Here is a 57,671-nt window from a genome sequence, read left to right on the forward strand (position 1 = left end):
GGGCTGGGGCGGGATCCCGGCCGGGCCGTGTCACCTGTAACAGGTGGTGGAGGGGTTCAAAGACTTTAGAATATATTCGTGATGTTTCTGGGGGTCAACTGGTTTTCGGAATCTGGCGGTTGCTCCCGGAGAACGGGGGGCGTTCGTAAAAATATCAGTGAAAATTTCTGATTTTGATATAAAGTATAGGTAAGTACAGCAGTTGATCATCGACTCTCGCTCAAGGAGGTACGATATGCAGGCAATACAAAGCATCCTCACCCCGATAGATTTTTCTGACAATGCCGGCAAGATCGTCAAGGCGGCTGCGTACGTGGCCGGAACCTTTAAAGCAGAACTGCATCTGGTTTTTGTGGTGCAGAGCTTTGAAGATTACAGCGGATTTTTCGTCCCGCCCATTTCCCTCCCCAACATGGAGGAGGAACTTTTTGCTTCTGCCGAGCAGCAGATGGAATCCTACATCGAAGAAAACAAAACCCTGTTTGCCGATGCCGGTGTCTCGAGCGTCACGGGCAAGGTCCTGACAGGCGATGTGGCAGAAGAGATCCTCACCTTTGCCGCCAAAAAGAAGGTGGAGCTCATAATTATGGGGACTCATGGGTACAAGGGACTTGAGCGTATCATGTTTGGCTCAGTGGCGGACAAAGTCGTGAAAACTGCCTGTTGTCCGGTAATGACTATAAACCCGTACCGGGAGGAATGTGAGGGTAACGTCACCTAACTCGCACCTGAGAATCTGGTCTTCGTCAGCAGGTGAGGGTGGAGGAGAATAACGCCCCGCTGTGAAAAACGCCCTTGAAAAGTGGGGGCGTTTTTCCGGGAGCCGGGTGTCTGGAATCAAGAGGAATGGCTATGGATCAACGAAAATATCCTCGCATACGGATTCGGAATATGAGTATCGACGTTTCCGACGGCATGGGCTGCTGTTCGGCTGCGGTGAGCGATATCTCTCGAGGCGGTCTGTGCCTCGCTGACATGGGCAAGCGTTTTGGTAAAAAAACAGACAAGTTTACTGTCGTGGCAACCAGCGGTGAGAAGCATTTCAAGTTCCAGGTTAAACCGCGTTGGATCCGGCTGGGGCAATGGAATAAAAGGATCGGGGTAGAGATCGATGCGCCCCCGGCCCAGTGGACGGCCTATATCATCTCCCTTGAACACCAGCGGCAACTGTAATACTCAAGGGTGCCGGTTATTTTTCCTTTACCGGCATTCTCTGATCCATAAAGCACTTTTCCCCTTGAGGCCTCTCACCTCTCTTGTAACAATGCCAGGCAACATCCTTGCTCCTGCGAGGTCGTGCCTGTTCCCGAGTCGCTCTTTCCTGCCGCAAAGCCTTCCATCATGAGCCGTTTGGCTGAAATATTGGGAAAATAGATAAACTCAAGTTGGCATCGTCCGGCTTGATGCTGGGGAAATTCCTCCTCCAGAAGCTCTTTCCAGTCAGCCTGATGTTGTCTCCAGTCATCTGCAAGCGTAGCTGCAGCTTCGGGGGCAAGTGGTGCCATGAGTTGAGAGAGGGCCGCCTGCAATCTGGGCAGTTTTTGCAGCAGCGGCTGGGCGCCGGGGCTTTCCCGCAAGGCAAGGCAGGGCAGTGGCAGGCTGACCAGTACCGAGGCTTCCTGTCGACGTATCTTCTCATAGACTTCCTGCAGCAGTTCCATGGCAAGGGCGTGTCGAGTGATCAGGAGTCGTGGAGTCTGTTCAAGATCATGGAAATAGAGTCGCGCCCATGCTTTCAGCCGGTGTTTCAGCATGGAAGCTGACTCGGCAGAAGACTGCCCGGCTTCACTTGGCTGGCTAAAAGGCAGTTCATCTTCTTCCCGCAGTTCCTGAAACAGGTCCTGCTGGCGGGTGGTGATATGGGAAAGCGCGCTGCCGATGTCTGTTTGCTGGGCATCAAACCATTCCCCCAGTTTAAGCATCAGGCGTGATTGCCAGAGTTGCAGTTGTGCCACTTCCTCGGTGCGAATGTCGGTGCGTTTGAGCAGGTCACTGATAAGAGAACCGCTGGACTCTCTTTGCTGTCCTCCACGTTGCAGCCCCGCCAGAGTAAGCATGCTGAGTTGGGTGGTATAGTCGGCACCGTTGCGGCGCATGTCTTCAACCAAGGCCATAAAACGATCCCGTTTCGGGCCAAGTGGTGCCGGGGTAAACGAGCCCAGACGTCCCATTTCCAGGCAACGGCTGAGATAGCCGGAGTCGGTTGCTAGTGATTCGTTTTCCACGGCTTGCATGTGGACAACCTGGTCGAAAACCTGTACAAGGGGGACAAGCAAACCCGCATCAGGCAGGGTTTCGGGAAATACGCAGGCATAAGTTGTGTTCATAATATGAAAACGTTACGGGAAAAAATTACATTTGTTTTAACAGCACTGGCTTATGTGCTGTTTCATTTAGTTGTCAATACAGACCATAGCATCGATTACATGGGAACGTTGAAACAAATGGCGACGACCGCCCCTTATGCACTGGGCTTGGCGTATATCGTTGCCGTGTTTTTTCGTCACTACTCAGGAAAAGGCTGGCTCCCTTGGGATCGAATTGCTCGCGTCTTTTTTACAGTCGGTATTCTTTTCGGGTTTTATTTAAGTCTCTATCATTCCGCCGCAAGAAGGCTGCCGCCGGAGGTTGAGATGCAGAAGCAACCCTCGACCGTGGAGAAATTTTACAACTGGATTAAGGAAAAATGATGTTCGCCATAAGCAGGCTTGAAACACGAGTAAGTTTGCTTCAAGGACTCAGAGGGGCTTGGAAAAGTTAATAATTCAAGCCCCCTTTGCATTAAAAATGCAGTATTCAGGGACGACAATTACCGCAGAACGGATTTGCGAGGGTGCAATCCTGAAGTTGTGGTGACGCCCGGCAACACGAGGCTTTTAGGTCCCAGGATGGTTCCGGGGCTGGTTACCGAGTTGCAGCCGGTCTGACAGTCGTCGCCCAGAATCGCACCGAATTTGCGCAGGCCTGTGTCTATCTTCTTGATACTGGTGCGGATCGTGACATTACCTGGGATAAAACGGAGGTTGGCGCATTTGGTGCCGGCGCCGAGGTTGACCCGGTTGCCGAGGATAGAATCGCCCAGATAGGCAAAATGACCGGCCTTGGCATCGTTGAGAAAAACGGAGTGTTTGACCTCGGTCGTGTGGCCAACCACACAGCGGTGCCCAACGAGAGTGTAGCCACGCAGATAGGCCCCTTGACGAATTTCGGTATGATCGCCGATAATGGCAGGTGACTTGATCATCGCTCCCGGTTCAATGAGCACTCCCTGGCCAATTTTGATATTGCGCCCAACCATGACCGCACCGGCCATGATAACCGAGGCGCCGTTGAGATACTGTCCATTCTCCCAGACGCGGAGTTCGCCTTTGGTGGTGTCGCCGTAGGTGATGACGCACTCACGGGCATTGCGGAGTTTTCCGTTGTACCAGACATAGGGGCTGTCCAGGGGCACCCCGTCGTGAATACAGACATGTTGAAAACAGGGAGCGGTATTATCGCGCACGTATTCTTTGAGTTTTTTTAACGGGTCCCAGACATGAGGGCAGTCGACAAAAAGGGCGCGTTCGGGGAAGTCGGCGAGTTCGAAAAACGATCCAGTGGTCAGCATAGGTGGCTCCAGGCGGCAAGCGAAGGCTGTATTCAGTGTTTGCTCTACTCCGGTTGTCACAAACAGCGAACCTGGGCACTGCAAAATGCTCACGAGTTCAGAACGAGACAACGTGTGGGGCGATGACTTCCTTTCTATATTGGCCAACAGGTTTTTCTTCAAGGGAAAATTTTCTTGGTTTCCTTCTACGTTGTTCTCCAACCCACCGCTGTCATGGATTCAGCTCTCCTGTCGAGGGCGTGTCTTGACTTCGGTTAGGGTTGTGTTTACTGTCGTGGAACAATTGGGTTACGACTGCCGTTCACGGCAATTTTAAGGAGGAATAGAGTGGAATTTGATGATTCATTATCAACCAGTATGGGAGATTTTGGGGAACAGACACAGGATCTGGAAATCCCCGAGTCACTCCCCATGATGGCTGTTCGTGATGTGGTGGTCTTTAACTATATGATCATCCCATTGTTTGTCGGTCGCCCCGGTTCCATTGAAGCGGTGAACGAGGGACTGAACAGCAACAAGCTGCTGATGCTGGTGACTCAAAAAGATCCCACCAAGGATGATCCCGAAGAGGAGGATCTCTACGAGGTCGGTATGGTCTCCATGATCATGCGAACCCTCAAGTTGCCCGATGGCCGCCTCAAGGTACTGGTACAGGCGCTGTCTAAGGCAAAAATTCGTAAGGTCCTGCAGGAAAAACCGCATTTCCAGGTGGAGATTGATCTGGTTGAAGATCAGGAGCCCGACGTGATCTCCGTGGAAACCGAAGCGTTGATGCGCACCGTTCGGGAGCAGACGGAAAAGATCATGTCCCTGCGGGGGATTCTGTCCTCGGATTTGATGATGATCATCAACAATATCGAGGAACCGGGGCGTCTTGCTGATTTGGTCGGGTCCAACCTGCGCCTCAAAGTCACCGAGTCACAGAAGATCCTTGAAACCGAGGATCCCGTGGAACGGCTGCGGCTGGTGGCTGATCTGCTGCACAAAGAGCTTGAAGTGTCCACCGTGCAGGCCAAAATTCAGTCCGATGCCAAAGAGGAGATGTCACGCAGCCAGCGAGAATATTTTCTGCGTGAGCAGATTCAGGCGCTGAAGCGTGAACTCGGTGACGAGGACAGCTACTCGCAGGAGATCGAAGAGCTTGCCAAGCAGTTGCGCAAAAAGAAAATGCCCAAGACCGCCAAGAAAGAGGCACGTAAGCAGTTGCGGCGACTGGAGATGATGCATCCTGATGCCTCCGAGGCAACCATTGTTCGCACCTACCTGGAGTGGTTTCTCGATTTACCCTGGAAGAAATCCTCCAAAGATATGCTTGATCTCAAGGTGGCCTCTCAGGTCCTGGACGAGGATCACTACGGGCTTGACCGCATTAAAGAGCGCATTCTCGAGTATCTGGCGGTGCGTAAGCTCAATAATAACACCAAGGGGCCCATTATCTGTTTTGCAGGCCCTCCCGGTGTGGGCAAGACCTCTCTTGGCCAGGCCATTGCCAAGGCAATGAACCGGAAGTTTTATCGCTTGTCACTGGGCGGAATGCGCGATGAGGCCGAGATCCGTGGTCACCGCCGCACCTATATCGGTGCGATGCCCGGCCGTATTTTGCAGGGACTCAAAAATGTTGGCACCAACAACCCGGTGTTCATGATGGATGAGATCGATAAAATCGGTGACGATTACCGTGGCGATCCCTCCTCAGCCCTGCTGGAGGTGCTTGACCCGGAGCAGAATAATACCTTCTCCGATCATTATATGAACCTGCCCTTTGATCTTTCCAAGTGTATGTTCATCACCACCGCCAATCGAACCGACACGATCCCCGGGCCACTTTTGGATCGTATGGAGGTGATTCAGCTCTCCGGGTACACCCTGGAAGAAAAGATGGTCATTGCCAACAAGTATTTGTTGGTGCGCCAGGTGGAGGAGAACGGGATCAAGCCCAGTCAGATCAAACTTGATAACGCTACCCTTGAGCTCATTATCAGTCATTACACCCACGAGGCAGGGGTGCGTAACCTGGAGCGGGCGCTGGGCAAGATTTGTCGTAAGATTGCCCGTAAAGTGGCTGAAGGGGGACGTGGACCGTACGTGATTTCTGCCAACACCGTGGAAAAATACCTGGGGCCGCCCAGGTTTCTTCCGGAAACCGAGCTGGATACCAGCGCCCAGCCAGGCCTGGTTATCGGTCTTGCCTGGACAGAGGTTGGGGGTGAACTGCTCCACATTGAAACCTCGGTCATGCCGGGAAAAGGGCGCCTGCAGCTGACCGGGCATCTGGGAGAGGTGATGAAGGAGTCCGCCCATGCGGCGTTGAGCTACTGTCGGAGCCGTAACAAGGAGTTGGGGGTCGAGCCGGAGTATTTTGATACCCACGACATCCACATCCATGTCCCTGCCGGTGCTATTCCCAAAGATGGCCCTTCGGCCGGTATTACCATCACCACGGCACTGTTTTCTGCCATCCGCGGTAAGGCCCTCAAGCGTGGTTTTGCCATGACCGGTGAGGTTACCTTGCGCGGGCGGGTACTCCCCATTGGTGGGCTGAAAGATAAGGCGCTGGCAGCCCTGCGCGCTGGTATTACAAAAATTCTGATTCCCCAGGAAAACCAGAAAGATCTGGTTGAGATTCCCGAAGAGTTACGCAAGAAGATAACCTTTTATCCGGTTGAGCATATGGATGAAGTCATTGAGTTGACCTTGGGTAAATCTCCAGGGAAAAAGACCCCGGCCAAGGGGGCTGCCAAGAAGGTGGCGGCAAAGGCTGCCCCAGCCAAATAACTTGACAACTCCCCCAGTACTGAAAAAGCGGTCGGATTCTCCGGCCGCTTTTTTTCATTCAGCTTTGTAACTGACACCAACTCTTTCAATATCATTGCCATGCGTCGCCTCTTTCTTGTCCTTCTTGTTCTTGTTTTCCTTGGATTCTCCGGGCTGGGGATTTGGTATGTAAGCTACTTGCGTACTCCATCAACGGGAGAAGGTGAGGAGATCGTCCGTATAGCTCGAGGAATGGGCGTGCGCCAGATTGGTGCATTACTCGCCCAAAAGGGGCTCATTCAAAACGATATTCGCTATCTTGCCTATGTCTACCTTGGTGACTTGACTACGCGGTTGCGGGCGGGAGAGTACAGTATTGCGCGGGGATTGACTCCGCCTGAGGTTATCCGGCTTTTGGTTGAAGGAGCCACCTTGCGGCATCAGGTCACCATTCCTGAAGGGCTCAGTGCCGTCCAGGTGGCGGAACTTTTCGCCCGGGACGGTTGGATTGATCCTGATCGTTTTCTCGCTCTAACCCGCAAGAGAGAATTTATTCACTCCTTAGGGCTGGAGGTTGAGAGTCTTGAGGGGTATCTTTTCCCGGAAACCTACACCATGGTCCGCAACGAAGTCAGTGAACAGAGGGTCCTGGAAATGATGGTGCAGCGTTTTTTTCAGGTTTGGAGTGCGCTGCACGTACCGGAGAAAGGCGTGCATGGTCTGAGCCGGCACCAGGTCGTTATTCTGGCCTCTATCGTTGAAAAAGAGACGGGTGCGGCATCGGAGCGTCCTCTTATAGCGCGCGTCTTTCTTAATCGTTTAGAAAAGAAGATGCGCCTCCAATCCGATCCCACCGTGATTTACGGTATCAAGGACTTCAACGGCAATATAACCCGGGCAGATTTGAGGACCAAGACCCCTTACAACACCTATGTCATTGCTGGTTTGCCCGCAGGTCCGATCTGTAATCCAGGTCGGGCTGCTTTGGAAGCAATTATTATTCCTGCCGCCTCTGAGGCACTTTATTTTGTTTCCCGAAACGATGGAACACATATTTTTTCAACAAATCTTCGTGACCATAATCGGGCCGTTTGGAAATTTCAGCGAAAAAAGTAATTTGTCATACCAATTTATTTTAGTCTTTTATTGATGAGATGACGCTTGTTAAGGCTGCCCTAAAAATGTGTTTGGTAAACTTTGCTATCTCCTCGCAATCGTGAAATTTTTCGCGACTGTCGTCTGGGCGACATCAATTCTCTTGTATTTAATTCAATTAGTGTTATGTTCGCCATTCAGGAGTAGAACATGTGGGATTTTCACAGGTTACGTTTTGGTACTTTTGGGTAAAGTCCATACGCCAAATAAAAACCCGCATGGGACAAACATTCAGCCCAAGACAAGGAGAAATAGGGAGCAATGTTGACAGGAACAGTAAAGTGGTTTAACGAAGCAAAAGGTTTTGGTTTTATTGAGCAGGAGGCAGGAAAGGATGTTTTCGTCCACTACTCTGCAATATCCGGAACAGGTTTTAAAACACTCAACGAAGGCGACAAGGTTCAGTTTGAGATCATAGACGGGCCCAAAGGTCCGGCTGCCGCCAATGTGATGAAGCAGTGATAGACGCTTAGCGTTACCGCCCGGCAGGATTTTCCTGCCGGGCTTTTTTTTTGTATTGTTTTTATGAGTTAAGACGCTGTCGGTCGGTGTCGCGTGTTTTTGATTCGGTTCCATTACTCTCCCGCCCGGTGTCTTTCCAGGCACCAATAACCTGTCAAAGCAGCAGTCGGTTGGTCAGTTTTTTCCCAGGTATAGCATAGTGAAAGTCGCTCTTGTTCAGACGAACCCGGTCATTGGAGCCTTTGAACGGAATCTTCGTCAGGTGTTGGATTGGATTGGACAGGCCCGTCAGGTTGGTTGTGACCTGGTTGTGTTTCCGGAATTAACGCTCTGTGGCTATCCTCCGCAGGATCTGCTGGAAAGGCCTGCTTTTCTTGATGCCCATGATAGGGCTCTGGCCGAACTTATTAAACAGATTGAAGGGATTACCTGTATTGTCGGTGTACCTGAACGACGAGAAGGTCCAGGCAAGCCCCTGTATAACTCTGCCTTTGTGCTGGAGCGTGACCGGATAGTCCATCGAGCCCGCAAGCAGCTTCTTCCCACCTATGATGTCTTTGACGAAACCCGTTACTTCGAGCCGGGCTCTACCTCAACGGTTTTTCCTTTCAAGGGGGTACAGTGTGGGCTTACTGTCTGCGAGGATATCTGGTGGCAAGGGGAGAATTATCCATCCAATCCGGTGCAAAAGTTTTCCATAGGGCCTATCGTCCCCGATTGCCTGATCAACATTTCGGCCTCACCTTACTATTACGGCAAGGTCCAGGAACGGCAGCGCGTCTTCGGTGATCTCTGCAGGCAAAATAATCTGCCCCTCCTGTATGTGAACCAGGTGGGCGGGCAGGACGGCTTGATTTTTGATGGGCATTCCATGGTGGTGACTCCACAGGGGGGGCTGCATTCCTCCGCTGCTGGATTTTCCGAAGAGATGTTGGTAGTTGAGAGCGATGAGTGGTGTTCTCCTGGCACGAATATCCTTGCAGACCCGATTGAGAATGTAGAGCAGGCACTGACTCTCGGTGTGCGCGATTACCTTCAAAAAACCGGGTTCAAAAAGGCAGTGATCGGCCTCTCCGGTGGGATCGATTCCGCGGTGACGGCCGTGATTGCCTGTAAGGCGCTCGGACCGGAAAACGTGCTCTGCGTGGCCCTGCCTTCACCCTACACCTCACAGTATTCCATCGATGATGCCAGGGCTTTGGCTGAAAATCTTGGTTGTGGTTTTGAGCTGATCGGGATTGAAAAAGCGATGCAGGCCTACCAGGAAAGTCTGGGCGCTCTTTTTGCCGGCCTTGCTGAGGATGTGACCGAGCAAAACATTCAGGCACGGATTCGCGGTAATCTCTTGATGGCGCTTTCCAACAAATTAAACGCTCTTCTCCTGACCACGGGCAACAAATCCGAGATGGCGGTCGGGTACTGTACTCTATATGGGGATATGTCCGGTGGACTGGCCGTTATTGCCGATGTTCCCAAGGTCATGGTCTATCAACTGGCGCGGTTGATGAACAAAGAGAGGGAGGTTGTGCCTGACCGCATTATTACCCGTCCTCCCACTGCCGAACTCAAGCCGGATCAGTGCGACCAGGACGATCTTCCACCCTATGAGGTGCTTGATGTTGTGCTGCAGCAGTACCTGGAAGAGCATCAATCGATTGAGGATATTGTTGCAGGGGGGATTGATGCAGTGGTTGTCCGTGATATTGTTCGCCGGGTTAAACTCAATGAGTACAAACGTAAGCAGGCACCCTATGGCATCAAAGTGACCTCCAAGGCCTTTGGCCCTGGAAGGCGCTATCCTGTGGTGCAGGGCTTTATCGAATAGCCTGCATAATTTTTCAGCCCCTTCAGAACACAAAAAAATGCCGATACTCAGTACACCTCTGTATCGGTATTTTTTTGTGTTCTGAAGGAGTACGCGTCACTGTTCCTGGTATTATCTTGATTTTATACAGTGTTCACGTTTCGCTCCCTACTTTTTGACGTCACATTAATTTCTTTCTTTGACGACGTCTTTCTTTTTTATTAACCTAGCGGGACTGCGCGACACTTCACTCCTCTTCCCATCCTCTTCGAGACGACTTACCAACGTTATGACCCGGCCTACCCGCCATCCCGCATTTGTCCTCCTCTTCCTCTGTGCCATATTGGTCTTGGTTGCTTTTTTAGTCTTCCGTGAGCACCGAACCGAGCGACCGGAACAGATTGCTGTGACCACCTCGGGCACGGTCGACATGTGTCTGAATTGTCATAAAAGCGAAAAGCTCGATGGTGCCCACGACGGCCTGGTTATTGGCTGTGCACCATGTCACCTCGGGAATCCTTTGGCCATCGATAAGGATGAGGCCCATGCTGGCATGGTTCTTAACCCGGGAGATTTACGGGTTGCCCATAAAACCTGCGGTGTTGAAGGGTGTCATCCCACGGATATTGCCAAGGTGAAGAATTCACTCATGGCCACCAACAGAGGTATCATCTCCACACTGTTGTATTATTGGGGAGAGCGAGATCACCAGAGCGCAAATATCTCTGTTGAACAGCTTTTGAAGACAGGGGAAACATCTCTGGCCCTCGACTATTTCCGTAAACTCTGTGGCACCTGTCATCTGTGGAAACAAAAAAACGACCTGCCAGGTGCGCCGGCCTTTTTTAATGAAAAAGGCGGTGGTTGTTCTGCCTGTCATTACATTTTGCCCCCAGGGACACCGCAAAATACGGTGACAAAGCAGCTGACTGAGGCGGAGCAGGAGGCTATCGATAAAAATCGCCCCCATCCTCTTGTGGTGAAGCAGGTACCGGAGGAAAACTGCATCCGCTGCCATAACCGTTCGGGACGCATTGGGATTTCCTACGTGGGACTCTTTGAGGCTGAGGGGTATGGAACCCCGTATGAGGACGGGACGCTGAGCTCAAAACGACTCCCCGGGGATAGGTTTTACCTCAAAATCTCGCCGGACATTCACCATGAAAAAGGAATGGCCTGTATTGATTGTCACACCCGTGACGAGATCATGGGCGATGGGACCAGCTATGCCCATTATGAAGAGCAACTTGAGGTGCAATGTGTCAGTTGCCACGATGCAAAGCCAGGCCTCACCCATAAAAACAATCGCTTAACCAATGTAGAGACAAAAGAAGGTAAACATGTGCTCATTGGGAAGATTGATGGTAAAGAGCATGCCCTGAAGGAGCCTGATGCCCAAGCTTGCCTTGCTCCCTATCACAAGCGGGTGAGCTGCGCCGCCTGTCATTCCACTTGGGTGCCCCAGTGTTATGGCTGCCATGTAAAACGCGATAAGCGCGATAACCACCTGGACAAACTCACCTTGAAAAATACCCCCGGCTGGTGGGAGGAGGGGAGGTCCTATATACGCTACGAAAAGCCCATGCTAGCGGTCTGGAAAGATGAGGTGGTCATTGTCACTCCCGGCTGTCAGGACCTGGTCACCTTGATTGACGAAAATGGCAAAGAAGAGGGTGGGTTTAACCGCTTCACCATGGCGGCCATTAATCCGCATACCATCCAGGCTCAAGGAAGAAGCTGTCGGGATTGCCACGCCTCAACCAAAACAGTGGGCCTGGGGGAGGGAACCGTTGTGAAAAAAGAGGGGAAATGGCATTTCTCCCCGGTTGATCAAGGTGTGGAGACTCCCCATGGCCGTACTCCGGGGTTTGATGCCTTTGTGACCATTGAGGGGGAACCGCTGCAGCATGGCTCTCGCAAAGACCTTCGCCCTTTTGATAAGGATGAACTGCATCGTATTTTACGGGTTGGCCTGTGCCTTGAATGTCACCCTGGAGCGGATGATAAGGCCTATGTAAACTACGTTTCTGGGCGTGCCTGCCCCGTGTTTATTGAGCCGTAAAAGTAGGGTGGTAAGGTTGTTTGCTGAAAATAATGATAGAGAATCAAGAGGATAACCTTCATGTCTACAGTGATAGGCAGGAAGGAATTTATTTAATCAGGAAAAAAAATCCGATTTAATAGCGAAATTTTTCCGGATTTAAATTTTAGGACTTGTTATATTGTTTCAAAAGCGTTAGGACGCAGTCATTTGTAACAACCGGAGAACAAAAGTTCACAGAAGGAGTATGAGAAAGATGTTGCCAGAAAAGTTTGTACTTGCGGAGAGAGTGCTGCAAGTCGCTCCCTCGCCGACGCTTGCCGTCAATGCCAAGGCGAAGGCACTCAGGGCCGCTGGTGCGGATATTTTGAACTTTAGTGTGGGGGAGCCAGATATGACTACCCCAGCCCATGTCTGCGAGGCCGGTAAACAGGCCATTGACGACGGGCACACCCGTTATACTCCGGTGGCGGGTATTGTTGAGCTGCGAGAGGCTATCTGCGCCAAGCTGAAAAAGGATCAGGGCTGGGAGTATGAGCCCGATCAGGTGCAGGTCTGCTGTGGTGGAAAGCACGGCCTGTTTAATATCTTCCAGGCGATTTTGAATCCTGGCGATGAGGTCCTGATTCCTGCGCCTTACTGGGTTTCCTATCCTCCGATGGTACAGCTTGCCGGAGGAACACCGGTCATCGTGCCGCTCAAAGAAGAGAATAATTTCGATTTTGACCCGGAAGTGCTGGCCCAATATGTGACCCCGAAGACCAAGGCGATCGTTCTCAACAGTCCGTCTAACCCCACAGGGGCGGTTTTCTCGCAGGAGTCTTTGGCCGCCGTCGGGAAGATGGCCTATGAGAAGGGATGGTTGGTGATTACCGACGACATGTATGAGGAGATCTCCTACATTGACGGGAAGCTTCCGCATATCCTCCATGCCATTCCCCGTTTAAGGGATCAGATAGTTCTCTCTAATGGCGTCTCCAAGTCGTTTGCCATGACCGGCTGGCGAATTGGCTGGTCCATTGGTCCGAGCCAGATCATTAAGGCTATGAATAAAATTCAGAGCCAGTCTACCTCCAATCCTGCCGCTCCATCCCAGTATGCTGCGTTGGCCGCACTGACTGGTCCGCAGGACTTTCCGAAACAGCTGTTGGAAGCATTTATTCCGCGGCGGGCCTATTTTGTAGAAGCACTGCGGGCGATTCCTAATGTCACCTGTGTGAATCCCATGGGTGCCTTCTATGTCTTCCCCAACTTTTCAGCCTATTACGGAAAGACGTTCAATGGACAGGTCATTGATGGATCGCTTGCTCTGGCGGACTACCTCCTCAGTGAGGCCAATGTCGCCTCGGTACCAGGCGCCGCCTTCGGTTCCGACGACTTCATCCGTTTCTCTTTTGCCACCTCCATGGATGTGATCAAAGAAGGAATGGAACGTATTACGACTGCCCTGGCTGCTTTGCAGTAAATTCGGGTAGGGGCTTTGCGAATAAAAAACGGACAGAGGAAGGAAAACTCCTCTGTCCGTTTGCAGGTGAAAGATGTGGAATGTGGTCGGATCAGGCTATTTTTTGATCCGGATCGTGGAGTGGTTGGGCCTGCTCTTTTTCCAGTTTTATCTGGGCAAGGAGCGATTGCAGTTTCCAGGGATTGGCAAGACATTCCCTGCCAAGATGGTTTTTGGCAACCACGTTACAAAACTGAAGAAACTCTGACATGAGACGGGTGATGATCTTGTCTTTATGTTGGATGATCCAGAGTTGGCGACTCATGTCGATGCCCTCAATGGGCAGTGTCTTGAGCCACCCCTCTTCAGCCTCACGGCAGACCGTGAGCATGGAGAGGCAGGCCGCACCAACCCCCGATTCAACCGCTTTTTTGATTGCCTCAGTATGACCGGTTTTCGTCACTACTTTTAAAAGTGACGCATACCGACCAAGCTTTTTGGTAAATATCTCCGCAGTTCCAGACCCTTCCTCACGCATGACCCAACTTGTCTCTTTGAGATCATCCGGAATAGTAAAGGCGTCTTTCTCTGCCAGTTTATGGTGGGGACTGATAACAATACCCAGCTCGTCTTCAAACCAGGTAGACGCGACCAGCGAATCGACGTTGATGTCACCTTCGACAAAACCAAGATCGGCCTGGCCGGTGGCGACCAGTTTCTCTGCAGTCATGGTATTGACGACCAACATATTGATATGGGCCTCGGGATGCAGTCGCATGAAGGCACCAATGAGGTAGGGGAGGACATAGTTACCGATGGTGGTACTCGCGACAATCTCCAACACACCCGCGACAGTATCCTGTTGCTCGGTGAGGATGGTTTCGATGTTTGCCACCTGATGGAGTATGGCCTTGGAAAGCGGAAGCAGGTATCGACCGCGGTCATTCAGCAGCAGGCTGCGCCCGTGGCGGTCAAACAGCGGCCCGCCCAGCTGATTTTCCAGCTCACCTAAAGCCATGCTCACTGCAGATTGAGTCAGCAGAAGTTTTTTGCTGGCTCGGGTCACCTGTTGAGTCTCGGCAACTGCAATAAAAATTTCAAGTTGTCTGAAGGTAATCGCCATGGTTCCTTTTTTGGCATCAGCCTGATTGATTAATTATATGACCTGAATTGAAACATCCGTAACCTAACACTTAAGCAAAATAGTTCAATGATTTTTCATGTCGGGTAAAATATTCCCATTGTGGGTTTCAAAGTAACACCTTTGTTTTATCGAGAAATTATTCGTTAATTGGGCGAATTATGCTTGACATAAAAAGGTGATTTCAGTAGCTTGATAAGATGTGTTGATTAAATGTATCAGTAGTATTGATGCAATTCGGTTCCTTTGTTAAGGAGAAAAAATGGACCAAGTTGTTCTAACCAATATTATTTATGTATCCCTGTTTCTTATCGGGGCTTTGCTGTTTGGCTTCGGGCCAATCATCATTGTAAAATTGTTGAGTCCTTCCAGCCATACACGGCAGACGATCGGCAAAACCGGTCAACTGATCGAGTGCGGTATGGAGCCTATCGGCAGCGCCTGGATTCGCTTTGGTATCATCTATTATCTCTATGCACTTATCTTCTTGGCTTTTGATGTGGACGTGCTCTTTTTGTTTCCGGTAGCCGTCGCCTACAATAGCCCTGAGTTGGGTGTACGGGATTTCTACGAAGTTCTGCTGTTTGTTGCAATTTTATCGCTAGCCATTGTGTACGCATGGCGGAAAGGAGTGTTCTCGTGGGAGAAGAAATCGTACCTTCATCAGTAGTCCAGTTTGCTCAGCTTGATCAGATACTCAATCTCGGGCGGGCCAACTCCCTCTGGCCAATGACCTTTGGGCTGGCCTGCTGTGCAATCGAAATGATGTGCACCGGTGGTTCCCGTTACGATATTTCACGGTTTGGCGCAGAGGTCTTTCGTCCCTCCCCCCGTCAGAGTGATGTCATGATTGTAGCCGGCACCATCAATAAGAAGTTGGAAAAGGCTGTGAAGACCTTGTACGACCAGATGCCGGAGCCGAAATGGGTCATTGCCATGGGCAACTGCGCCATATCCGGAGGGCCGTTTAAGGTCAAGGAAAATTATAACGTGGTTGAGGGAGCGGATAAGCTCTTTCCGGTGGATGTGTATATTCCGGGATGTCCTCCTCGGCCTGAAGCACTCCTTGAGGGGATTATGACCCTGGAGGAGAAGATAACGGGAAAACGTCGCTGGCCGCGGATTCAGCCTGACTGATCTGTAGCTGCTGTCGCTCTTTGAAAAAATCGAGAACGATGTACCTCGACCAGGCTGTAATGGGGCCGAGGTAGACGGCTTTTTGTTTTTTATCCACAACGAACCCCATCGAAATTCATGGCATTACAAGAGACTACACTTAAGGCTCTTCAAGAGCTTATTCCCGAAGTTGCGTCAACAGCACCGGAAGAAGGGCTGACCGATGCACCTGGGATTCGGGCGACGGACCCGGCGAAGCACGGCCATCATATTGAGGTCCTTGTCCCTCAGGATCAGGTGGTCGCGACTGCCGAGGTTATGGACAAAGAAGGATATTTTCTTGAATCAATCTCTGGTGTTGACTGGCCTGATCAGCAACAGTTGGAGGTGGTCTACGACTATAATCGTCTTGGCGGCGAACACTGCCGCGTCATGGTGCGCACCCGCATCCCGCGCGATACTCCCGAGTTAGCCACTATTACTGGTGTTTTTCCCTCTGCCGACTGGCACGAGCGCGAAACCTATGATTTTTATGGCGTCCTGTTCCAGGATCATCCCAACCTGATCCGAATTCTCCTGCCGGAAGACGCTGACTTTTTCCCCCTTCGTAAGGATTATATGCCATGACCGTACCAGTAGCACCACGGCATGATGAGACCTTTGTCCTCAATGTTGGACCACAGCATCCTGCCACCCACGGCGTCCTGCGAGTAAAAATGACCATGGACGGAGAGTATATCGTCAAGGCGGAGCCTGTCCTGGGCTATATTCATCGCATGCATGAAAAGCTGGCTGAGGCTGGCAGTTATGCGCAGTTTATGCCCAACACCGCCCGTATGGACTATCTCCATGCCCTTGCCTTTAACCACGGCTGGGCACTGGCAGTGGAAAAGGCCGCCGGGATTGAAGTGCCTGAGCGGGCAGAGTACATACGGGTCATTACGGTTGAGCTCAACCGTATCGCCAGCCACCTGCTCTGGTGGGCCGCCTTTCTTCTCGACCTTGGTGGATTCACTCCGCTGCTCTACGCCTTTGACGACCGCGAACAGATCATTGACCTGCTCGAGCGGATCACCGGTTCCCGCCTGACCTACTGTTATATGCGTTTTGGCGGGGTCTATAACGATATCGATGATGAGTTCATCACCGGTACCCGTGCCTTCATCAAACGCCTTCGTTCCCGTTGGCAGCGCATGTACCACGACCTTGTCACCGGCAACATCATCCTGATCAAGCGTATCAAAGATATCGGCTTTATCAGCCAGGAACAGTGCCGCCGCTATGGCGCCACCGGTCCGGTTGCCCGCGGCTCTGGAATCAATTACGACGTGCGTAAAAACGAGGCCTACTCAGTCTACTCTGAGTTTGATTTCGATATCCCGGTCTATAACGAGTGTGATTCCATGGCTCGCTATATGGTGCGCATGGATGAGGTGGAGCAATCCCTGCGGATTATAGAGCAGGCCCTGGATAAACTGCCTGAAGGTCCTGTTATGGCTAAGGTACCCAAAGTGCTCAAGCCTGAGGCAGGGTACTACTACTCGGCCGTTGAGACCGCCCGTGGCGCCCTGGGGCACCGGTTGGTCTGCACCGGTGACAAGAATCCGTACAAGCTCAAGTTGCGTTCACCGACTTTCTGTAATCTGAGTTTGTTTGGTGAGGTGGCCGAGGGTATGCTCCTTGCCGATGCCCTGGCTTTCATGGGAAGCCTTGACCTCGTTATTCCCGAGATTGACCGCTGATCAAGAGAGGTAAGTAAGATATGGAAACAAGTATTTGGCGCGCCCTCTTGTACCTGGTTGGCATAATGGCCTTTGCCGGTGTCAACGCCGCGTGGCTTGGGTGGTGCGAACGTAAGGGCGCTGCCCGTATTCAACGACGGACCGGTCCCATGGAGGCTGGCTACCAAGGACTCCTTCAGCCCCTCTGTGACGGTGCCAAGCTGCTCAGTAAGCAGCTGCTGGTTCCCCAAGGGGTGGATGGTATCCTCTTTCGTGTGGCCCCCGTTCTGGCGATGATCCCAGCGATCACCTCCATGGTGGTCATTCCTTTTTCTGAAAATGTCGGCGCCCGCAATATGGAGCTCTCCGTGCTCCTGCTCTTTGCGCTGGCCTCCATTGGCATGATCGCCATTTTGCTTGGTGGTTGGGCTTCCGGCAATAAGTACGCAATCATCTCAGGTGCCCGTTCTGTCTCCCAGAACCTGGCCTATGAGATTCCCATGCTCGTCACCGTTATCACGGTGGTCATGATCTCCGGTTCCATGAACCTGCGGGATATTGCCCTGGATCAACAGGGGGGCTTCTGGCACTGGAATATATTTCGTCTGGAAAATGGTCATTTTGTGACCATGTGGATTTCCTTTCTCATCTTTTTTATCTGTTCCGTTGCCGAGACCAACCGTGCTCCCTTTGACATGGCCGAGGCCGAGAGTGAGCTGGTCGCCGGCTTTATGACCGAATACGGCTCCATGGGCTTTGGTCTGTTCATGATGGGGGAGTATCTCAACATCGTGGTCGGTGCCTGCCTCACCGCAACCCTTTTTCTGGGTGGCTGGGATGGTCCTTTCGGCATGACCTCGGGCATCTGGTGGTTCCTGATTAAAATTTATATCCTGATCTTCACCTTTATCTGGATTCGTTGGACCTTTCCCCGCGTTCAGATTTACCGTTTGCTCAATCTGAGCTGGAAGATCCTGATTCCCTTTTCCATGGCTAATCTGTTGATTACCGCAGCCCTGATCAAGGTGTTCTGACATGAGTGGGTATTGGAGCGAAATTATTACCGGCGGTAAGAGCCTGGTCACCGGCATGATGATCACCGCCCGGGAGTTTTTTAAACCGGTGGTGACCGAACAGTATCCCTGGGAGGTGCCAACCATGACACCGAAATTCCGGGGCCATATTGAGCTGATTGGCAACGAGGAAACCGGCGCACCCAACTGCATTGCCTGCGGTATGTGTCAGCGTGCCTGTCCCTCTGGCTGCATCACCCTGTCCAGTAAGAAAAACGAGAATGGAAAAGGCAAAGTGCTGACTTCCTATGTACTTGACTTTACCAAGTGCAGTCTCTGTGGATCCTGTGTGGAGAGCTGTAATTTTAACGCTCTGCGTTACTCCATGGTCTACAACCTGGCCAGCTTTGACAAAAATGACTTTATCATCGACCTGATGAAACGGTTGGAGGATCAGAACATATGCAAACGTTAGTTGCTCAGACGGGTGCTGCCCCCAGCCTGTTCTCACCGGAAGGTGTGGTTGGCATCATCTTTTTGTTGACGGTGGCTCTGGTCGTTGCCGGAGCGTTCATCGCGGTCAACTCCAAACGGTTGGTTCGCGCTGTTGCCGGGCTTGCCGTCTGTTTTACCGGTTTGGCCGGCGTCTATTATTTTCTGCTCAGCCCCTTCTTGGCTATGATGCAGATGCTGATCTACGTGGGAGCGGTTTCGATCCTGATTGCCTTTGGTATCATGATGGCGACTCCTGAAGAACAGCAGTCCGTTGGAATGAAAAGCCGTTCCGCCCTGGCTGGTCCCCTGGCTGCCAGTGTTTCCGGGCTGCTTTTTGCCGCCCTGAGCCTACTGGGCCTGAAAACCGAGTGGCAGGTCTTTCCCCGCGAGGGAGCCGGCGACATCAAGGCGGTCGGTCTAGCGCTGTTGACCAACTATGGGTATGTGTTCGAACTTATTTCAGTCGTTCTGCTTTTGGCCATCATCGGCGCCTTGGTGCTTGCACAGAAAGGGAGAAATTAACCGATGCAACTGCTCAATCTATACAATTGCCTCACCACCTATCTGGTGATCGGCGCCCTGCTGTTCTCCTTTGGGGTGTACGGTATGGTCGTGCGTCGAACCGTAATCGGCATGCTGGTCTCCTCGGAGTTTATTCTGGCAGCCGCCTCAACCAACTTCATGGCCTTCAGCCGCTTCACCTCTCCTGAACCGGCAGTGGGTCAGATTTTTACCCTATTCATCATGGCTATTGCTGCAGCAGAGGCAGCTATCGCCGTCAGTATTCTGATCGCAGTCTATCGCAATTATAAATCGATAGAAACTGATGATCTGACTGATCTGCAAGGATAAGGGGAGAGAGAAACTATGCATGCCCTGACCCCTGAACTTGCCCCTGTTGTTGAAAATGGCAACCTGCTGCTGGCAGTGATTATTCCACTGTTCGGCAGCCTGGTTGTCATGACCATGAAGAAACACCCGAACCTGCGGGAGTTTATCTCCTCCTGCTCTTCGGTCCTGCTCTTTATAATGGTCCTGACCTTCATCCCCGCCATCAAGGCCGGACAGACCCTGCACTTCACCCTGTTTGAACTGTTGCCGGGACTTTCCATAAGCCTCCGCGCTGATGGTTTTTCCATGATCTTCGCTCTGGTGGCCTCCTCCCTGTGGATCATCGCGGTCTACTACTCCATGGGGTATATGCGCGCCCATGATGAGCCCTGTCAGACTCGCTTCAATGCCTGTTTTGCCCTGGCCATCTTCGGTGCCATTGGTGTGGCCTTCTCGGATAACTTGCTGACGCTGTACCTCTTCTATGAGATTGTATCCGTCTGCACCTATCCGCTGGTTGCCCACCATCAGGATGCGGAATCGTATGACGGTGCCCGCAAGTATATTATTTACCTGACCACCACCGCAAAGTTCTTTTTGCTGCCAGCCATCATCCTGATCTATGTGCTGTCCGGGTCACTTGATTTTCCGCATTCCATCAATGCGGGCATCATCCCCAGTTCAGCCAAAGACTGGGTTGTGATTATGCTCTATGTGTTCTGCATTTTCGGCTTTGCCAAAAACGGTGTTATGCCGTTTCATCACTGGCTGCCAGGTGCCATGGTCGCGCCAACTCCGGTCTCCGCGCTCTTGCATGCGGTTGCCGTTGTTAAGGTCGGTGTCTTCTGTACCACCCGCACCATGCTCTATGTCTTTGGTGTGGATGTCATGGACAAGTTGAACCTGGGAATCCCCACGGCCTACTTTGTCGGCTTTACTATCATTGCCGCCTCGATGATTGCCCTGTCCAAGGACAACCTCAAGGCGCGTCTGGCCTACTCGACCGTGAGCCAGCTTTCTTATATTATCTTGGGTGTGGCTCTGCTCACGCCCCATGGTATTGAGGGCGGATTGATTCACATCGTCAACCATGCCTTCTCCAAGATCACCCTGTTCTTCTGTGCCGGTGCGATCTATATCGCGGCCCACAAGAAATACATCTCTGAGATGTCCGGTCTGGGCCGGACCATGCCCTTTACCTTTGGTGCCTTTGCTGTGGCCTCGCTCTCTATGATTGGAGCGCCTCCCGTGGCTGGCTTTGTTTCCAAGTGGTATCTGCTGGTCGGTTCCATGGAGGCTTCACAGGTGGGTATCCTTCTGATTCTCATCGCCTCCACTGTCCTCAATGTTGGCTACTTTGCTCCGATCACCTACAAGGCCTTTTTTGGGAAGCGCCCGGGTGGTCAGGCTGAAACCGGCATCAAAGAGGCACCGTTGTCCATGTTGATTCCGATTCTGATCGCAGTCACCATTTCGGTCATCATCGGTATCTACCCCAACTTCATGATGCAATTTGTCAGGATGGTCATAGGATGATTGCCATAATCAAATACCTGCAAGCCCGGTTGAAAACTGTGGTTGTGGTCTGCTACGCGCTCCTGGCGGTTACTGCCGCAAGCTCGCTCTTGGTTGATACACACCACGCCCATAGCTGGGTGGAGCAGCATGTTCCCTGTTTCTGGTCTCTGTTCGGTTTTGCTGCGGCAGCCACGATCATAGGTGTGGCACGCTGGTTTGGCCGCTCCGGCATCCAGGCCCCGACCGATTTTTATACCCGTTCCCAATCCAGTGAGGAAGAAGCATGACCCCTGGTTTTATTCATCCCTCATTGCTCCTGATAGGAGGGGCGCTGTTGCTGCCCTTCATTCAGGGGCCGTTGCGCAAGCCCTATCTCTTTCTTGTGCCTCTGTTGGCCTTATGTGCAGTGGCCCTGAATACAACCCTTTCCGGAACCTTCGGCCTGTTTCAGTTCATGGACTGGCAACTGGTCTTTGGCCGCATTGACAAGCTCTCCACCGTCTTTGCCCTGATCATGGCCCTGATGGCGGTGATCGGTACCCTCTACGGACTCAAGGTAAATCGAGCCGGTGAGCACATGGCCGCCTGGTTTTATGCTGCCGGTTCTCTGGGGACCATCTACTGTGGCGATTACCTGAGCCTCTTCTTCTTCTGGGAGATGATGGCCTTCGCCTCGGTCTTTTTGATCTGGTTCCGTCGCGGTCCGCAATCGCTGCAGGTGGGCTACCGCTACCTGCTTATCCATACCATCGGTGGTATTATTCTGCTGGCAGGCATTATGCTGCGCTACCAGGCTGAGGGGAACATCACCTTCAGTTTGCTGGATGTCACCCATCCGCAGCCCTACACCTGGCTGATCATGATCGGCTTTGCCCTGAATGCCGCTGTGGTTCCGCTGCACTCCTGGTTGCCGGAAGCCTACTCCGAGGCCTCGTTCAACGGTGCTGTTTTTCTCTGCGCCTTTACCACCAAGACCGCAGTCTATACCCTGGCCCGCGCTTGCGCCGGTATGGAGATCCTGATCGTGCTGGGTGTGATCATGGCCTTGTATGGTGTTATTTATGCGGTCATGGAAAACGACATACGTAAACTCCTGGCCTGGTCCATTGTCTCCCAGGTGGGCTACATGGTGGCTGCCATAGGTATCGGTACCGAGATGGCGATCAACGGTGCGGTTGCCCATGCGGTTGCCCATATTCTCTATAAGAGCCTGCTCTTCATGGGGACCGGCTCTGTGCTGTACATGACCGGTAAATCCAAGTTCACCGAACTTGGCGGGCTCTATGCCAAGATGCCGGCCACCTTTTTCTTTACCATGATCGGTTGTCTCTCCATCTCAGCAGCGCCGTTTTTTGCGGCCTGGGCGAGTAAATCCATGATCATTGGCGCCGGTTTTGAACATCACATCTCCTGGGCCTCTTGGCTGTTGATGTTTGGTGCCACCGGTACCTTTATGTATAACGGTCTCAAACTGCCGTACTTCCTGTTCTTTGGCAAAAACAACTGCAGTGAGGAAACCTGGGAGGCTGCTGGTGATCCTCCCTGGAATATGATGATCGCCATGACCCTGGGGGCCACCCTCTGTATCGTGGTTGGTACCGCGCCTGGCTTTCTTTATGAGCTCCTGCCTTACCATGTTGAGTACAATCCCCACACCATGTATCACTTCATGGAGACCCTGCAGTTACTCGGCTTTGCAGCCCTGGCCTTCTTTTTGTTCAAAAAAGCTGTCGAGCCTGTGGATCGTATCTGTCTGGATATCGACTGGGTCTACCGTAAGGCAGGCTGTGGTTTTCTCTGGCTCGTCAAAAAGCCGCTGCAGGCGATTGACACTGGTTGGGGTGAGGCCTACCGGGTGGTTGGCTTGAGTTCGCTGATGTCGATGAGCCGCTTCTGGAGTTGGTTTGATTGGAACGCCATTGACGGTGTTGTAGACGGTATTGCCCGCCTTGTACGGGGTATCGGTAGCAAGGTTCGACTGCTGCAGAGTGGTCAGATTCAGATCTCTTTGTACTACGCCTTCTCGCTGGCTGCCGTTCTGCTTATAACCTTTATTACTTTTCAGCTGCTTTGAGGGGAAATAGCACATGGATTTGTTAGTGATTAAAGAGGGTTTTCCCCTCCTCAGTTTTCTTATCTTTTTTCCCTTGGCGGGATCTCTGGTGCTGCTGTTTTTCCATGGTGAGGAGTTTGCCCGCAGATGGGCTCTGGCCATTACCAGTCTGACAGCGCTGTTTTCCATTCCGCTGTTGACCGGGTTTGATGCAGCCTCAACCAAGTACCAGTTTGCCGAGGCCTACAAATGGATTCCCCAGTTCCATATCAACTATATTGTTGGTATGGACGGAATTTCCGTTCTTCTGGTGCTGCTCACCACCTTCATCATGCCTTTTTGCGTGTTGGCGAGCTGGAAGTATATCCAGAAACGGGTAGTGCAGTTCATGTTCTGCCTCCTGGTGATGGAGACATCGATGATTGGCGTGTTTGTCGCCCTTGACTTCATCCTGTTCTACGTCTTCTGGGAGTTCATGCTCATTCCCATGTATCTCTTGATCGCGATCTGGGGTGGCCCACGAAAGGCCTATGCATCCATTAAGTTTTTTCTCTACACCCTGGCTGGCTCTGTCCTTTTGCTGGTGGCGATCATTGCCTTGTATCTCAAATCCGGATCCTTTTTCATTCCGGAGATGATGTGGCAGCCGTACTCAATGACCTTTCAGGTGCTTGTCTTCCTGGCTTTTTTTCTGGCTTTTGCGATCAAGGTGCCGATGTTTCCCTTTCACACCTGGTTGCCAGCTGCCCACGTTGAGGCCCCGACCGCTGGTTCGGTTATCCTGGCATCCATCCTCCTGAAAATGGGTACCTACGGTCTGCTGCGCTTTTGCCTGCCCATCACCCCGGATGCGACTGTGCTCCTGGCCCAGCCCATTTTGTGGTTATCCATTGCCGGTATTATCTACGGTGGGTTTACCGCGCTTGCCCAGCACGACATGAAGAAGCTGATCGCCTATTCCTCGGTTGGCCACATGGGCTTTGTAACCCTGGGTATTTTTGTGCTCAATACCCGCGGTGTGGAAGGCGCTATCCTCCAGATGATTAACCACGGTGTCACCACCGGTGGCCTTTTCCTCTGCGTGGGGATGATCTACGAGCGGACCCATAGCCGTGAGTTGTCACTGGCTTCAGGCGTTGGCAAATACATGCCCTGGTTTGTAACCTTTCTCGCCTTCTTCTCGCTCTCTTCTTTCGGGTTTCCCGGCACCAATTCCTTTATTGGTGAGTTCCTGGTTTTGGCGGGCACCTTTGAACATAATATTTTTCTGGCGCTGGCTGCTATTCCCGGTGCCGTGCTGGCAGCTGCCTACATGCTGCGCATGCTGCAGAAAATTGTCTGGGGTGGAACCAACAACCCCGACCAGTCCTACCTCAAAGATCTGGGGATTCGTGAGATCATTGTGCTTACCCCCTTTCTCCTCTTTGTTTTCTGGATTGGTCTCGGGCCGCAGCCCTTTATTGATCTGATGCATGGATCGGTGACTCACCTGCTGGATCAGTTCCAGACCTGGCAGCAACACGGTCAGGTGGCTTCGCTCCTGCTCAAATAACGTTTTCAATTACTGTTACTCTGACCAACCCGTCTCCCTTATTGGGAGACGGAGTTTGGGGAAACACGAAGAAAGGCTCACTCTATGGTTATCCTTCCCGAACTTGTGCTGCTCATAGGTGCTCTGGCACTCTTTTGCGTCAGCCTTGGAAAAAATGTATCCGAACAGGCCGCCAAAAACGTGGCCATAGTATTTGGGCTCGGAACCTTTGCCGGTACGCTGCTCGCCTTTAATGAACAGGGGACCCTGTTCTACGGGGCTCTTGCCGTTGATCAGTATTCCCAGCTTTTTAAGCTCATGATTAGTGGAGCCCTGGCTGTTTTTCTCATCTTCAGCCAGTCGCTTAAGGCCATTGATCAGAAAGTCAAACCTGAGTACTACATGTTTCTCATGCTCAGTGTGCTCGGCTTGATGCTCCTGGTCAGCTCTGTTGAGCTGATGGCCATCTTTATCTCGCTTGAGCTTTCATCCTTTGCCCTCTACCTGCTCGTTCCCATGCGTGATGATGCAACCGGCGTCCGCGTGCAGATGGAGGCGGGCATGAAGTACATCCTCTTTGGCGTCATGGGCACCGGCTTCATGCTCTACGGCATGAGTCTGCTCTTTGGTCTCACCGGGAGCACCTATCTGGCCAACGTGGTTGAGTTTTATGCCGAAGGCAACCTGCAGCCCACTGCTATGATTGCCCTGGTGCTCGTTCTTGCCGGGTTTCTTTATAAACTGGCCGTCTTTCCCATGCACTTTTGGGTGCCGGACATCTACCAGGGCGCTTCCAATGAGACCACCGGTTTCATTGCCACCATTCCCAAACTTGGGGCGGTTGCACTCCTGATCCGTTTTCTCTCTCTGAGTGGTGAGCATTCCACCTTTTTGGTAAACTTGATGGCCGCTCTCGCACTCGCCTCCATGTTCTATGGTAACCTGAGTGCGTTGGTGCAAAAAGATATCAAGCGTATGCTTGGTTTCTCAGGTATTGCCCACGCCGGCTTTATCATGCTGGGCCTGCTCTCCCTGGATAGCCAGGGGTATGGTCTGGCCATCTATTATATAGCGGGTTATGTGGTGATGAATCTGGCCTGCTTTCTGGTCATCAGCAATGTGAGCCAAAAGGGAGAGAACCTCTGCATTGAGGATTTCAACGGCCTCTACAAGCGTCAGCCGGTTCTGGCTTTTGTCTTGGCGATCGGTCTCTTTGGCCTGGCCGGTATTCCTCCCTTTGTTGGGTTTATGGGTAAGTTCATGATCCTGACCTCTGCCTTGAGCGGGGATCACCTGGTGGTCGTCTGTCTAGCAGCGATCAACACGGCCATTGCCATTTACTATTATCTCTCGGTGGTCAAGGCCGCCTATACCGGTGAACCGGGCGAGCAACCCGATGTAACGGTTCATCCCATTATTCAGGTCACCGGAGCCGTGCTGGTGATGGCCATCTGCATCATGGGAGCGCTTCCTGCCAAGTTCGTTGCCTTTGCAGGGACGGTGGTCCAATCAATTCAGTAACAAAGGTTTCAACAATAAAAAAAGGGACGCCAATTTGGCGTCCCTTTTTTTATACTCTGTTTACGCTGAGCCGATTGAGATCGACTTAGGCGAGATCTTCCAGGCCAGGAGCAGGGAACTTGGCGCAGAGTGCTTTTACTGCGGCAGCGATTTCTTCCTGGAGTGCTGTATTGGCGGGGGCGGAGACAATGGCATCGATCCAGAGGCCGAGCTGTACCATCTGTTCCTCTTTGAAACCACGGGAAGTAACCGCACAGGCTCCCAGGCGAATGCCTGATGGATCAAAGGGTTTGCGTTTGTCGTAGGGAACGGCGTTGTAATTTAAAACAATGCCAGCCGCATCAAGGGCCTTGGCTGCAATCTTGCCGGTAACCTCTTTGTTGGTCAGGTCAATGAGCATCAGGTGGTTGTCGGTACCGCCGGTGACCAGGTTGAAGCCCTTGTCAAGCAGAGTCGTGGCCAGTGCCTGAGCATTTTTCACAACCTGGGCCGCGTACTCCTTAAAGGCGTCGGTGGATGCCTCTTTCAGGGCTACGGCAATGGCTGCGGTGGTGTTATTATGTGGTCCGCCCTGAAGGCCAGGAAAAACAGCCTTGTCAATGGCTGCCGCATATTCGGCCTTGCACATCACCATGGCCCCTCGCGGTCCGCGCAATGACTTGTGGGTAGTGGTGGTAACCACATCGGCGTAGGGGAACGGTGAGGGGTGTGCGCCGCCTGCGACAAGTCCGGAGAAATGCGCCATGTCCACGAAAAGAATTGCCCCGCAGGCATCGGCGATTTCACGGAACGTCGCAAAATCAAGCTGACGGGGATACGCAGAGTGGCCGGCAATGAGAATTTTCGGTTTACAGGCCAGAGCCTTTTCACGAATGGCCTCATAGTTCAGCAGCCCGGTTTCTTCGTCCAGTGAGTAGGATTCCGCGTTGAAGTATTTACCAGAGATGGAAACCTTGGCGCCATGTGTCAGGTGGCCGCCATGTGGCAGGGCCATGCCGAGGATGGTGTCGCCAGGGCTTAAAAAGGCGAGGTAAACAGCCAGGTTGGCAGGAGAACCGGAGTAGGGCTGAACATTGACGTGCTCGGCACCAAAGACGTCTTTTGCACGTTGTATGGCCAGGCTTTCCACCTGATCGATAAACTGCTGCCCTTCATAGTAGCGTTTACCGGGATAGCCTTCAGAGTATTTGTTGGTCAGGACTGAGCCGGTGGCCTCCATGACAGCCTTGGAAACATAGTTTTCCGATGCAATCAGGCGGATTTTATCTTTTTGCCGAAACTCTTCCTGCTGGATCAGGTTGAAAATATCCGGATCTTGCTGTTGTAAGGTGTGCATAGTAACTCCTTCGATGTCAGAAAAGCCGATCCCGGTTAACACATCCGGAATGACCATTTTCGGGGTGATGCTGGCATTCAATCTCAACCGTATTCCCCGTAGAGGCGGTTGTAAAGAGGCTTATGGTGGGAGATAAAAAATTAACATCTTAATCAACCTGTCTTTCCTTGAACAGCAGAAAATAAGGAATTTTGCCAGTGAATACCGTTTCTTTCTTGGAAAATTGGAGTGTCATTGTAAAAAAATGGGGCAAATTGACTCCTCAAATTTTTTGAGACTAGGTGGGAAAGAGAATGATATTTTATTGATATAGCTCATCTCCCCTTGGAAAAACTCCAACAGTAAGGTATCCTTCCTGACCACTATTTGCTCTGCCACCATGACTGAGAGCCAATATCATTATAATCGTTGGCAGGCCAGTGAGTGAATAGTGACGAGAAGAGGGGGGCAATACAAACCTTAGACTGAAAAGAGGTGTCTAAAAAGCAGTCAAAGAAAATAAAAAAATCACAGCACAGGCTTCTGCCTCTGTGTGCTGCAAGTGGGATAGACGCAGCAGTGAGATACTGTTGCCCGTAGGCCTCGACGCTCGTCAGGGGGAACGTCTTGGTTTGACCAATTCAAATGCTATCGAATTACCAGGTGTAAATAATGGAAAAGAAAGCGTTATTTTGTTATGGGACATTGCAATCACCACTTGTGATGAAAGCCGTGACCGGGCAATCCTATGATGGACGGGAAGCAATATTGAGCAACTGGGCCCGATTTCGAGTTCAGGGATCCGAGTATCCGGGGATAATTCGAAAGGAAGAGGCAAGTGTGACAGGCAAAGTCTACTGGGGGTTGGACGAGGCCACCATGTCACAGCTTGACGAATTCGAAGGGGACAAATACGAACGGGTTGTTGTTGAGGTGAGTCTAGCCGACGGGACCAAAACCGACGCCTGGGCCTACGCGATAAAGGACGAGTGTAAAAAATTGCTTTCCGATGATCCTTGGGATTTTGACCGTTTCATGCAATACGGACTGGAGAAGTTTATCCATTGGTTTGTTGAAGATCGGCGCGATCTTTTCGATCGGGGCGATCTCTAAAATTCTCCATTGCATCCGATTTCCGGTCACTCTTGCGTCAAGGGTGACCGGAAACGTATATCCTCTCTACCATTCTACCCGTTTTGCTGCAGGCAGGTCCGGATTGGGTCTGTAGAGCAAAATCATCCTCCCTATTACCTGTACCAGTGCCGCCCGGCACAGTTCTGAAAGCTCTTCCCCAGCCACACTCCGTTCAACGGGGCAGTTCTGCCCCAGTTTTATTTTGACCAGTTCCCGCGCCTTCAGGGCCGCCTCAAGCGATTGGTGCAACGGTTCGGATAGGCCTTCTTTGCCCACATAGACAACGGGCTCCAGGTGGTGGCCCAAGCTGCGCAATCGTTTTTTCTGGGAGCTGGTGAGTTCCGGTTTTGGTATCTTTTTTTTCGATGAAGTCATAACTATACGAAGTGGTTTATCTAGGGGTGATTTACTGGGCCAGTGAACTCACGAGTTTGTACCCACCAACCCAGGTGCCGACGGCAGAACCCAGGGTTGTTAACATAAATACCAGAAAAATGCGCAGCAGTTTATTCTGCCACCAACCTTTTACCGTGGTGATGGCATTGCTGACCTGCTCAAATTCCTTGACGACCGGAGGCTTTGCCATAACCTGGACAAAGGCGCAGACATATCCCGCGCCAACAAGTGGAGTCAGGCTGGTCAAAGGTGAGCCGGCAAAACCAGCCAATACCGTAAGCGGATGGCCAAGGGCAACCGCAGCTCCCACCGCTGTGGGAACGGCATTGGCCAAAATCCAATAGAGAGCATTGGCACCGAATTCTTCCATGCCGTGGCGCAGTCCAATGCCAAAAAGGGTCAGAAGAATGAGGGCTGGTATACCCCAGCCGATAATTTTACCCATCGAACTTGCAGGAGGGAGGTTGGCAATTTCTTCCATGCGGTGTTGATTGTCCTGACTGAGTACCTGTCGGATTCCTTCCATGTGTCCGGCCCCAACCACGGCCACCACTCGAGATCCTTTGGTTTCCTTAATCTTCTCTGCCATGTAGATATCACGCTCATCGATAAGCACGGCCTTGGTCTGGGGGAGGGCATCGGCCATTTCCTTGATCAGTTCGCTGAGCACATCTTTGCTGCGCATTTCCTGCAGTTTTTCTTCCGTGAGCTCTGTACGGTCAAACAAAGAGGCAATGAGCGTGGCTAAAAGATATCCTTTTTTCCAGAGAGAGGTTGCCCGCCAGGCTCGGCGCAGGGTGATGCGGACGTCACGGTCACATAGGGCAATGGGGATCCCCCTGTGCTCTGCGCATTGTGCCGCTGTCAGCAGCTCTGTGCCTGGCATGATGCCCAGTTGTCCGCCCAGTTTTTTCTGATAGGTCGAGAGGATAAGATTGACCAACAGGGTGGTGAGTTGTTTGCTTTTGATGACCTGTTTGAGATCAAGGTTTTCCCAGGCTTGGGGCTTGGAGAGCGCGGTGAAACGTTTTTCATCGAGCTCGATACAGACCACATCGGGCTGTTCCTGCTCGATGACCTGTTTCACCAGGTCTGTGGATTGCTGTGAAATATGAGCTGTACCAACCAGAAGAATAGTCTTGTCCTCTTGCTGAAGGACTGCAACATCTTCTGGGTAATGCTGTTGGGGGAAGAGTATTTGTGACATATCGGATTGTTTGTATCGCAAAGTAGTGGCGAGCGAGGCACCAGAGTGTGGGGCACGTTTAGGCTGTTCGTAAATCAGCAGTTGCAAGAGGATATCATAGCTCAGCCAGCCTTTTTCTCCACCAATACCTGTGAGACGGGCTAAAATTTTTTTCCGAACCGATCAGGGGGACGCACCAAAAACAGGCATTTTCGAGTCAGTAAGCTATTGCTGGGGGGCTTCGAAACTAGGTGTTGGCCTGCACAGCTATACTCGGAGGTCCATGGGCTGATAACATCGCAGATTCGATGCACCGTGACCGCAAATATATTTTTTTAAGAGCGGAACCACAACAAAAGAGGAAAGGCCCCCTGTCTGCAAATGGAGACGGACAGGGGGAAGGGGAAATCAGCCTTTTTTTATCAGGAGTTTGTTGCCGGTGCGCAACAGGTTGTCGCTAAGTTTGTTGAGTCTGCGAAGATCTTTGGTGGATGTCTTGAAGCGGCGAGCAATGGTGCTCAGGGTATCACCGCGTTGAATAACATACCAGGTGGCTTTGGCTGGTGCTTTGGCAACCGTTACCCCGGATGTCGCCTGGAGGTTTCCGCTGCGTGTTCTGCTGGCTCCTTTTGTTTGCACCGGTGCCATGGCCAGAGCAGCTCTGGGCGTTTTGATGGTTTTGGAGGATCTGCTGCTGGGAGCTTTTGCCAGCGTTGCTTTGGGGAGATGGCGGGGCACATAAATGGCCAATTTCTGGCCGAGTCGCAGTTTGTTGGGATTTGTCAACGCATTCCAGCGCATAAGATCTTTAACAGATACCTTGTAGCGTTGGGCTACGCTTCCCAGAGTCTCGTTCGCCTGCACTCGATGGTGCAGTGATTGCTGCACTGTGCGCCCGGATTGGGTGCTACGCTGTGGCCTGTCTTGAGATGCCAGGACGTAGCGGGTGGTGTAGGTGGGGACACGCAGTCGCTGGCCAACACGAAGAAAAGAAGAACGCATCTTGTTGGCTTTACGAAGCGATCGCATGCTCACTTTGTAACGTTGGCAGATTCCTGAGAGCGTTTCGCCCCGGCGAACAGTGTGGGTCGCGTAGACCGTCCGTTTTACCGGCTTGAGATTGTTGATATTGGCGGCGACCAGATTTTTGGTTCCCGGTGGAATGCGCAGGCTGTACCTTCCTCTGGGAGGTGTGTGATCACGCCTGAGTTCTGTGTTGAGCTCTCGCAGTGTCTTCACTGAGGTGTTGGCTATCACCGCCACCGCAGATAGGGAAGCGCCACCAGGAACGGAAATTTCCTCAAAAGGTTTCGGTTCATTGTATTTGATATCAGTGAAACCGAATCGTTCTGGATCACGACCTATGATAATTGCTGCTATCAGTTTGGGTACATAACGTTTGGTTTCCTGATACAAACGCTCCGTATCGGAGATGGTCCAGAAATCCTTGGTGTCGTAGGCCTCGATGGCATCGGCAATGCGTTTTTCTCCGGTATTATAGGCGGCAACCGCCAGGTACCAGTTGTCAAACTGGTTGTGGAGCTTGGAAAGATAGCCAATTGCAGCCCTAGTAGCCTTAACTGGCTCGCGTCGTTCGTCAACCCATGAGTTGATTTTTAAGCCGTAGGTGCGTCCGGTGGGCGCGATAAACTGCCAGAGGCCGCAGGCGTGCGCCGGTGAATAGGCACGGGGATTGTATCCCGATTCAATCATGGCCAGAAAAACCAGATCTTTGGGCAGACCTGCTTTGACCAACTCGGGCTCTATATAGGGCCGGTAGGCCATCGATCGTGCCAGCCAGCGTGCATAGGAGCGCCGTTGTTTGCCCTGAAACAGGTCAAGGTAATACTGAACCTGTTCATTGAGGACAATGGGGAAATCGTACTTGGAGGCATCAATACCGGCCTGCTCCAAGCTTGTACGTTGCTCCGCACTCAACCCTTTCAGAGCTGCGAGTTCCTCGGTTGCGCTTTCTTCCGGTTCAGAGACAGAGATATCCTCATCCACCGCACAGGCGACTTCCTGCTGAAGCGCGTGTGCAGCAAGGGAGTGTTTGTTGGGGGAAGAACAGGAACTCAAGGAAAAGCAAAGCAGGGCAATACAACAGGGGGGGAGCAGAACAGGCAATACTTTCATAACTCACATCCGGTCTATGCAGCAGGGCTGCAATGAAGGGAAATTGGTATTCTGCGATCAACAACATGATGAACACAAATTTTTATTGGAATATTTCCTTTAACATTAATTTTTACAGGAAAACAAGAAAAAGTCTTTGATACCAAAGTATTCGGTAGGTGATACCATAGATAACTCACTGAATAAGAAATTTTTTCCGAAAATTCGGACTGGTGAGATGCGGCTGTCTGTGGTCGTGGTGAGATTTTCCTGTTTACGGCTGAAATAGTTATAAATTATTGTTATTCAAAAAATTAAATTTTGGTCAAAAAGCAGGTGATACCTTGAACTCAGGAAGGAAAGAGTCTCGTCTGTTCCGCCTAAACAACGATGGGGAGAGGTAACTGTAGGTAATCGCCGACAAAAAAATAATTTTTTATCAATGACGGAAAAACAGGTTTTTCTTTCTGTTGAATCATGAGTCTGGTATCTTGGCTCTCTTGGTTTCAGCTCTTTCCAGAGGTGTCACAAAGTCTGTTTGTGTCAGTCGCGACGCTTGAGGGAATCTTGAATATTGAAAACATCTAACCCGGAGCGAAAGCCAGAGGCAACCGCTCTTCAAACTATTTCACTGTTACTATGCTCAAATTTTTTAAATATTGTTTCTTTACGCTCTTCTTTTGCGGTCTGCTGGCCGGGATTTTGGGAGGGGCAGGGCTGTATTATCTCGTTGTGCTGCAACCCTGTCCGGAGATGGAGGAATCGGCCATCGCTGCCATCCTCAGTCGGGAGAGTCCGGTCTACTACCGGGACGGTGAGAGTAAAATAGGGGTCTTGTTTGAAGGCATTCATCGCCAATACCTGAGTTATAACGATATTCCCCAGGATTTTATCAACGCCCTGATTGCCTCAGAAGATGACGAATATTTTGAACATTTTGGTGTCGATGTTCCAGGTATTCTGCGGGCGATGCTCGTCAACCTGCGTGCCGGTCGGGTTGTGCAGGGAGGAAGTACCATCACCCAGCAAACAGCAAAAAATCTTTTTAAGCGCGAGTCCCGTTCCATTAAGGCAAAGCTCAAAGAACTCCTCTATGCACTGCGGCTAGAGCACCGCTACAGCAAGGAAAAGATCCTTGAATTTTACTGTAATCAGTTTTTTGTCAGCGGAAACGGGCACGGGCTTGGTGTTGCAGCTCGTTACTATTTCAACAAAAAGCCCCAGGATCTTAGCCTGCTTGAATGTGCATTTATCGCCGGAAGTCTCAAGCGTCCCAATTATTATAACCCCTTTCTGCGCAAGAATCGGGAAAATGCGCAGGAGGTTCGCCTGCGCGATGAAGAGCGCATCAACTACGTCTTGGGAAAGATGCGCAAGGCGGGCTCTATTTCAGAAGAGTCCTACAGCCAAGTTGATCTCGCAGAGCTGCGTTTCAATAAAGGGCGAATGTCCTATGCGCGTAACACCGTGATGGATCTGGTCAGCGAGGGATTGGAAACGCCTTTTATCGTGGATGCGCTGGAGGAAAACGGTATCTCCAACATTTCCACCTCTGGAGCTCACATCATCACCTCTCTGGATAAACAGTTGCAGGCGACGACCCTGCAGGCACTACGCAGCCAACTCTCTCTTCTGGATATGAAACTGCGTGGGTATGATCGTGACACCGTGCAAAAGGAGTATGAAGCCCTGCGCTACGCAGGAGATGACAGCCTGCAAGAAGGTAAATTTGTTTTTGGGACTATAGCATCGATTATCCGTGATCCCAAACAGGGAGAGCAGGTGGAAGTGGCGCTCAAAAAAGGGCGCGTCAGCGGAAAAATTTCCCCTGAGGGGATGGAGCGTCTTGTCAGTGGCTATGCCAGTTATACACGTGGCGCTCGTAGGGCCAAAGCAACTGACAGGAAAAAACTTCTTGGTCAACTTCAGGTTGGCGATCGTATTTATGTCTCCATAACCAAGGTTAATGAGGATAAGACTCTGACGCTTGACCTGGAGAAATATCCTAAAGTCCAGGGGGCGGCCTATGTGTTGCAGGAAGGGGCAATGCGCGCCATGGGGGGGGGCGTGTCCAACACAGATTACAACCGGGCCACTACGGCTAAACGTGTTATGGGGTCCACCTTTAAGCCCTTTATTTATACCGCCGCCCTCCAGCTTGGGTGGAGCTCGGTTGACCTGATCGACAATGCTCCCCAGGCCTTTAGCTTCATGCGCGAAGAGTACAACCCCAAACCCGCTCATAGGAGCCCCTTTGAAGAGGTCAGTATCAGCTGGGCCGGTGTTACTTCGGAAAATGTGGCCTCGGTCTGGCTTCTGTATCACTTGACCGATCACTTGAACCAGGCAGAGTTGAAGGAGCTGGCAGCGCATGTGGACATGGCGCCACGCAGGCAGAGTGGAGAGTTGGAATCCTACAGTCACTACCAGCAGCGGATGCGTGATGATTACGGTGTTCTGGTCACCGATAAGGCACTGGATCAGGCGGCTTATCGGGCAGCGATCATCGCCTTGAAACCGGACCTGCTTTTTGATGGGCGTATTGAGGAGTGTAATCGGGCTGAAAAGCTGAGCTTGGAAGATTTTAACGTTCTTCGGGCGATGGTTTCCCGCTTGAAATTATTTCGCCAGTCACCGCTGCAGGGGCCGCTTTTGATCGATGCCGACAGTGCCTTTGAAAACCCAGAGGCGGCTGTACTCAGTGATAATGGGCGGCTTGTCCGCGATGAAGCGGGGCAGTTCATCTACACCCTGAGAAAAGAGTTGCCGCCGGAGTGGAGCGTGGTGGATGCCACCACACTCTCAGAATATCTTATCTCCCTGGCCCCGGGACGCTATGATGATTTCTGGCGCGGGCAAGTCTTGCTTGATGGGGAAATTTCCCTGCTCACGCTTGAAGAGATTGAACAACAGATGGGACGGGAACGGGCCAAAGTCGCCGGGGAGTTGCCCTATTCCTTTGAAGTCTTAAGCAAGATCCAGGAATTTCGAGTGCTGCTCGGTTTGCAGTATATGGTGCAGTTTGCCAAGGCCTGCGGCATAGAGAGTAATTTTATGCCTGTGCTTTCCATGGCTCTGGGGTCCAATGTGGTTTCACTTTCCGAGGTGAGCCGCCTTTATGAATCTCTTGTTACCGGCAACCGCTATGATGCTGCTGATGCGGGCACCATGGCCATAGCCGAGCTTGACGGGCATGTGGATCCAGATGCCGCCTCAATAATCGAGCGCATAGAAGCACCCGATGGACGAGTGGTCTATGAGCGTACTCCTTACCCGACCCGAGTTGTGGACCCGAAAAGTTCTGCGGCTACAAGTAATATTTTAGAGAATGTCATTAACTATGGAACCGGCCGTTATGCCCTGACGCATGTCAAGCTGACCAGTACAGATGAGGATCGTCAGAAAATGCTTGGGAAGGTACGGCAGCATTATCCCCTTTTGGGAAAAACCGGGACCGCCAACGATTACCGCAATGCTGCTTTTTTGGGCTATGTACCGATACTGTCCTCTGATCAATCCGGCTTAAATCTGCACTCTGGATATGTGGTGGGGGTGTATACCGGTTTTGATGCCAACATGCCCATGGTTAAAGGGCGTTTTCGTGTCAGTGGTGCCCGGGGAGCTCTCCCTGTCTGGTGCGATATTGCCCAGGGCATTCTCGATATGGAGCAGGTCGCTGATCGTATCGACCCGGTGGATCTGAAATTTAATGGTTTAGGTTTACAGTATCAAGCTCTTGGCCAGATCTTTGTGCCGGTTGATCCGGGAGCAGGGGGGGCTGTGGTCTACGGTGCCCGTCTTTATAGGCAAAACACTCCTCCCCGACGACCATCCAGTCTGAGTTTTGGAGGCATTGACAGGACAGGAGCCTTTGAACCCGAACGGACGTTTATGCCCTTCTGGAAAAACAGGCAATGAGCCACGCTCTTTTTCCCTTTGCTGGCAGAAAGCATTTGTTCCCACCTTGCTTATTTGCTATGGTTGGGCCAAATATCACAAACAACGGAACTGGCGCACTGATGAATGCCCACGGATTCAGGTAGATATTTTTCCAAAAGCTTGCCCAGTTGCGTACCGGGCAAACTGCGTACAGCCCATGCTTCCAGTTCAAATTAACAACCCATATACACCTGCCTATTATGTCTGTTGAGAAGATTTCCCGAAGAAGCCTATTGATTGCTTCTTGTCTCTGTGGAGCCCTTGTCTCCGGCTGCGTAAACAGTGGCCGTTATGTTGATCCGTATCAGGCACGCGCCGACCGGGAAGCTGCCATGGAACAGCGTTCGGTCAAGAGCAGTGGGGGGGATGTGCTCCTTGCAACCCTGACCTCGATCAATATGCGGATTCATGCCTACAGGGAAAAATTGAAAAGTTGGCAGGAACTGGAGCGTGAAAGCGCGCCTGGTGGGCTCTCAACCCTGCAGCAAAACCAGGTCAACCAGTGCCAGGCCCAACTGCAGGATATCCTCCTGGAGTACACTGCTCTGCAGCAGCAACTCAAAGAGGAGACGCGGAGAGAAACGGCTAAAAGCCTGGCTGGCAACTCTCTTTTACGACTGAATCAACAGGATATTGATTATCTCGAAGGCGATTGCAGCAAACTTTTGGCAAAGCTGCAGCAGTCTCCCCCCGCAGCTGCCACCGGCTCTGTTGATCCCCAAATTCAAGCAGCCTATACCGGGGAAGACTATGACCGTGTTATCACACTGTATAATCAGATGACCCGCACACCCGGGGTAACCCCTTCTTCCACGACCAGCCTGCAATACGGGCAGGCGCTGGTGAAAAATCATCAGCCAGCAGATGCCCTTCGAGTGCTCGGGCCTTTGCTGGAGGCTGTACGCCAGCAGCCTGGTCAGGAAGCTCTCCTGCTGCCTTTGATGCAGCTTGTAGCTGATCTTGATTTTACGCGCGGGGCTTATGACGATGCCCGGCGCAAATATGAAGAGGTCATTCGCCTCTCTATAGAGAAGGGAGCCCATCAGGATGAGTGGGCCGCTCTCCAGTTAGCTGCTCTGCAGCCGGGGGTGGTCCAAGCTGGCGAGTTAGGAGATTTTGCTCAGGTGCTAAAAAATTATCTGAGCTATGTGCCCCGGCGTGATGGCTTCAGCGTAAACGAGGCCGTCAATACATTTCGTCAGCAACACCCCTACACCACTATGGCTCCCAATGTGGGGTATCTGAATAAAAGCGCCCGCGATCAGGCCAATGCCTGGTTGAATAAAAGCCTGAAGTCCCAGGATGTAGCCCCGCAGTCTCCCGCTGTGGCCGGCACCTCGACCTCCCAAAATATGCCCCAGCAGCAGACTCCCGCCACTGCTCAAACTGATGCAGGTACCGGGGGGCAAGCAACTTCGCCAAGTACTCCATTGAGTGCAGACCAGGCACTGCAGGCCGAGTTTGATAAGGGGGTGGCTCTGCTTGATGCCAAAGAATATGACCAAGCCATTGCTCAGCTGCAGCAACTCCAAGGCACCTCCCTTGCTCCTCAGGCCGAGGCCAAGATTGCCGAGGCCTCTAAAAGGGCGGGACAGGCCCTCCGGCAGAAGGCCGCCGAACTTTTTGTTCGGGCCAACAGTAGCCGTGATACAGATGAAAAACGCAAAATGCTCCTCGGTTCAAGAGATCTGTTGCAGAGCATTCTCAGCAAGTATCCCCATTCTGGTCTTGAAGAGAAGGTCCAGCGCAACCTTGCACGTATCAATGCAGATTTAAGCGCCATTGAGCCGTATTGAGCCGTTACACCCGGTGTGTACGGTAATGATGGCCGCTGATTTTTTAGGGTGTGCAGGACACTTTTCTGTGGCCGTTTAAGCTTTAACCTCATCCGCAGAAAAAAAGTTTGAGTCAATACAGCCCTTCCTGCCTTCGGCGGAGGGGCTTTATTGCTTGTTTTCCCAAGGGCTGCAGGCCATGATCGTGCCCTCACTGGATTTGAGATGGGAGGAGGGGAAGCTGCAAGAAATTTTTCTCGTCGTTGACAAAGCTACCCTTCTCGCTTACTTCTGTCGCTGTCTTCTACCTTTGTATTGACCGCCCCTATCAAAAGTTCAAGGGAGGAACCTATGGCCTCTATAACGGAAAAGAACTTCACTCTAGATGGTTGCTCTATTCATGCACTGGAGGCTGGACCTCTGGACGGGCCAACAGTTATTCTCCTCCATGGGATGAAGTTTCAGGCCCAGACCTGGTGGGAGCTGGGCACCCTCGACGCCCTAGCTGGGTCAGGGATGCACGTTCTGGCCATTGACATGCCGGGTTTTGGACAAAGTCCTGAGCATGCAATGCCCCCTGGTGAGGTGCTGACGCAGTTGATGAAAAAATGTGAACTTGAGCAGGTGATCCTGGTGGGGCCTTCCATGGGCGGGCGCATTGCCCTTGAATTTGCCATAGCCCATCCCGATTCGATCAAAGCCCTGGTTGTGGTCGGCCCAGTGGGGGTAGAGGAAAACCGGGCCGGACTCTCTCGGATTACCGCTCCGGTCCTTGTCATCTGGGGCGAGGAAGACCAGGTCTCTCCCATTGCTCACAGCGAGACTTTGCTGAATGAGCTTGCAGATGCAAGACGAGAAATCTATCCGCAGGCACCGCACCCCTGTTATCTGGAACAACCGGATCGGTGGCATGCAAGTTTGAAGAAATTTTTAACCGATTCGATAAAGTAAGGCCAAACCATCCACTCTATGGGAAAAACACTGATTATTGCCGAGAAGCCAAGCGTTGCCGCTGATATCGTCAAGGCACTTCCCGGTACATTTAAAAACGTCAAAACGCACTACGAAAGCGAGGCCTATGTCATTTCCTATGCCATTGGCCATCTGGTTTCCATCGCCTATCCGGAAGAGATTAATCCAGCCTTTCAAAAGTGGACCCTGGACAATCTGCCGATTTTGCCCGAGGAGTTTCCTCTGGCAGTGCTGCCCAATACCAAAACCCAGTTTAATGCATTGAGTAAACTCATTCGCCGCCGTGATGTGGATGTTATCGTCAATGGTTGCGATGCCGGGCGCGAGGGGGAGTTGATCTTTAAATATATCCTCAAGCAGGCGTACACCCGTAGTGTGGATGGGAAACAGATCAAGCGGTTATGGCTTCAATCCATGACCCTTGACGCCATTCGCGAGGGACTTGAACGGCTCAAGGACAACGAGGAAATGCTGCCCCTTGAGGACACGGCTCTCTGCCGCTCTGAGGCCGACTGGCTCATTGGCATCAATGCTACCCGGGCACTGACCTGTTACAATTCCCGTTTTGGCGGTTTTAAAAAGACCCCCTGTGGCCGGGTGCAGACGCCAACACTCTCCATGCTGGTGAAGAGGGAATCCGAACGACGGGAGTTTGTCCCCACCACGTATTGGGAGCTGCACGCCCAGTTTACCTGCGGTGCTGTGCACTATCAGGGAGTATGGATCGACCCTGGTTTTAAGAAGGATGAAACCCAACCCCACGGTCGGCGCAACCGTCTCTGGGAAAAAGACAAGGCCACAGAGATTCTCACGCGTTGCAGCGGCAAAGCGGCCACCGTTGAAGAGAAAAGCAAAAAGTCAACCAAAGGGGCGCCGCCTCTCTACGATCTGACCCTGTTGCAACGTGAGGCCAACAGCCGTTTTGGCTTTTCAGCAAAAAATACGCTGGCCCTGGCTCAGGCGCTCTATGAACGGCATAAGCTCATTACCTACCCCCGGACCGACAGCCGCTGCCTGCCCGAGGATTATCTGCCCACCGTGGAAAAGGTGGTCCGGCAGCAACAACAGTGGCAGTACGGGCAGTTTGCTCGCGAGGCCCTGGAAAAGAAATATCTAAAAAAAGACAAACGCATCTTCAATAACAAGAAGATCTCTGATCACTTTGCCATCATTCCCACCCCAGGGCTTCCCTCGACCTTGAGTGAACCGGAGATGAAGGTCTACCAGATGATTGTCCAGCGTTTTCTTGCGGTCTTTTTTCCGCCGGCAGTCTATCACAACACTACCCGCCATTCGCTTGTTGAAGGGGAAACCTTTCTTACCGAAGGCAAGATACTCGTTGAGCCCGGTTGGCGGGCAATCTATGGGGCGTCATCCGATGGTGACAAGGAGTTGGCAGCCCTGCCGCCAAAGACACCGGTAGAGTGCAGCGAGATCGAGCAGCAGGAACATCAGACCAAACCGCCGCCCCGTTTTTCCGAGGCAACCCTGCTCTCTGCCATGGAGAACTCGGGCAAGCTGGTGGAGGATGAGGAACTGGCAGAGGCGATGAAAGAACGCGGGCTGGGGACACCGGCCACGCGAGCGGCTATCATCGAGAAGCTCCTCAATGAAAAATATATTGTCCGCGAGCAGCGTGAGCTTGTCCCCACCGGGAAGGCCTTTGAACTTTTAAGCCTTTTGATGGCACGCAAGATAGACGTGCTTGCCTCGCCCGAGTTGACCGGTGAATGGGAATATAAACTCAATCAGATCATTTCCGGCTCTATGACCCGAACTCAGTTTATGAACGAGATTCGCGAGATGACCGGGAGCATTGTGGAGAAAGTCAAGGCCGGTGGAGAGGAAGATCGCTGTGAGGCCCCGTTCTCGCCGGTTGATGGTGTTCGTTTCTATGAGACGGCAACCGCCTTTGAATCCGAAGATAAAAAGATTATGATTCGGAAAGTCCTGGGCGGCCGTATTATGGAAAACGATGAGGTCGTTGCTCTGATTCAGGGCAAGACCCTGGGGCCTTTTAGTGATTTTCGCTCCAAGAAGGGGAAACCCTTCTCCGCTTCCGTGCACCTGGCCAATTCCAAGATTGAGTTTCTCTTTGCCGATTCAACCGAAGAACTTGATCTGAATGCTGTTCGTGCCCAGGAACCTTTGGGGCTTTCTCCGGTGGACCAGACCAAGGTTTTTGAGACTCCTGCTGGGTATCTTTCTGATTCCGCCCTTGAAGGGGACAAGAAAAAGGGACTGCGCATTTCCAAGATGATCCTTGGCAGACGCCTTGATCCCGATCATATCAGCCAGCTGCTGAACCAGGGGAAAACCGAGCTGATCACCGGTTTTATTTCCAAGAAGAAAAAGCCCTTTGATGCCTTTTTGCTCCTTGATAACAAGGGCAAGCTGAGCTTTGAATTTCCTCCCCGCAAGAAAAAGGGACCGGCCAAGGCTGCAGAGAAGAAATAATTAAGCGCACTTTAGGGCCGTTGATTCAGGTCGGTGCGATGACCATGATAGAGAGCTATCACTAACCAACAGGAAGTATGAGAAAGTTAAAAAAAGAATACAGTCAGTACGAAGGTCGGGAACTGGCCGCCGCATGCGCCCGCATTGCCCTTGATACCAAGGCAGAAGATCTGAGCGTGCTTGATGTGCGTGGTCTGGCCTCGTTTACTGATTTTTTTGTGATCATGAGTGGTCGCTCCACCCGCCACGTGCAGGGACTTGCCGAAGCTATCGAATCCGAGCTCAGTGCCAAGCGCATCAATAGTAAAAATTCCGAAGGATTGCGTGACGGCATGTGGGTTCTGCTCGACTTTGGTGATGTGGTTGTGCATATCTTCTATCATGAACAACGTAGCTTCTATGATCTTGAAGGGTTGTGGCATGATGCCCCCCGTCTTGAGGTGGACCAGCTGCTAGGCGATACCGAATAAGGTACACCTTATCTTGTGATGCTTTTACTATAGGGGGGCTGGCTGCCTAGTGTCTGCAGGAGACCCCCGGGAGACCTGTGATGTCTGCTCCAGTACCAGTTATTCTTGCTATTTTAGATGGGTGGGGACTTGCCGAGCCCTCGCAAACCAATGCTGTTTCCGTGGCCAATACACCGAACATGGACCGGCTGATGCAACATTGCCCCATGACTTCCCTGGTGGCGCATAACGGCCTGGTTGGTCTACCCAAAGGCCAAATGGGCAATTCCGAGGTCGGGCATCTCAACATCGGTGCCGGGCGTATTGTCTACCAGGACTATACCCGCATCAACAAGGCGGTTGATGAAGGGGAGTTTGCGACTAATCCGGTTTTTGCCCAACTCATGGACCAGGTGAAAGAGACGGGCTCAAAGCTGCATCTCTGCGGTCTGGTCTCAGATGGTGGTGTCCATAGTCACCTGAACCACCTGATCGCCTTAATTGAATTGGCGCACGCTCGTGGAGTCGAGGTCCTGATCCACTGTTTCATGGATGGTCGCGATACGCCTCCCCACAGTGGGCAAGGGTATCTGCAGGACCTGGAAAAAGCCCTGAAGCGCATTGGCGGTGGGGCTATTGCCACGGTCTCCGGACGCTACTACGCCATGGATCGGGACAAACGTTGGGATCGGGTCAAAATCGCCTGGGATGCCATGGTGCATGCTCAGGGCAAGACTGCCACCAATGCTTTAGAGCTTGTGCAGGCCTCCTATGACCAGGATGTCACCGATGAGTTCATCGTGCCCACCGTTGTCGTCGGTGAGGATGGACACCCCCTGGGACCGATCCAGGATGGTGATGGTGTTCTCTTTTTTAACTTTCGTGCCGATCGGGTGCGTGAGTTGTGTCACGCCTTTGGCGACCAAAATTTTGACGGATTTGATCCGGGGAGTCGTCCACAGCTCAGCTCACTTGTGACCATGACCGAGTACGAGGCCGATTTTACCTTTCCCATCGCCTTTCCACCGGTAACCTTGACGCATATTCTAGGCGAAGAGGTCAGCCTCAATGGACGCCGTCAGTTACGTATCGCTGAAACCGAGAAGTATGCCCATGTGACCTATTTTTTCAACGGCGGCAATGAGGTTCCCTTTTCAGGAGAAGAGCGCATTTTAATTAACTCACCGCGGGAGGTGGCGACCTATGATCAGAAGCCACAGATGAGCGCGGTCGAGGTCACCGACACCCTGCTTGCAACCCTGGAAAAGGGGGAGGCGGAAGGAAAACCTTTTGATCTGGTTATCCTCAACTTTGCTAATGGAGATATGGTCGGGCATTCCGGTGTTATGGAGGCGGCGGTCGCTGCCTGCGAAACCGTTGATACCTGTATCGGTCGTATTGAAGCGTTTGTCGCTGCCCGTGATGGGGTTTTGCTGATTACTGCAGATCATGGCAATGCCGAGCAAATGCTGGATCCGGTGAACGGCGGGCCCTATACCGCCCACACCTTGAATCCGGTTCCCTTTATTGTGGTCGGTGAACAGTTCAAGGGGCGCAAACTGCGCGGTGGTGGAGCACTCAAGGATATCGCGCCCACCATCCTTGGCCTGATGGAACTGCCTGTCCCTCAGGAGATGGAAGGGGAGAGTCTGCTCGAGTAAAGGCACGGACATCGCAGACCATTAGAGGTGCCAGAAGAGGGGGAACGCCTCGGATCTGATGAAGATTCCAACGTTAAAAGCACCAGGCGTGCAGACCCTGTTTGATTCAGTCTGAACAAGGAAGAGAACCATGCAATATATCAGTACACGGGGTGGGATTGAACCGCTGAAATTTCAGGACGCAGTTATGATGGGACTGGCCCGTGACGGAGGACTGTTGCTGCCACAAACGCTGCCCACCATCAGTCCTGAGAAACTGGAGAGCTGGCGGAATCTGCCATACCAGTATCTCGCCCGCGAGGTTCTTTCGCTTTTTATCGATGATATTCCCGCTCTTGACCTTGAAGCCCTGGTGGAAAAGGCCTACAGCTCTTTCAGTCATCCCCAGGTCACCCCGGTCACCAAGCAGGGGGATGTTTATATTCTGGAACTCTTTCATGGGCCGACACTGGCCTTTAAAGATGTGGCACTCCAGCTGCTGGGAAATATCTTTGAGTATGTGCTTGAGCGCCGTGGCGGTTACATGAATATCCTGGGGGCAACCTCAGGCGACACCGGCAGTGCCGCCATTGCCGGGGTGCGGGGCAAAAAGAATATCAATATCTTTATTCTTCATCCCCACGGTCGTACCAGCCCCATTCAGGCGCTGCAGATGACCACGGTCCTTGACTCCAATGTCTTTAATATAGCGGTTCGAGGCACCTTTGACGATGCCCAGTCAACGGTCAAGTCCATCTTCAATGACCTGGAATTTCGTGACAGCTATCAACTCGGGGCGGTCAACTCCATCAACTGGGCCCGGGTATTGGCCCAGGTGGTCTATTATATCTATGCCTACCTCAAGCTGCGCAAGCAGGGACATGCAAGCGTCGATTTTTCGGTCCCCACGGGGAATTTCGGCGATATCTTCGCAGGCTATGTCGCACGCCAGCTCCTCCCCAAAGGCTGTATCAACACCCTGATCCTGGCAACCAACGCCAATGATATCCTCACCCGTTTTGTCAACCAGGGAGATTACTCCCGCGGGCAGGTTCAGGTGACCAGCAGTCCCTCCATGGATATCCAGATAGCCTCCAACTTTGAGCGCTACCTCTACTATCTGCGTGGAGAAAACGGTGCAGCAGTCAAAGCGGATATGGACGGTTTTGCCGCCACGGGAAAACTTGATCTCACAGGGCTTCGTGAACAGGTCTCCTCCGATTTTCGTTCGCTCTCTGTTTCCGAGGAAGAAACCATTGCCACCATCGGTAGTTTTCATAAAGACTATGGGTATCTGCTCGATCCCCACACCGCAGTTGGTGTCAAGGCCGCCCTGGAGTTGCGGGATGCTTCACGGCCCGTTGTTTGCCTGGCAACCGCCCATCCGGCAAAGTTCGGTGCCGCCGTGACCCAGGCTATTGGTCAGGAACCTCCGCTGCCACCAGCCCTTGCGGATCTTGAGAGTCGGGAAAGTCGCTGTACGGTCTTGGACGCCGATGAAAAGGTGATCAAAGACTTTGTGGCTCAAAACGCCCTGCGCGCTTAAATCCCTATTTTGGTTCTAACGAGTTGAGCATGATAGATATAGAGGAGCATAAGCTGCAGGTTGAGGCAGCAGTTGACTACCTGCGCGAAAAAATAGCAGATCCTCCAGAGGTTCTCATTCAGTTGGGGACCGGACTTGGAGAATTGGCCAAGGCCATGCAGGGGACAACAACCTTTGCCTACGAAGAGATTCCTCATTTTCCTCGCTCCACCGTGACCAGCCATGCCGGTAATCTGGTGGTGGGCCGACTGGCGGGGAAATCTGTGGCGATCCTGCAGGGGCGGTTTCATTTTTACGAAGGATACTCAGCCCGGGAAGTGACCTTTCCCATTCGCGTACTCTCCCTGCTTGGAGTGAAAACCGCTATTATCACCAATGCCAGCGGTGGGCTCAATCCCCAGTATGCCCCCGGAACCTTGATGGTCTTTGCCGACCACCTCAACCTGCTGGGCGACAATCCCCTGCGGGGGCCCAATGTGGATGCCTGGGGGGTTCGTTTTCCTGATTTATCCCAACCCTACGCCCCTGAGCTCAGGAAACTGGCACTCACCCTGGCTGACCGACTTGGCCTGAAAGAAACCACCAGTGGCACCTATGTCTGTATTCCCGGCCCCAGCCTGGAAACACCGGCTGAAACCCGCTATCTGCGCATGATTGGTGCCGACGCCGTGGGGATGTCCTCGGTCCCGGAAACATTGGTCGCCTTGCACGGTGGTTTGCGTGTCCTTGGTCTTTCTGTGGTGGCCAATGTTAACGACCCTGATAATTTTCAACCCATTCACATTGATGAGGTTATCGCTGCCGCCGGCAAAGCGGAACCCCGGCTGCAACAACTGATCATTCACATTCTTGCGGAGATGAGCCTATGACACAGAGCGCGGATCTGATTCTCACCGGACAATATCTGTTGACCATGAATAAAGAGCAGCAGGTGATTGAACAGGGCGGGGTTGCCATCTCTGGTGACACCATCCTTGAGGTGGGAGATGCGCATGCTCTTGTGGCCCGTTTCCCCGGAGCGCGAGTTATTCACGAACCGAATGGTTTGATTATGCCGGGGCTGGTCAACGTCCACACCCACGCAGCCATGTCGCTGTTTCGCGGGCTGGCCGATGATCTGGAATTAATGCAATGGCTTGAGAACTATATTTTTCCTGTAGAGGCCACCCTAACAAGCGAGTTGGTTTATCAGGGAACTCTGCTCTCCATTGCCGAAATGATTAAATCTGGCACCACCTCGTTTTGCGATATGTATCTCTTTGCCGGTGAGGTGGCGCGGGCCGTTGATGAGACAGGCATGCGGGCCTGGATTGGTGAGGTGCTCTATGATTTTCCCTCGCCCAACTATGGCGAGCTGGAAAACGGATTTGCCTATACCGCTGAGCTGTGTGATCGTTATCAGGGCCATGAGCGTATACGAGTGACTGTGGATCCCCATGCGGTTTACACCTGCTCCCCGTCGTTATTGACCCGGCTCGGGGAGGTGGCGCGTGAGCGGGAAGCACTCTACGTGATCCATCTTGCGGAAAATGAGAGCGAAGTTCGCAACTGCAGAGAACGGTACGGGTGCTCGCCGGTCTATCATCTGGAATCCCTTGGCTTGCTCGGCCCCCATGTGGTTGCGGATCACTGCGTGATGCTCACCAACCAGGAAATTGAATTGCTGGCCAAACGAGGGGTCAAGGTGGCCCATTGCCCGCAGTCAAACCTGAAGCTTGCCTCCGGCATTGCCCCGGTGGTGCAGATGCTTGAGGCTGGCATCACCGTCGGGCTCGGTACCGATGGCAGTGCTTCCAATAACGATGTGGATATGTTTGGCGAGATGGATACTGCCGCCAAAATACACAAGGCTGATCGCCTGGATCCTACGGTGATGGATGCCGCCACCACCTTACATGCCGCCACCATGGGGGGGGCTGAGGTGTTGTCGGCAGGTGAGCATATCGGCAGCCTGGAGCCGGGAAAAAAGGCGGACTGTATTGTTCTCGATTTGAACCAGCCCCACCTGACTCCCATGTATAATCCGGTATCCCACCTGGTCTATGCTGCCCGGGGTGCTGATGTGATCCATTCCGTTATCGGGGGGCAGGTGGTCATGGAAGGACGCCAACTGCTCACCCTTGATGAGGCTGCGGTGATGGAACGCGTCGGCATGATCGGGGCTTCAATCCGTAAGGGCCGCAATGGCGGTTGACATACACTCTGTGGTGGTGCTATTATCACCAACTTACGTTCTTTTCAGATTATTTTTTTATGAGGTGTCACCATGTTCGGACTCGGAATGCCTGAACTGATTGTTATCTTAGTTATTATTGTCATCATCTTTGGCGCTGGCAAACTGCCGGAGATTGGAAGTGGTATTGGAAAGGGCATCCGCAACTTCAAGGAAGCCACCAAAAAAGAGGATGAGGGAAGCAAATCCATCGACGATGACACCAATAAGGAGGCCTGAGTCAGGCCCGGATTTTTGTAGGAGTATGTCATGTTTGGACTTGGTACGCCTGAGTTGATCGTTATTCTAGCCATTGCCTTTCTTGTTTTCGGCGGCAAAAAGCTCCCTGAGATTGGATCTGGCCTGGGCAAGGCGATTGGTTCTTTTAAAAAAGGGTTGGGCGATGTTGAAGAGGCCGGGAGTGAGCTGAAAAAAAGTATTCCCATGGCCAAAGAAATTTCCGAGGTGAAAGAAACACTGGATAAGGCTAAAGATCTCACCGGTTCACTCGGTAAATAGTATCCCTCCTCTTCCCCCCTCACAAAGGGATGCAGCGGCCGCTGGCCAGTGCAGCTCTTTGTCAGGGGGGCCTTTGTTCTTGACAACCATTTCCCTTTTCAGTAAATGATTTTCCTCGCAACCATTGTCAAATCTGTGATTTTGTGAGCACAAAATTGTGTAACATCTACAATTTTGTGTTTTTTCGTCTCGGTTGCGTCATCTGACCAAGATTGTCGTTCTCGTAAAAGGCCTCGAGAACAACGTTTCGAGCTTTGTAACCTACTTTCTCACCTCATGTGAATGTTAGGTTTTGATTTTTTACGAAGCCATCAAGATTGACCTTTCAGGAGCCGTTCATGTGCCGATTAGCCTTAAAAAGCGCAGATACACCCTTTTCGCCCTATGAAGTCCTCACGGCCATGGAGGCCATGCAGGAAGGGTACGACGGTAGCGGGCTTGGCCTGTTGCTGCGCGGGGTGGAATTTGAAGATTTTAAAATGAAACCCCACCATGTGGTCCTGTCTGGAATCGCCCACACCGAAGCCGCCTTTCATCGGCTCACGGATTGGATGGGGAACAAGGGATTCCAGATCAAGTATGCCCACGAGTTTGACCGCCGCCCGGAATTGATCGAGGCCAAGGACCGGTTTAATTACATGGTTCGGGTTTACCGAATTCCCGAGGCCTGGATCAACCTGACCCCGGAAGAACTTGATGACAAACTGCTGGAGATTCGTCTGGCCATCCGTGCAGACGGTGAGGCCCATGGTGGCGATCTCACAGTTTTCTCCCTCTATCGTGACGTGGTCATGCTCAAAGAGGTCGGCTGGCCGCTTGAGGTCGGTGATGCTCTCGGACTCAATGACGGTCGCATCAAGGCCCGTGTCGTCATGGCTCAGGGACGCCAGAATACCAACTACGGGATTAATCTCTATGCCTGTCACCCCTTCTTCATCCAGGGGATCGGGACCATGACCAACGGTGAGAACACCGCCTTTGTACCGATCAAAGAGTGGCTCCTGGGGAAAAACATCCCCGGGTATATGGGCTATCACTCCGACTCGGAGACGTTTACGCATATCCTTCATTATGTAACCAAGAAACTGAAATTGCCGCTCCCGCTCTATAAACATGTCATTACGCCGCTGAAAAGCGAAGAGCTGGATGTGCATCCCAACGGTGATTTCCTCAAAGGGCTGCGCACCGCCTGCCGTCGTCTGATTATCGACGGCCCCAACGCGATTATCGCTACCCTGCCTGATGAAACCTGCATGCTGGTTATGGACCAGAAAAAAATGCGTCCGGCCACCGTCGGTGGACGCCCCGGTGCCTGGGCCATCGCCTCAGAGATGTGCGGTGTCGATGCCCTGGTTCCGGACCGTGATCCGTCCCTTGATTTTCAGCCCATGCGGGAGCACTCTGTCATTATTTCACCCGAGCGAAAGGAACTTATAGTATGGTCTCAGTTCGATCAATTTACACTTCCCCAAGCAGCTTAAGTTATCACGACCTTCCCTGGATCATCGAGCACCGGGAGGATCGCTGCACCCTCTGTGGACGTTGCACCGCTGCCTGTCCGGTAGGGGCCATATCGCTGTCTTACTTCCGCCAGCGTGTACCCAAACTTGACGTACTCCAGAAGAAACGGGGCAATGAGTACCGGCACTTCACCGGTATACGTCAGTCCACCAAGATTGCCAATCGCTGTATCGGTTGCGGCATGTGTGCCTCTGTCTGCCCCAATGAGGCCATCGGTCCCCATGCCAACGACAACGAGCACCGCGCCAACTTCCTGATGAACCAGAAGGGCGATGCCCCCAAACGCGGTGGCCGGCGTAATCAAAGCGGCAAAACCGTCCTGGACCGGATCTCCTTTGGCCGCATCTCGATGCTGACCGATCCCGCACTTGATGCAGGGCGTCACGAGTTCAACATCAACACCATCCTGGGCCGCGTGCTGCCGCCTGAGGAGTACATGCGCCGCAAACTCGCCGGTGAATGGATTCCGCCGACCCGCGAGATCTTCCCCTTTGTTATTGGCTCCATGTCCTTTGGTGCCTTGTCACCCAACATGTGGCTTGGTCTTCTGCAGGGTGTTGCCTACTGTAACGAGGTGCTTGGCATTCCCGTGGTTATGGCCACCGGTGAGGGCGGCTGTCCTCCCTGGGTCCTGAAGAGCCCATTCCTGAAGTACATCATCCTCCAGATCGCCTCCGGGTACTTTGGCTGGGATGAGATCATTCGTGCTATCCCTGAGATGCGGTGTGATCCGGCCGCTATCGAGATCAAATACGGCCAGGGCGCCAAGCCTGGTGACGGTGGTCTGTTGATGTGGTTCAAGGTCTCCAAGCTGATCGCCCGTCTGCGCGGTGTGCCCGAAGGGGTTGACCTGCCGTCGCCTCCGGTGCATCAGACACTCTACTCCATTGAGGAGAGTGTGATGAAGATGATCCAGACCATGTCCATGGCCTTTGGTTTCCGGGTTCCGGTCTATCCGAAAATTTCCGGTTCGACCTCGTCTAAGGCTGTGCTCAACAATCTGGTGCGGAATCCCTATGCAGGCGCTCTGTTGATTGATGGTATCGATGGTGGCACCGGTGCGGCCTACAACGTCAGCATGGATGCCACCGGCCATCCCATCGCTTCCAACCTGCGCGAGTGCTATCTTGATCTGGTCCGTCAGGGCCGTCAGAACGAGATTCCGCTTTTTGCCGCCGGTGGTGTGGGCAAGAACGGCAACGTCACCCAGAACGGTATGGCCTTGGTTATGCTTGGTGCCTCCGGTGTCCATATCGGCAAGTACATCATGCAGGCCTGCGCCGGTTGTCTGGGGAACGAGATCGGTCGGTGTAACGTCTGTAACGTTGGCCTCTGTCCCAAGGGGATCACCAGCCAGAATCCAAAACTCTATCGCCGCCTTGATCCGGACGACGTCGCCCAGCGCGTGGTCGACGTGTTTATGTCTATTCGCACCGAAATGAAAAAGATCATGGCACCGCTCGGTCGTTCTCAGAGTCTGCCCATCGGTATGTCCGATGCTTTGGGCATCGACGACAAGGACATTGCGGACCGGTTGCAGATTAACTACATCTGCTGAGATAGGATTCAAGCACAGGACTTTTTGAACTATGAGCGATACAAAGCAAAATACTCTCACTGTCCGCGGCCTTGATGAGCAGGGGCGACGGATATCGTCAAAAGATTTTGAAGAGGCGGTTCGAACCGCCGCGGCAGATGCCGATGAGTTGATTCTGGAATCTTTTGGTCAGCATAACATCGGTCTGCGCCTGGGCTCCACAGAGCGTCCCCTGACCATCCGTGTCAATGGACCTGCGGGACAGCGCCTTGGTTGTATGGGGATGCCCGGATCCACCATCATCTGTGAAGGCTCGACCTCTGATGATGTCGGCTACCTCAATATCGGTGCCGATGTTATTGTCAAAGGCGACGCCACCAACGGTGCCTGCAACGCCATGGCCGGTGGCCGGGTGATGATCGGTGGCTCCATCGGTGCCCGTGGTCTCACCATGACCAAATGGAATCCGGATTACGAGCGCCCTGAGATGTGGGTCCTGGGTTCGGTGGGCGATACCTTTGCCGAATTCAACTGCGGCGGTATTGGGGTGGTCTGCGGTGTTGAAGCCAAAAATGCGGCCAATGTCCTTGGCTACCGTCCCTGTGTCGGTATGGTTGGCGGAAAAGTTATATTCCGTGGCCCCATTGATGACTCCTACTCAAAAAATAACGCGGTTCTTGCCCCCATCAGCGATGAAGACTGGCAATGGCTCAGTGCCAACATGGCTGAATATCTGGAGAAGATCGGCCGCAGCGAGTTGCTTGACAGCCTGAGTGTGCGTGAGGAGTGGAACGTTCTGGCTGCCATCACCCCGCAGGAGCGGGCCCTGATGTTCTCCGGCCCCATGCCTATGGCCGAGTTCCGTCGCCGCATCTGGGATCGTGGCTTTGGAGGTGGCGACCCGCTGCGCGACCTGGCTCCGGGCTTGGAGCGTGACGTGATCGGCGTGGTCGAGACCGGTGAGTTTCGGCGGAAAAAACCCTTCTGGGCCAACCGCGACTCCGCTGCTCCCTGTACCTTCTTTTGCCCTATTCACATTCCGACCATTGATCGTTTGCGGCTGATTCGTGAAGGCCGGACCGAAGAGGCCTATGAGATGCTGCTGCGCTATACGCCTCTGCCAGCCTCCGTCTGCGGAACAATCTGCCCGAACCTCTGTATTCAGAACTGTTCGCGTGAGAAAATCGATTATTCCATTGATGCCTCGGTTCTTGGCCGCGCCGTCCAGGCTGTTGAGCCGCCCAAGGCAAAAGCTCCGGTCGGGAAAAAGGTCGCCATTATCGGTGGTGGTCCCGCGGGTATGGCCGCGGCCTGGCATCTTGCCCTCAACGGTGTGGAAGCCCATATTTTTGAGCGCGACAACCGTCTAGGCGGAAAACTCGCGCAAACCATTCCCTGGGAACGCCTCTCCCAGGCGGTTTGGGATGTTGAGATCGACCGCTTCATGAAGACCGATAACCTCCACGTCAACCTTGAGGCTGCCTTGAGTAAAGACAAGGTTGAAGAACTCAAGAAAGAGTTTGACTATGTGGTTGTAGCCGTTGGTACTCATCAGCCACGGACGCTTTCTTTCCCCGGTCACGAGCAGGTTATCCCGGCCCTTGATTATCTCAAGGCGGCAAAGAGTGACAGCCCCATGACCACAGGAAAACAGGTTGTCGTCATTGGTGCGGGAAATGTTGGCTGTGACGTCGCTGCCGAGGCTTACCGTTTGGGGGCCGATCAGGTTACTCTGATCGATGTGCAGAAACCTCAATCCTTTGGTAAAGAACGTGCCGCTGCAGAGGCGCTTGGCGCAACCTTTAAATGGCCGTTCATGACCAAAGAGGTCACCACTGAGGGAGTGATCGGCTCCGATGGTACTGTGCTGCCCGCGCAGACCGTGATTATTTCCATTGGTGATATTCCAAGCCTTCCCTTTCTGCCCGACTCGGTGGATGTGGTCAAGGTGGCTGGCGCCTCCTGGATTAAAACCGACGAGGCTGGTCGCACCTCTGATCCGCAGATTCTTGCTGTGGGTGATGTTGAGAAACCGGGGCTTGCAACCAACGCCCTGGGAGCAGGGAAACGGACCGCCGATTATCTCCTCGCCACCATTAACGGTGAAGACTGGCTGCCTTTCCGTCAACGGATGATCGATTACGAGACCCTGACCCTGGCTCACTACGACCCGGTCACAGACCGCGGTCGCACCGAAGATCAGCAGGCGGCCCGTTGTCTGAGTTGCGGATCATGCCGTGATTGCCACCTCTGTGAGACCGTCTGCCCGACAGGCGCTATCTTCCGCCGTGAGATTGCGCCCGGCGCCGATGGGGTCAGCTATGAGTATGTATCCGACGATGATAAGTGTATCGCCTGCGGGTTCTGCTCTGATACCTGTCCCTGTGGTATCTGGGTTATGCGTCCTTTCTAAATATAGGTTCGCTGAATACGAGAAAAGCCCCGAATCCGTAAGATTCGGGGCTTTTTAGTTTTAGCTCACCCGTCTTTCACTTTTGCCAGCTTTATTTGGTCCTGAATCCGTGAGCATTCATCTGTGCGTCAGTTTCGTTGTTTGTGGCATGCCGATTAAAGTACACTTTATCGGCTTGTTACGAACAATGAAGGTGGCGTGCTGATGGATCCCCCAAAAGGCGGTGGGGGAAACTGAACAATACATGAATTTGTTTAAAAATCTTCGCCCCTTTAAAGGGATACGTTGTTCAGTGCCCATCCGCCGTCACGGATTCAGGTTGGTGGCAAAAGACTATAATAGCCTTCCGCTTGCTTAACCGCCCACACATTTTTTTCTTTCCTTGCATTCTTCCTGGTTGACTCTGTAATTTCGGTTATTCGAACTGGAGCCGCATCGTGGTCCGATTATACGGAAAAATGGCCGATTCGTTCTTTATTAATTTTTTGCGATGCTTTTTTTCTTTTGACGTAACTCACTCATAAAATATACAATTTTTAAATTTGATCCGCAAATTTGAAAATGTCTTGATTGTTGCATACTGTTGTGCAATGTCAAAATTTCACTGGAATCACTATGGAAGAACGGAAAAGAGGCAAAAAAAAGCTGACCACCTTTGGCCGGATGCTTATTCGGGCTGTTGTCGGTGTCTTTTTTATTGTAGGCTGTATAGGAGTGGCAGGCTGGTATTTCTTTACGGCTGCCGGTCCTAGCACGTCGCAGCAGAGGAACGACAAAATATTGACCGATGTGGAAGGTGTGTCAAAATCTCACAAGACACGATCCGGACAGAAGGACTCTGCCGATCCTGAATTGGCTGAATTTGTGGACGCCAGCAGTGAGAAAAATGGCAGATGGTACGGGCTCTGTAAAAAACAAAGTATTCAGAGTATAGAAGATTTTCGGCGGACGGTTGAAAACGATCCAGCGCTTTCGGTTTACTACGCGGGGTTTCATTGGGAAGATGCCAAAATAGGCAGCCTCAAAGAGGATGTCATTGCCTATGTAGCTCACCGTAAGGGAGATCTTATTCAGCCGACTACAAAACCCATCAAGCTTCCCAAGGGGGATCAGTATATCACCGATGGAGAACGTACGGCCCGCACCTATTGTTGCAATGACATTGATCTGGCACCTTCTGCCGGTGAAGAGCCCCCCACAAAAATTGATCCGGGAGAATATGCGCCATTCGCCCCTGCTCGAAACACTGACCCGGGAAGAACAAATCCACCCATATTTCCCCCGGGAGAGGATTCCCCCCTGGGGACTCCGACGCATTCTTTGCCAAAAGACCCGCCTCCTCCTGCAGTCGTGCCCGAACCTGGCACTCTTACCCTGATGGGCGGAGGGCTGCTTTTTCTTGCAGCATTCGGTCGTAAAAGAAAATCATAGCGAGTGTTCATGTAAATTATTGTGCAGCGTTCAACCAAGTCGTCAAATACTCAACCGGGCAGGGCGTGCCAGTGGTTGGTCCCCTCCATATTGTTGAGCCTTATTCTTGCACTCGGTGAACCTTTTTCAGGGGGCTTGGTTCAGGCAACCCCCCCTCCAGTAATCGACCAGAAAACACTTGACTGGGCCAGTCGCACTTATGGTGTTGAAGGAAAGCGACGGTTGCTGCAATGGCAACGGTTTCTGGCCGCTCGCGGCACCGATGAGCTCGTCTTTGTTGAAGAGGTGAATGCCTTTTTCAATAGTTTTGTTTTCGTTAGTGATGCCAGGCACTGGGGACAAGACGATTACTGGGCAACTCCAACAGAATTCATCGCTTCCGGTGGCGGGGATTGCGAAGATTTTGCCGTGGCAAAATATTTTTCCCTGATCAAACTCGGCGTTGCAAACGAAAAACTCTCCCTGAACTACGTCTTCGCCACCCGCCTTAATCAGAGTCATCTCGTCCTCGCCTATTACCCTGTTCCCGGTATGGAGCCCTGGGTTCTGGATAATATTATAGATACCATCAAACCTGCTTCCAAGCGGGCCGATTTAGTTCCGATCTACAGCTTTAATGCCAGCACCCTCTGGAAAAATAAAGAAATGGGCAAGGGGCAACGCATTGGTCACAGCCGTCGTATTCGTCCCTGGCGGGAACTGCTCAACAGGATGCAGCATAACTAAGCCATTGATCCTGCGTAGAGGTTTTCTGCCTCACCCAGGTGAAAGAGTCAGTGATTTTTTTTTAGGTGTACTGAAACCGCCAACACCAAGAGAAATGAGGTCTATGGATATATGACTTTGTACAGACAGTTACTGCTCAGTACCTTTATAATTCTCCTGTGCCTGTGTTCGGTCCTCTGGTTGGGCGAAGTGAAGCGGACGCGCGATTATCTTGCCCAGCAGATTGAATCCCAAACTCAGGAGAGCGCCAACTTTCTTGGCTTGGCCCTCTCTTCGGTCCAGGGACAACACGAAAAGGCCATCATGGAAACCATGATCGACGCTCTTTTTGACAGCGGGACCTATCAATTCATTGAGCTTCGGGATATCAACGGCCAGGTTCTGGTCGCTCGCAGGCAGGATGGTCAGCAGCTTCCTGTCCCCCCGTGGTTCAGTATGCAGATAGATCTACCTCTGCCCGAGGCTGAGGCCAAAGTCATGCACGGGTGGGTGCAGACGGGGAGCATCCACATTGCCAGCCGACTTGATAGAGCGTACCTGAATCTATGGCAGTCTGCCCGAAAAACAGCTCTGTGGTGCGGGCTCACCTGGTTCATTTTTATATTTTTCGGCGGGCTGGTGCTGCGTTCCATCCTGCAGCCCCTCAAACGGATTGAAGAACAGGCCATTGCCTTAATGGGGCGCCGTTTTGACCTGCAGCAGCAAATCCCGCGCACCCGTGAACTCAGGCGGGTGGTCGAAGCCATGAATACCATGACCACGCGCATTGGCCAGATTTTCAATGAGCATGCAGCTGTTGCTGAGAAACTCAAGGAGCAGGTTTATCTCGACCCTTTGACCGGACTGGGGAACAGGCGCTATCTGCAAGCGCAGATTGAAGCACGGCTTGCCGACACCGCCAATCAAATTACCGGTACCTTTGTACTGCTTCAGGTGCAGGGGCTCAAAGCTCTCAATGATCAACACGGCTACGAACAGGGGGACCTGATCCTCCAAGATGTGGCTACCCATCTCCAGGTGGGCTGCCGTCGGTTTTCCGATGCCGTCCTTGCCCGTCTGGGAGGGGGAGATATGGCGCTCTTTCTTCCTGGGGTTGACATCCTCGGTGTGCAGGAGTTCTGGGAAGAGGTATTCCCGCCGGAATACCGGCCTGTTCATCAGCCTCCCAACTCTTCGCCCAAAACTGGGAGTCTGGCCGCCGGTGGCGTCTGCTTTGAAGAGCAGGCGCCCACGCTTTCGAATCTGCTTGCCGCAGCAGATATGGCTCTTACTCAGGCACGGAACCATGGTGAGGGGGCTTTGGAGATTCTTTCACTCAATGGCGAGGTTGAATGTGCCCTGCAGGGAAGAATGCATTACAAGCAGACAATTCTTGATTTGATTGCTGAAAAAAATATCATTTTTTACGCCCAGCCCACGGTACAAAAAGGCAACATTGAACAGCCGCTGGGGCACGAGGTCTACGCGCGGGTTGTAGACAGCGAAGGCAAGCATCACTCCCTGGCCATGTACATTGCCATGGCAGAACAGTTTGGCCTTGCAGCCGATCTAGAGCAGATGATTGTGGAGCAGTTGCTCAGTCCTTCCGTATGTCCCTTATTGCCCAAACGTCTTGCTTTGAACATTTCGGCAAGTTCACTTGCAGACCCCGGTTTTTTCAAATGGTTGGACAAAACGCTTGGTCGCTGCGGTCAAGAGGGGGTTTATTTTGATATTGAGTTTCCTGAGCCTCAACTCCATATTGGTGGTGAACGGGTGAGAGAATTTGCTGATGCCATGCGTGAAGCTGGCCATGGCATAGGTATCGACCATTTTGGTCAGGGCCTTGCCGATTTCAGTTACCTCCAGTGGCTTGCACCGGATTATGTCAAAATTGATCGCGCGATCGCCGATGAACTGCTGCGTAAAGAGAAAGACGTCCGTTTCTTTATAGAGTCCCTTTGCTCTGTGGCCCACAGCCTCGGGGTGCAGGTTGTGATCAAAAACGTAGAAACAAAGGAACAGCTGGAGATACTTGCCGCACTCAATATCGATGCGATGCAAGGCAACGCCCTGCAACCTCCGGTGGTCCTTGCCGGATAGGCACTCACTGTGCTGTAAAAATACCTTTCAGAGAGCGACAAAACAAAGCCTTCAGTCTTACATATACTGAAGGCTTTTTTTTGTTTGCCCGGCATG

The 57,671-nt window shown here is 52.3% G+C and carries 47 protein-coding genes; 40 read left to right on the forward strand and 7 right to left on the reverse strand.

All coding sequences use genetic code 11. The features are described from left to right. Positions 1 to 235: 235 nt before the first annotated feature. Positions 236 to 721 carry a universal stress protein gene (locus JWJ90_RS16035; protein ID WP_205228221.1) on the forward strand — a complete coding sequence of 162 codons (486 nt, stop codon included), beginning with the start codon at positions 236 to 238 and terminating at the stop codon, positions 719 to 721. A gap of 170 nt (positions 722 to 891) precedes the next feature. Beyond that, positions 892 to 1,173, forward strand: a complete 282-nt coding sequence (locus tag JWJ90_RS16040; protein ID WP_205228222.1) for a hypothetical protein — start codon at positions 892 to 894, stop codon at positions 1,171 to 1,173. 74 nt (positions 1,174 to 1,247) lie between these two features. Here JWJ90_RS16040 and JWJ90_RS16045 read toward each other — a convergent pair whose 3' ends face one another. Further along, entirely contained in the window at positions 1,248 to 2,327 is a 1,080-nt protein-coding gene (locus JWJ90_RS16045; RefSeq protein ID WP_205228223.1) for a hypothetical protein, read from the reverse strand. 3 nt (positions 2,328 to 2,330) lie between these two features. On the opposite strand from JWJ90_RS16045, the gene JWJ90_RS16050 reads away from it, so the two are divergent. Continuing rightward, on the forward strand, positions 2,331 to 2,690 hold the full coding sequence (locus tag JWJ90_RS16050; RefSeq protein WP_205228224.1) for a hypothetical protein: 360 nt from the start codon (positions 2,331 to 2,333) through the stop codon (positions 2,688 to 2,690). A gap of 119 nt (positions 2,691 to 2,809) precedes the next feature. On the opposite strand, the gene JWJ90_RS16055 is transcribed toward JWJ90_RS16050, so the two are convergent. Then, entirely contained in the window at positions 2,810 to 3,610 is an 801-nt protein-coding gene (locus JWJ90_RS16055; protein WP_205228225.1) for an acyltransferase, read from the reverse strand. Positions 3,611 to 3,937: 327 nt separating this feature from the next. Between JWJ90_RS16055 and lon the strand changes: the two genes are divergently transcribed. The 6 genes from lon (at position 3,938) to JWJ90_RS16085 (ending at position 13,291) form a co-directional block, all read left to right on the forward strand. After that, complete coding sequence (gene lon, locus JWJ90_RS16060) at positions 3,938 to 6,385, forward strand: endopeptidase La (RefSeq protein WP_205228226.1); 2,448 nt, start codon at positions 3,938 to 3,940, stop codon at positions 6,383 to 6,385. A gap of 99 nt (positions 6,386 to 6,484) precedes the next feature. Beyond that, the gene (gene mltG, locus JWJ90_RS16065; protein ID WP_205228227.1) at positions 6,485 to 7,480 is read left to right on the forward strand and encodes an endolytic transglycosylase MltG; all 996 of its coding nucleotides are present in this window, start codon (positions 6,485 to 6,487) and stop codon (positions 7,478 to 7,480) included. A 300-nt stretch (positions 7,481 to 7,780) separates the two neighbouring features. Further along, positions 7,781 to 7,981 (forward strand): cold-shock protein, encoded by a 201-nt coding sequence (locus JWJ90_RS16070; RefSeq protein WP_205228228.1) that lies wholly within the window; start codon positions 7,781 to 7,783, stop codon positions 7,979 to 7,981. Positions 7,982 to 8,180: 199 nt separating this feature from the next. Then, a complete protein-coding gene (locus JWJ90_RS16075; RefSeq protein ID WP_205228229.1) occupies positions 8,181 to 9,806 on the forward strand; it encodes an NAD+ synthase in 1,626 nt (541 codons plus the stop codon). 268 nt (positions 9,807 to 10,074) lie between these two features. Continuing rightward, positions 10,075 to 11,847, forward strand: a complete 1,773-nt coding sequence (locus JWJ90_RS16080; protein ID WP_205228230.1) for a hypothetical protein — start codon at positions 10,075 to 10,077, stop codon at positions 11,845 to 11,847. A gap of 235 nt (positions 11,848 to 12,082) precedes the next feature. Continuing rightward, positions 12,083 to 13,291 carry a pyridoxal phosphate-dependent aminotransferase gene (locus tag JWJ90_RS16085; RefSeq protein WP_205228231.1) on the forward strand — a complete coding sequence of 403 codons (1,209 nt, stop codon included), beginning with the start codon at positions 12,083 to 12,085 and terminating at the stop codon, positions 13,289 to 13,291. A 91-nt stretch (positions 13,292 to 13,382) separates the two neighbouring features. On the opposite strand, the gene JWJ90_RS16090 is transcribed toward JWJ90_RS16085, so the two are convergent. Beyond that, positions 13,383 to 14,393: a LysR substrate-binding domain-containing protein gene (locus JWJ90_RS16090; RefSeq protein WP_205228232.1), complete on the reverse strand. Its 1,011-nt coding sequence runs from the start codon at positions 14,391 to 14,393 to the stop codon at positions 13,383 to 13,385. Positions 14,394 to 14,673: 280 nt separating this feature from the next. Here JWJ90_RS16090 and JWJ90_RS16095 point away from each other — a divergent pair, with 280 nt between their 5' ends. The 13 genes from JWJ90_RS16095 to JWJ90_RS16155 all read left to right on the forward strand — a co-directional run bounded on the left by JWJ90_RS16095 (position 14,674) and on the right by JWJ90_RS16155 (position 26,210). Continuing rightward, positions 14,674 to 15,081 (forward strand): NADH-quinone oxidoreductase subunit A, encoded by a 408-nt coding sequence (locus JWJ90_RS16095; RefSeq protein ID WP_205228233.1) that lies wholly within the window; start codon positions 14,674 to 14,676, stop codon positions 15,079 to 15,081. Then, a complete protein-coding gene (locus JWJ90_RS16100) occupies positions 15,030 to 15,548 on the forward strand; it encodes an NADH-quinone oxidoreductase subunit B (RefSeq protein ID WP_205228234.1) in 519 nt (172 codons plus the stop codon). Before JWJ90_RS16095 ends, JWJ90_RS16100 begins: the two co-directional genes overlap by 52 nt. Before the next feature lie 117 nt (positions 15,549 to 15,665). Then, on the forward strand, positions 15,666 to 16,154 hold the full coding sequence (locus JWJ90_RS16105) for an NADH-quinone oxidoreductase subunit C (protein ID WP_205228235.1): 489 nt from the start codon (positions 15,666 to 15,668) through the stop codon (positions 16,152 to 16,154). Beyond that, positions 16,151 to 17,269 carry an NADH-quinone oxidoreductase subunit D gene (locus JWJ90_RS16110; protein ID WP_205228236.1) on the forward strand — a complete coding sequence of 373 codons (1,119 nt, stop codon included), beginning with the start codon at positions 16,151 to 16,153 and terminating at the stop codon, positions 17,267 to 17,269. The genes JWJ90_RS16105 and JWJ90_RS16110 overlap by 4 nt, the downstream gene beginning before the upstream one ends. Before the next feature lie 20 nt (positions 17,270 to 17,289). Beyond that, positions 17,290 to 18,282: an NADH-quinone oxidoreductase subunit NuoH gene (nuoH, locus tag JWJ90_RS16115; RefSeq protein ID WP_205228237.1), complete on the forward strand. Its 993-nt coding sequence runs from the start codon at positions 17,290 to 17,292 to the stop codon at positions 18,280 to 18,282. Between the two features lies 1 nt (position 18,283). Then, complete coding sequence (locus JWJ90_RS16120; protein WP_205228238.1) at positions 18,284 to 18,736, forward strand: NuoI/complex I 23 kDa subunit family protein; 453 nt, start codon at positions 18,284 to 18,286, stop codon at positions 18,734 to 18,736. After that, complete coding sequence (locus tag JWJ90_RS16125; protein ID WP_205228239.1) at positions 18,724 to 19,278, forward strand: NADH-quinone oxidoreductase subunit J family protein; 555 nt, start codon at positions 18,724 to 18,726, stop codon at positions 19,276 to 19,278. The genes JWJ90_RS16120 and JWJ90_RS16125 overlap by 13 nt, the downstream gene beginning before the upstream one ends. A 3-nt stretch (positions 19,279 to 19,281) precedes the next feature. After that, complete coding sequence (gene nuoK, locus JWJ90_RS16130; RefSeq protein WP_205228240.1) at positions 19,282 to 19,608, forward strand: NADH-quinone oxidoreductase subunit NuoK; 327 nt, start codon at positions 19,282 to 19,284, stop codon at positions 19,606 to 19,608. Positions 19,609 to 19,623: 15 nt separating this feature from the next. Beyond that, a complete protein-coding gene (locus JWJ90_RS16135; RefSeq protein ID WP_205228241.1) occupies positions 19,624 to 21,123 on the forward strand; it encodes a monovalent cation/H+ antiporter subunit D family protein in 1,500 nt (499 codons plus the stop codon). Beyond that, positions 21,120 to 21,392: a hypothetical protein gene (locus tag JWJ90_RS16140; RefSeq protein WP_205228242.1), complete on the forward strand. Its 273-nt coding sequence runs from the start codon at positions 21,120 to 21,122 to the stop codon at positions 21,390 to 21,392. The genes JWJ90_RS16135 and JWJ90_RS16140 overlap by 4 nt, the downstream gene beginning before the upstream one ends. Continuing rightward, positions 21,389 to 23,179, forward strand: coding sequence for a Na(+)/H(+) antiporter subunit D (locus JWJ90_RS16145; RefSeq protein WP_205228243.1), 1,791 nt, complete (start codon positions 21,389 to 21,391; stop codon positions 23,177 to 23,179). The genes JWJ90_RS16140 and JWJ90_RS16145 overlap by 4 nt, the downstream gene beginning before the upstream one ends. Before the next feature lie 13 nt (positions 23,180 to 23,192). Beyond that, complete coding sequence (locus tag JWJ90_RS16150; RefSeq protein ID WP_205228244.1) at positions 23,193 to 24,710, forward strand: complex I subunit 4 family protein; 1,518 nt, start codon at positions 23,193 to 23,195, stop codon at positions 24,708 to 24,710. Between the two features lie 84 nt (positions 24,711 to 24,794). Beyond that, positions 24,795 to 26,210, forward strand: a complete 1,416-nt coding sequence (locus JWJ90_RS16155) for an NADH-quinone oxidoreductase subunit N (protein WP_205228245.1) — start codon at positions 24,795 to 24,797, stop codon at positions 26,208 to 26,210. A gap of 85 nt (positions 26,211 to 26,295) precedes the next feature. Here the strand turns inward: JWJ90_RS16155 and JWJ90_RS16160 are convergent, their stop codons facing one another. Then, positions 26,296 to 27,546: a serine hydroxymethyltransferase gene (locus tag JWJ90_RS16160; RefSeq protein ID WP_205228246.1), complete on the reverse strand. Its 1,251-nt coding sequence runs from the start codon at positions 27,544 to 27,546 to the stop codon at positions 26,296 to 26,298. A gap of 651 nt (positions 27,547 to 28,197) precedes the next feature. Between JWJ90_RS16160 and JWJ90_RS16165 the strand changes: the two genes are divergently transcribed. Further along, on the forward strand, positions 28,198 to 28,638 hold the full coding sequence (locus JWJ90_RS16165; protein WP_205228247.1) for a gamma-glutamylcyclotransferase family protein: 441 nt from the start codon (positions 28,198 to 28,200) through the stop codon (positions 28,636 to 28,638). 66 nt (positions 28,639 to 28,704) lie between these two features. On the opposite strand, the gene yhbY is transcribed toward JWJ90_RS16165, so the two are convergent. From yhbY to JWJ90_RS16180, 3 genes are all read right to left on the reverse strand, one after another. Then, on the reverse strand, positions 28,705 to 29,034 hold the full coding sequence (gene yhbY, locus JWJ90_RS16170; RefSeq protein ID WP_205228248.1) for a ribosome assembly RNA-binding protein YhbY: 330 nt from the start codon (positions 29,032 to 29,034) through the stop codon (positions 28,705 to 28,707). Between the two features lie 31 nt (positions 29,035 to 29,065). Then, entirely contained in the window at positions 29,066 to 30,262 is a 1,197-nt protein-coding gene (locus tag JWJ90_RS16175) for a TraB/GumN family protein (RefSeq protein WP_205228249.1), read from the reverse strand. 387 nt (positions 30,263 to 30,649) lie between these two features. Then, on the reverse strand, positions 30,650 to 32,377 hold the full coding sequence (locus JWJ90_RS16180; protein WP_205228250.1) for a lytic transglycosylase: 1,728 nt from the start codon (positions 32,375 to 32,377) through the stop codon (positions 30,650 to 30,652). A gap of 618 nt (positions 32,378 to 32,995) precedes the next feature. On the opposite strand from JWJ90_RS16180, the gene JWJ90_RS16185 reads away from it, so the two are divergent. The 17 genes from JWJ90_RS16185 (at position 32,996) to JWJ90_RS16265 (ending at position 57,575) form a co-directional block, all read left to right on the forward strand. Then, positions 32,996 to 36,274, forward strand: a complete 3,279-nt coding sequence (locus JWJ90_RS16185; protein WP_205228251.1) for a transglycosylase domain-containing protein — start codon at positions 32,996 to 32,998, stop codon at positions 36,272 to 36,274. 254 nt (positions 36,275 to 36,528) lie between these two features. Next, the gene (locus JWJ90_RS16190) at positions 36,529 to 38,091 is read left to right on the forward strand and encodes a hypothetical protein (protein WP_205228252.1); all 1,563 of its coding nucleotides are present in this window, start codon (positions 36,529 to 36,531) and stop codon (positions 38,089 to 38,091) included. 330 nt (positions 38,092 to 38,421) lie between these two features. Then, positions 38,422 to 39,021 carry an alpha/beta fold hydrolase gene (locus JWJ90_RS16195; protein WP_205228253.1) on the forward strand — a complete coding sequence of 200 codons (600 nt, stop codon included), beginning with the start codon at positions 38,422 to 38,424 and terminating at the stop codon, positions 39,019 to 39,021. Between the two features lie 18 nt (positions 39,022 to 39,039). After that, on the forward strand, positions 39,040 to 41,499 hold the full coding sequence (locus JWJ90_RS16200; RefSeq protein ID WP_205228254.1) for a DNA topoisomerase III: 2,460 nt from the start codon (positions 39,040 to 39,042) through the stop codon (positions 41,497 to 41,499). Positions 41,500 to 41,576: 77 nt separating this feature from the next. Further along, on the forward strand, positions 41,577 to 41,969 hold the full coding sequence (rsfS, locus tag JWJ90_RS16205) for a ribosome silencing factor (RefSeq protein ID WP_205228255.1): 393 nt from the start codon (positions 41,577 to 41,579) through the stop codon (positions 41,967 to 41,969). Between the two features lie 80 nt (positions 41,970 to 42,049). Beyond that, positions 42,050 to 43,609, forward strand: coding sequence for a 2,3-bisphosphoglycerate-independent phosphoglycerate mutase (gpmI, locus tag JWJ90_RS16210; protein ID WP_205228256.1), 1,560 nt, complete (start codon positions 42,050 to 42,052; stop codon positions 43,607 to 43,609). A 130-nt stretch (positions 43,610 to 43,739) separates the two neighbouring features. Continuing rightward, entirely contained in the window at positions 43,740 to 45,134 is a 1,395-nt protein-coding gene (gene thrC / locus JWJ90_RS16215; RefSeq protein ID WP_205228257.1) for a threonine synthase, read from the forward strand. A gap of 29 nt (positions 45,135 to 45,163) precedes the next feature. Further along, positions 45,164 to 46,003, forward strand: a complete 840-nt coding sequence (locus JWJ90_RS16220; RefSeq protein ID WP_205228258.1) for a purine-nucleoside phosphorylase — start codon at positions 45,164 to 45,166, stop codon at positions 46,001 to 46,003. Then, entirely contained in the window at positions 46,000 to 47,328 is a 1,329-nt protein-coding gene (locus tag JWJ90_RS16225; RefSeq protein ID WP_205228259.1) for an amidohydrolase family protein, read from the forward strand. Before JWJ90_RS16220 ends, JWJ90_RS16225 begins: the two co-directional genes overlap by 4 nt. A 72-nt stretch (positions 47,329 to 47,400) precedes the next feature. Then, positions 47,401 to 47,586 (forward strand): twin-arginine translocase TatA/TatE family subunit, encoded by a 186-nt coding sequence (tatA, locus tag JWJ90_RS16230; protein WP_205228260.1) that lies wholly within the window; start codon positions 47,401 to 47,403, stop codon positions 47,584 to 47,586. Between the two features lie 30 nt (positions 47,587 to 47,616). Then, the gene (locus JWJ90_RS16235) at positions 47,617 to 47,865 is read left to right on the forward strand and encodes a Sec-independent protein translocase subunit TatA/TatB (protein WP_205228261.1); all 249 of its coding nucleotides are present in this window, start codon (positions 47,617 to 47,619) and stop codon (positions 47,863 to 47,865) included. 338 nt (positions 47,866 to 48,203) lie between these two features. Further along, positions 48,204 to 49,346 carry a class II glutamine amidotransferase domain-containing protein gene (locus JWJ90_RS16240; protein WP_205228262.1) on the forward strand — a complete coding sequence of 381 codons (1,143 nt, stop codon included), beginning with the start codon at positions 48,204 to 48,206 and terminating at the stop codon, positions 49,344 to 49,346. Next, a complete protein-coding gene (locus JWJ90_RS16245) occupies positions 49,304 to 50,944 on the forward strand; it encodes a glutamate synthase-related protein (RefSeq protein WP_205228263.1) in 1,641 nt (546 codons plus the stop codon). Before JWJ90_RS16240 ends, JWJ90_RS16245 begins: the two co-directional genes overlap by 43 nt. A gap of 31 nt (positions 50,945 to 50,975) precedes the next feature. After that, on the forward strand, positions 50,976 to 53,336 hold the full coding sequence (locus JWJ90_RS16250; RefSeq protein ID WP_205228264.1) for an FAD-dependent oxidoreductase: 2,361 nt from the start codon (positions 50,976 to 50,978) through the stop codon (positions 53,334 to 53,336). Between the two features lie 615 nt (positions 53,337 to 53,951). After that, entirely contained in the window at positions 53,952 to 54,767 is an 816-nt protein-coding gene (locus JWJ90_RS16255; RefSeq protein ID WP_205228265.1) for a PEP-CTERM sorting domain-containing protein, read from the forward strand. Between the two features lie 135 nt (positions 54,768 to 54,902). Then, positions 54,903 to 55,493 (forward strand): transglutaminase-like cysteine peptidase, encoded by a 591-nt coding sequence (locus tag JWJ90_RS16260; RefSeq protein WP_240194989.1) that lies wholly within the window; start codon positions 54,903 to 54,905, stop codon positions 55,491 to 55,493. Between the two features lie 111 nt (positions 55,494 to 55,604). Continuing rightward, positions 55,605 to 57,575, forward strand: coding sequence for an EAL domain-containing protein (locus JWJ90_RS16265; protein ID WP_205228267.1), 1,971 nt, complete (start codon positions 55,605 to 55,607; stop codon positions 57,573 to 57,575). Positions 57,576 to 57,671: the final 96 nt, after the last annotated feature.

Source organism: Desulfobulbus rhabdoformis, assembly GCF_016919065.1.
Taxonomy (GTDB): Bacteria; Desulfobacterota; Desulfobulbia; order Desulfobulbales; family Desulfobulbaceae; genus Desulfobulbus; species Desulfobulbus rhabdoformis.

Bases quoted from the DNA above. Each gene is read 5' to 3' on its own strand.
- JWJ90_RS16240 (WP_205228262.1), top strand. From the start codon at position 48,204: ATGTGCCGATTAGCCTTAAAAAGCGCAGATACACCCTTTTCGCCCTAT.
- JWJ90_RS16140 (WP_205228242.1), top strand. From the start codon at position 21,120: ATGATTGCCATAATCAAATACCTGCAAGCCCGGTTGAAAACTGTGGTT.
- JWJ90_RS16250 (WP_205228264.1), top strand. From the start codon at position 50,976: ATGAGCGATACAAAGCAAAATACTCTCACTGTCCGCGGCCTTGATGAG.
- JWJ90_RS16150 (WP_205228244.1), top strand. From the start codon at position 23,193: ATGGATTTGTTAGTGATTAAAGAGGGTTTTCCCCTCCTCAGTTTTCTT.
- JWJ90_RS16055 (WP_205228225.1), bottom strand. From the start codon at position 3,610: ATGCTGACCACTGGATCGTTTTTCGAACTCGCCGACTTCCCCGAACGC.
- tatA (WP_205228260.1), top strand. From the start codon at position 47,401: ATGTTCGGACTCGGAATGCCTGAACTGATTGTTATCTTAGTTATTATT.
- JWJ90_RS16090 (WP_205228232.1), bottom strand. From the start codon at position 14,393: ATGGCGATTACCTTCAGACAACTTGAAATTTTTATTGCAGTTGCCGAG.
- JWJ90_RS16045 (WP_205228223.1), bottom strand. From the start codon at position 2,327: ATGAACACAACTTATGCCTGCGTATTTCCCGAAACCCTGCCTGATGCG.
- JWJ90_RS16235 (WP_205228261.1), top strand. From the start codon at position 47,617: ATGTTTGGACTTGGTACGCCTGAGTTGATCGTTATTCTAGCCATTGCC.
- JWJ90_RS16200 (WP_205228254.1), top strand. From the start codon at position 39,040: ATGGGAAAAACACTGATTATTGCCGAGAAGCCAAGCGTTGCCGCTGAT.
- JWJ90_RS16265 (WP_205228267.1), top strand. From the start codon at position 55,605: ATGACTTTGTACAGACAGTTACTGCTCAGTACCTTTATAATTCTCCTG.
- JWJ90_RS16070 (WP_205228228.1), top strand. From the start codon at position 7,781: ATGTTGACAGGAACAGTAAAGTGGTTTAACGAAGCAAAAGGTTTTGGT.
- JWJ90_RS16110 (WP_205228236.1), top strand. From the start codon at position 16,151: ATGACCGTACCAGTAGCACCACGGCATGATGAGACCTTTGTCCTCAAT.
- JWJ90_RS16105 (WP_205228235.1), top strand. From the start codon at position 15,666: ATGGCATTACAAGAGACTACACTTAAGGCTCTTCAAGAGCTTATTCCC.
- JWJ90_RS16220 (WP_205228258.1), top strand. From the start codon at position 45,164: ATGATAGATATAGAGGAGCATAAGCTGCAGGTTGAGGCAGCAGTTGAC.
- JWJ90_RS16050 (WP_205228224.1), top strand. From the start codon at position 2,331: ATGAAAACGTTACGGGAAAAAATTACATTTGTTTTAACAGCACTGGCT.
- JWJ90_RS16185 (WP_205228251.1), top strand. From the start codon at position 32,996: ATGCTCAAATTTTTTAAATATTGTTTCTTTACGCTCTTCTTTTGCGGT.
- mltG (WP_205228227.1), top strand. From the start codon at position 6,485: ATGCGTCGCCTCTTTCTTGTCCTTCTTGTTCTTGTTTTCCTTGGATTC.
- JWJ90_RS16080 (WP_205228230.1), top strand. From the start codon at position 10,075: ATGACCCGGCCTACCCGCCATCCCGCATTTGTCCTCCTCTTCCTCTGT.
- JWJ90_RS16120 (WP_205228238.1), top strand. From the start codon at position 18,284: ATGAGTGGGTATTGGAGCGAAATTATTACCGGCGGTAAGAGCCTGGTC.
- JWJ90_RS16180 (WP_205228250.1), bottom strand. From the start codon at position 32,377: ATGAAAGTATTGCCTGTTCTGCTCCCCCCCTGTTGTATTGCCCTGCTT.
- JWJ90_RS16100 (WP_205228234.1), top strand. From the start codon at position 15,030: ATGGCGGAAAGGAGTGTTCTCGTGGGAGAAGAAATCGTACCTTCATCA.
- nuoH (WP_205228237.1), top strand. From the start codon at position 17,290: ATGGAAACAAGTATTTGGCGCGCCCTCTTGTACCTGGTTGGCATAATG.
- nuoK (WP_205228240.1), top strand. From the start codon at position 19,282: ATGCAACTGCTCAATCTATACAATTGCCTCACCACCTATCTGGTGATC.
- JWJ90_RS16255 (WP_205228265.1), top strand. From the start codon at position 53,952: ATGGAAGAACGGAAAAGAGGCAAAAAAAAGCTGACCACCTTTGGCCGG.
- yhbY (WP_205228248.1), bottom strand. From the start codon at position 29,034: ATGACTTCATCGAAAAAAAAGATACCAAAACCGGAACTCACCAGCTCC.
- JWJ90_RS16165 (WP_205228247.1), top strand. From the start codon at position 28,198: ATGGAAAAGAAAGCGTTATTTTGTTATGGGACATTGCAATCACCACTT.
- rsfS (WP_205228255.1), top strand. From the start codon at position 41,577: ATGAGAAAGTTAAAAAAAGAATACAGTCAGTACGAAGGTCGGGAACTG.
- JWJ90_RS16155 (WP_205228245.1), top strand. From the start codon at position 24,795: ATGGTTATCCTTCCCGAACTTGTGCTGCTCATAGGTGCTCTGGCACTC.
- JWJ90_RS16145 (WP_205228243.1), top strand. From the start codon at position 21,389: ATGACCCCTGGTTTTATTCATCCCTCATTGCTCCTGATAGGAGGGGCG.
- thrC (WP_205228257.1), top strand. From the start codon at position 43,740: ATGCAATATATCAGTACACGGGGTGGGATTGAACCGCTGAAATTTCAG.
- JWJ90_RS16225 (WP_205228259.1), top strand. From the start codon at position 46,000: ATGACACAGAGCGCGGATCTGATTCTCACCGGACAATATCTGTTGACC.
- gpmI (WP_205228256.1), top strand. From the start codon at position 42,050: ATGTCTGCTCCAGTACCAGTTATTCTTGCTATTTTAGATGGGTGGGGA.
- JWJ90_RS16035 (WP_205228221.1), top strand. From the start codon at position 236: ATGCAGGCAATACAAAGCATCCTCACCCCGATAGATTTTTCTGACAAT.
- JWJ90_RS16095 (WP_205228233.1), top strand. From the start codon at position 14,674: ATGGACCAAGTTGTTCTAACCAATATTATTTATGTATCCCTGTTTCTT.
- JWJ90_RS16245 (WP_205228263.1), top strand. From the start codon at position 49,304: ATGGTCTCAGTTCGATCAATTTACACTTCCCCAAGCAGCTTAAGTTAT.
- JWJ90_RS16135 (WP_205228241.1), top strand. From the start codon at position 19,624: ATGCATGCCCTGACCCCTGAACTTGCCCCTGTTGTTGAAAATGGCAAC.
- JWJ90_RS16125 (WP_205228239.1), top strand. From the start codon at position 18,724: ATGCAAACGTTAGTTGCTCAGACGGGTGCTGCCCCCAGCCTGTTCTCA.
- JWJ90_RS16195 (WP_205228253.1), top strand. From the start codon at position 38,422: ATGGCCTCTATAACGGAAAAGAACTTCACTCTAGATGGTTGCTCTATT.
- JWJ90_RS16040 (WP_205228222.1), top strand. From the start codon at position 892: ATGAGTATCGACGTTTCCGACGGCATGGGCTGCTGTTCGGCTGCGGTG.
- JWJ90_RS16175 (WP_205228249.1), bottom strand. From the start codon at position 30,262: ATGTCACAAATACTCTTCCCCCAACAGCATTACCCAGAAGATGTTGCA.
- JWJ90_RS16085 (WP_205228231.1), top strand. From the start codon at position 12,083: ATGTTGCCAGAAAAGTTTGTACTTGCGGAGAGAGTGCTGCAAGTCGCT.
- JWJ90_RS16160 (WP_205228246.1), bottom strand. From the start codon at position 27,546: ATGCACACCTTACAACAGCAAGATCCGGATATTTTCAACCTGATCCAG.